Annotated in this window: 56 protein-coding genes (1 of these 56 cut by a window edge); 52 read left to right on the top strand and 4 right to left on the bottom strand. The window is 64.6% G+C overall.

What is annotated here, in order from left to right; translation table 11 throughout:
• From glyS to AC07OC_RS21115, 6 genes are all read left to right on the top strand, one after another.
• Window positions 1-1988: the 3' portion of a glycine--tRNA ligase subunit beta gene (glyS, locus tag AC07OC_RS21140; protein ID WP_218340519.1), read on the top strand. The gene continues 181 nt to the left of window position 1, outside the view; 1988 of the gene's 2169 nt are visible here — the last part of the coding sequence; its start codon lies off the left edge, out of view; its stop codon occupies window positions 1986-1988.
• A 52-nt stretch (window positions 1989-2040) separates the two neighbouring features.
• Window positions 2041-2655 (top strand): D-glycero-beta-D-manno-heptose 1,7-bisphosphate 7-phosphatase, encoded by a 615-nt coding sequence (gene gmhB, locus AC07OC_RS21135; protein ID WP_218293170.1) that lies wholly within the window; start codon window positions 2041-2043, stop codon window positions 2653-2655.
• Window positions 2656-2719: 64 nt separating this feature from the next.
• A complete protein-coding gene (locus AC07OC_RS21130) occupies window positions 2720-3466 on the top strand; it encodes a lysophospholipid acyltransferase family protein (protein WP_218293171.1) in 747 nt (248 codons plus the stop codon).
• On the top strand, window positions 3450-3632 hold the full coding sequence (locus AC07OC_RS21125; RefSeq protein WP_218340518.1) for a hypothetical protein: 183 nt from the start codon (window positions 3450-3452) through the stop codon (window positions 3630-3632). The genes AC07OC_RS21130 and AC07OC_RS21125 overlap by 17 nt, the downstream gene beginning before the upstream one ends.
• Window positions 3633-3636: 4 nt before the next feature.
• Window positions 3637-4614, top strand: coding sequence for a M48 family metallopeptidase (locus AC07OC_RS21120; protein WP_218340517.1), 978 nt, complete (start codon window positions 3637-3639; stop codon window positions 4612-4614).
• Between the two features lie 71 nt (window positions 4615-4685).
• Window positions 4686-5102, top strand: a complete 417-nt coding sequence (locus tag AC07OC_RS21115; protein WP_218340516.1) for a rhodanese-like domain-containing protein — start codon at window positions 4686-4688, stop codon at window positions 5100-5102.
• A gap of 87 nt (window positions 5103-5189) precedes the next feature.
• On the opposite strand, the gene lysM is transcribed toward AC07OC_RS21115, so the two are convergent.
• Window positions 5190-5672 (bottom strand): peptidoglycan-binding protein LysM, encoded by a 483-nt coding sequence (gene lysM, locus AC07OC_RS21110; RefSeq protein WP_218293174.1) that lies wholly within the window; start codon window positions 5670-5672, stop codon window positions 5190-5192.
• 177 nt (window positions 5673-5849) lie between these two features.
• Between lysM and AC07OC_RS21105 the strand changes: the two genes are divergently transcribed.
• A complete protein-coding gene (locus AC07OC_RS21105; RefSeq protein WP_218293175.1) occupies window positions 5850-6617 on the top strand; it encodes a type III pantothenate kinase in 768 nt (255 codons plus the stop codon).
• Window positions 6618-6718: 101 nt separating this feature from the next.
• Here the strand turns inward: AC07OC_RS21105 and AC07OC_RS21100 are convergent, their stop codons facing one another.
• From AC07OC_RS21100 to AC07OC_RS21090, 3 genes are all read right to left on the bottom strand, one after another.
• Complete coding sequence (locus tag AC07OC_RS21100) at window positions 6719-7492, bottom strand: tetratricopeptide repeat protein (RefSeq protein WP_218293176.1); 774 nt, start codon at window positions 7490-7492, stop codon at window positions 6719-6721.
• Between the two features lie 79 nt (window positions 7493-7571).
• Window positions 7572-8234 carry a TetR/AcrR family transcriptional regulator gene (locus AC07OC_RS21095; RefSeq protein ID WP_494602120.1) on the bottom strand — a complete coding sequence of 221 codons (663 nt, stop codon included), beginning with the start codon at window positions 8232-8234 and terminating at the stop codon, window positions 7572-7574.
• A gap of 249 nt (window positions 8235-8483) precedes the next feature.
• Window positions 8484-9086, bottom strand: a complete 603-nt coding sequence (locus AC07OC_RS21090) for a phasin family protein (RefSeq protein ID WP_218293178.1) — start codon at window positions 9084-9086, stop codon at window positions 8484-8486.
• Between the two features lie 227 nt (window positions 9087-9313).
• Here AC07OC_RS21090 and AC07OC_RS21085 point away from each other — a divergent pair, with 227 nt between their 5' ends.
• The 45 genes from AC07OC_RS21085 (at window position 9314) to AC07OC_RS20865 (ending at window position 55681) form a co-directional block, all read left to right on the top strand.
• Window positions 9314-11302, top strand: coding sequence for an SDR family oxidoreductase (locus AC07OC_RS21085; RefSeq protein WP_494596229.1), 1989 nt, complete (start codon window positions 9314-9316; stop codon window positions 11300-11302).
• 111 nt (window positions 11303-11413) lie between these two features.
• Entirely contained in the window at window positions 11414-12508 is a 1095-nt protein-coding gene (rfbB, locus tag AC07OC_RS21080) for a dTDP-glucose 4,6-dehydratase (protein WP_492254575.1), read from the top strand.
• Window positions 12505-13395 carry a dTDP-4-dehydrorhamnose reductase gene (gene rfbD / locus AC07OC_RS21075; RefSeq protein WP_494602118.1) on the top strand — a complete coding sequence of 297 codons (891 nt, stop codon included), beginning with the start codon at window positions 12505-12507 and terminating at the stop codon, window positions 13393-13395. The genes rfbB and rfbD overlap by 4 nt, the downstream gene beginning before the upstream one ends.
• A gap of 13 nt (window positions 13396-13408) precedes the next feature.
• The gene (rfbA, locus tag AC07OC_RS21070) at window positions 13409-14293 is read left to right on the top strand and encodes a glucose-1-phosphate thymidylyltransferase RfbA (RefSeq protein WP_218293182.1); all 885 of its coding nucleotides are present in this window, start codon (window positions 13409-13411) and stop codon (window positions 14291-14293) included.
• Window positions 14294-14299: 6 nt separating this feature from the next.
• On the top strand, window positions 14300-14845 hold the full coding sequence (gene rfbC, locus AC07OC_RS21065) for a dTDP-4-dehydrorhamnose 3,5-epimerase (protein WP_218293183.1): 546 nt from the start codon (window positions 14300-14302) through the stop codon (window positions 14843-14845).
• A complete protein-coding gene (locus tag AC07OC_RS21060; RefSeq protein WP_255591271.1) occupies window positions 14842-16035 on the top strand; it encodes a DUF1972 domain-containing protein in 1194 nt (397 codons plus the stop codon). The genes rfbC and AC07OC_RS21060 overlap by 4 nt, the downstream gene beginning before the upstream one ends.
• Window positions 16032-17045, top strand: coding sequence for a glycosyltransferase family 2 protein (locus tag AC07OC_RS21055; RefSeq protein WP_370627814.1), 1014 nt, complete (start codon window positions 16032-16034; stop codon window positions 17043-17045). Before AC07OC_RS21060 ends, AC07OC_RS21055 begins: the two co-directional genes overlap by 4 nt.
• A gap of 72 nt (window positions 17046-17117) precedes the next feature.
• Window positions 17118-18836, top strand: a complete 1719-nt coding sequence (locus tag AC07OC_RS21050; protein WP_218340511.1) for a GspE/PulE family protein — start codon at window positions 17118-17120, stop codon at window positions 18834-18836.
• The gene (locus AC07OC_RS21045; protein ID WP_218293185.1) at window positions 18829-20037 is read left to right on the top strand and encodes a type II secretion system F family protein; all 1209 of its coding nucleotides are present in this window, start codon (window positions 18829-18831) and stop codon (window positions 20035-20037) included. Before AC07OC_RS21050 ends, AC07OC_RS21045 begins: the two co-directional genes overlap by 8 nt.
• A gap of 24 nt (window positions 20038-20061) precedes the next feature.
• A complete protein-coding gene (gene gspG / locus AC07OC_RS21040) occupies window positions 20062-20505 on the top strand; it encodes a type II secretion system major pseudopilin GspG (protein WP_255591270.1) in 444 nt (147 codons plus the stop codon).
• A gap of 42 nt (window positions 20506-20547) precedes the next feature.
• Complete coding sequence (locus AC07OC_RS21035; protein ID WP_255594473.1) at window positions 20548-21042, top strand: GspH/FimT family pseudopilin; 495 nt, start codon at window positions 20548-20550, stop codon at window positions 21040-21042.
• Window positions 21039-21491, top strand: coding sequence for a prepilin-type N-terminal cleavage/methylation domain-containing protein (locus AC07OC_RS21030; protein WP_218293186.1), 453 nt, complete (start codon window positions 21039-21041; stop codon window positions 21489-21491). The genes AC07OC_RS21035 and AC07OC_RS21030 overlap by 4 nt, the downstream gene beginning before the upstream one ends.
• The gene (locus tag AC07OC_RS21025; protein ID WP_218293187.1) at window positions 21488-22102 is read left to right on the top strand and encodes a prepilin-type N-terminal cleavage/methylation domain-containing protein; all 615 of its coding nucleotides are present in this window, start codon (window positions 21488-21490) and stop codon (window positions 22100-22102) included. Before AC07OC_RS21030 ends, AC07OC_RS21025 begins: the two co-directional genes overlap by 4 nt.
• Complete coding sequence (locus AC07OC_RS21020) at window positions 22102-23016, top strand: type II secretion system minor pseudopilin (protein WP_255591268.1); 915 nt, start codon at window positions 22102-22104, stop codon at window positions 23014-23016. The genes AC07OC_RS21025 and AC07OC_RS21020 overlap by 1 nt, the downstream gene beginning before the upstream one ends.
• 47 nt (window positions 23017-23063) lie before the next feature.
• A complete protein-coding gene (locus tag AC07OC_RS21015) occupies window positions 23064-24014 on the top strand; it encodes a PilN domain-containing protein (protein ID WP_494602114.1) in 951 nt (316 codons plus the stop codon).
• Window positions 24011-24565 (top strand): GspMb/PilO family protein, encoded by a 555-nt coding sequence (locus AC07OC_RS21010; RefSeq protein ID WP_218293190.1) that lies wholly within the window; start codon window positions 24011-24013, stop codon window positions 24563-24565. The genes AC07OC_RS21015 and AC07OC_RS21010 overlap by 4 nt, the downstream gene beginning before the upstream one ends.
• Window positions 24562-25065 carry a hypothetical protein gene (locus AC07OC_RS21005; protein ID WP_255591266.1) on the top strand — a complete coding sequence of 168 codons (504 nt, stop codon included), beginning with the start codon at window positions 24562-24564 and terminating at the stop codon, window positions 25063-25065. The genes AC07OC_RS21010 and AC07OC_RS21005 overlap by 4 nt, the downstream gene beginning before the upstream one ends.
• Window positions 25066-25103: 38 nt before the next feature.
• The gene (gene gspD / locus AC07OC_RS21000) at window positions 25104-27521 is read left to right on the top strand and encodes a type II secretion system secretin GspD (protein ID WP_218340506.1); all 2418 of its coding nucleotides are present in this window, start codon (window positions 25104-25106) and stop codon (window positions 27519-27521) included.
• 69 nt (window positions 27522-27590) lie between these two features.
• Window positions 27591-28046, top strand: coding sequence for a hypothetical protein (locus AC07OC_RS20995; protein WP_218340505.1), 456 nt, complete (start codon window positions 27591-27593; stop codon window positions 28044-28046).
• A gap of 173 nt (window positions 28047-28219) precedes the next feature.
• Window positions 28220-29179, top strand: coding sequence for a hypothetical protein (locus AC07OC_RS20990; protein WP_218340504.1), 960 nt, complete (start codon window positions 28220-28222; stop codon window positions 29177-29179).
• 219 nt (window positions 29180-29398) lie between these two features.
• Window positions 29399-30448 (top strand): hypothetical protein, encoded by a 1050-nt coding sequence (locus AC07OC_RS20985; protein WP_218340503.1) that lies wholly within the window; start codon window positions 29399-29401, stop codon window positions 30446-30448.
• A gap of 16 nt (window positions 30449-30464) precedes the next feature.
• Complete coding sequence (locus AC07OC_RS20980) at window positions 30465-31358, top strand: peptidyl-prolyl cis-trans isomerase (RefSeq protein WP_494602111.1); 894 nt, start codon at window positions 30465-30467, stop codon at window positions 31356-31358.
• A 171-nt stretch (window positions 31359-31529) separates the two neighbouring features.
• Window positions 31530-32507 carry a glycosyltransferase family 2 protein gene (locus tag AC07OC_RS20975; RefSeq protein ID WP_218340501.1) on the top strand — a complete coding sequence of 326 codons (978 nt, stop codon included), beginning with the start codon at window positions 31530-31532 and terminating at the stop codon, window positions 32505-32507.
• A gap of 2 nt (window positions 32508-32509) precedes the next feature.
• Complete coding sequence (locus tag AC07OC_RS20970; protein ID WP_218340500.1) at window positions 32510-33733, top strand: glycosyltransferase family 4 protein; 1224 nt, start codon at window positions 32510-32512, stop codon at window positions 33731-33733.
• A complete protein-coding gene (locus AC07OC_RS20965; protein ID WP_218340499.1) occupies window positions 33733-34653 on the top strand; it encodes an NAD-dependent epimerase/dehydratase family protein in 921 nt (306 codons plus the stop codon). Before AC07OC_RS20970 ends, AC07OC_RS20965 begins: the two co-directional genes overlap by 1 nt.
• A complete protein-coding gene (locus tag AC07OC_RS20960; protein ID WP_255591265.1) occupies window positions 34650-35474 on the top strand; it encodes an ABC transporter permease in 825 nt (274 codons plus the stop codon). The genes AC07OC_RS20965 and AC07OC_RS20960 overlap by 4 nt, the downstream gene beginning before the upstream one ends.
• Window positions 35475-35478: 4 nt before the next feature.
• Window positions 35479-36702 carry an ABC transporter ATP-binding protein gene (locus AC07OC_RS20955; RefSeq protein ID WP_218340498.1) on the top strand — a complete coding sequence of 408 codons (1224 nt, stop codon included), beginning with the start codon at window positions 35479-35481 and terminating at the stop codon, window positions 36700-36702.
• Window positions 36703-36746: 44 nt separating this feature from the next.
• Window positions 36747-37598 carry a lysophospholipid acyltransferase family protein gene (locus tag AC07OC_RS20950; protein ID WP_255591264.1) on the top strand — a complete coding sequence of 284 codons (852 nt, stop codon included), beginning with the start codon at window positions 36747-36749 and terminating at the stop codon, window positions 37596-37598.
• The gene (locus tag AC07OC_RS20945) at window positions 37585-38598 is read left to right on the top strand and encodes a methyltransferase domain-containing protein (protein WP_218340497.1); all 1014 of its coding nucleotides are present in this window, start codon (window positions 37585-37587) and stop codon (window positions 38596-38598) included. Before AC07OC_RS20950 ends, AC07OC_RS20945 begins: the two co-directional genes overlap by 14 nt.
• A 17-nt stretch (window positions 38599-38615) precedes the next feature.
• The gene (locus tag AC07OC_RS20940; RefSeq protein ID WP_218293201.1) at window positions 38616-39257 is read left to right on the top strand and encodes an acyltransferase; all 642 of its coding nucleotides are present in this window, start codon (window positions 38616-38618) and stop codon (window positions 39255-39257) included.
• Between the two features lie 53 nt (window positions 39258-39310).
• Entirely contained in the window at window positions 39311-39961 is a 651-nt protein-coding gene (locus AC07OC_RS20935) for a lytic transglycosylase domain-containing protein (RefSeq protein WP_255591263.1), read from the top strand.
• Window positions 39962-40177: 216 nt separating this feature from the next.
• Window positions 40178-41281 carry an MraY family glycosyltransferase gene (locus AC07OC_RS20930; protein ID WP_218293203.1) on the top strand — a complete coding sequence of 368 codons (1104 nt, stop codon included), beginning with the start codon at window positions 40178-40180 and terminating at the stop codon, window positions 41279-41281.
• Between the two features lie 84 nt (window positions 41282-41365).
• A complete protein-coding gene (gene argB / locus AC07OC_RS20925; protein WP_218293204.1) occupies window positions 41366-42256 on the top strand; it encodes an acetylglutamate kinase in 891 nt (296 codons plus the stop codon).
• Between the two features lie 18 nt (window positions 42257-42274).
• Window positions 42275-42967 (top strand): response regulator transcription factor, encoded by a 693-nt coding sequence (locus tag AC07OC_RS20920; RefSeq protein WP_218293205.1) that lies wholly within the window; start codon window positions 42275-42277, stop codon window positions 42965-42967.
• A gap of 95 nt (window positions 42968-43062) precedes the next feature.
• Window positions 43063-44511, top strand: coding sequence for a sensor histidine kinase (locus tag AC07OC_RS20915; protein ID WP_218294383.1), 1449 nt, complete (start codon window positions 43063-43065; stop codon window positions 44509-44511).
• Between the two features lie 175 nt (window positions 44512-44686).
• Window positions 44687-45349 (top strand): nucleoid occlusion factor SlmA, encoded by a 663-nt coding sequence (gene slmA / locus AC07OC_RS20910; protein ID WP_218293206.1) that lies wholly within the window; start codon window positions 44687-44689, stop codon window positions 45347-45349.
• A 177-nt stretch (window positions 45350-45526) separates the two neighbouring features.
• Complete coding sequence (locus AC07OC_RS20905) at window positions 45527-46267, top strand: TetR/AcrR family transcriptional regulator (RefSeq protein WP_218293207.1); 741 nt, start codon at window positions 45527-45529, stop codon at window positions 46265-46267.
• Window positions 46268-46271: 4 nt separating this feature from the next.
• Window positions 46272-48068: an acyl-CoA dehydrogenase C-terminal domain-containing protein gene (locus tag AC07OC_RS20900; protein WP_218340495.1), complete on the top strand. Its 1797-nt coding sequence runs from the start codon at window positions 46272-46274 to the stop codon at window positions 48066-48068.
• Between the two features lie 45 nt (window positions 48069-48113).
• Window positions 48114-48551, top strand: coding sequence for a DUF2147 domain-containing protein (locus AC07OC_RS20895; protein WP_218340494.1), 438 nt, complete (start codon window positions 48114-48116; stop codon window positions 48549-48551).
• 85 nt (window positions 48552-48636) lie between these two features.
• Complete coding sequence (locus AC07OC_RS20890) at window positions 48637-51039, top strand: 3-hydroxyacyl-CoA dehydrogenase/enoyl-CoA hydratase family protein (protein ID WP_218293210.1); 2403 nt, start codon at window positions 48637-48639, stop codon at window positions 51037-51039.
• An 11-nt stretch (window positions 51040-51050) separates the two neighbouring features.
• A complete protein-coding gene (locus AC07OC_RS20885; protein WP_218293211.1) occupies window positions 51051-51560 on the top strand; it encodes a DUF4442 domain-containing protein in 510 nt (169 codons plus the stop codon).
• A gap of 15 nt (window positions 51561-51575) precedes the next feature.
• A complete protein-coding gene (locus tag AC07OC_RS20880) occupies window positions 51576-52775 on the top strand; it encodes an acetyl-CoA C-acyltransferase (protein WP_218293212.1) in 1200 nt (399 codons plus the stop codon).
• Window positions 52776-53056: 281 nt separating this feature from the next.
• A complete protein-coding gene (locus AC07OC_RS20875) occupies window positions 53057-53944 on the top strand; it encodes an alpha/beta hydrolase family protein (protein WP_218293213.1) in 888 nt (295 codons plus the stop codon).
• A gap of 27 nt (window positions 53945-53971) precedes the next feature.
• Window positions 53972-54832 (top strand): acyl-CoA thioesterase, encoded by an 861-nt coding sequence (locus AC07OC_RS20870; RefSeq protein WP_218340493.1) that lies wholly within the window; start codon window positions 53972-53974, stop codon window positions 54830-54832.
• A 72-nt stretch (window positions 54833-54904) separates the two neighbouring features.
• A complete protein-coding gene (locus AC07OC_RS20865; protein WP_218293215.1) occupies window positions 54905-55681 on the top strand; it encodes an enoyl-CoA hydratase in 777 nt (258 codons plus the stop codon).
• Window positions 55682-56164: the final 483 nt, after the last annotated feature.

Here is a 56164-nt window from a genome sequence, read left to right as displayed (position 1 = left end):
CCGGCGTGGCCGACAAGGCCGCCGACAAGGCCGTGCAGCAAAAGCTCATGCCTGTGGCCGTGGGGCTCGACGCCAGCGGCAACGCCAGCCCGGCGCTGCTCAAAAAGCTGCAGGCCCTGGGGGCGGATGTGTCAGACCCGGCAGCCGCCGTGGCGGCGCTCAAGCGCGCGCAGGACGGCAAGGCCGAGGCGCTGTTCTACGACAGCGTGGTGCCTGGCGCGACGCTGCAGGACGGCCTGCAGAAAGCGCTGCAGGAGGCGATTGCCAAGCTGCCCATCCCCAAGGTCATGAGCTACCAGCTCGAGACCGACTGCGAACTGCCCGGCTGGACCAGCGTGAACTTCGTGCGCCCCGCGCACGGCCTGGTCGCGCTGCACGGCAGCACCGTGGTGCCGGTGAAGGCGCTGGGCCTGTCGGCGGGCAACAGCACGCAGGGACACCGGTTTGAAGCCGCCGTGTCGCCCGTGGTGCTGCAGGACGCCGACAGCTACGCCGCGACGCTGCGACAAGACGGCGCCGTGATCGCCTCCTTTGCCGAGCGCAAGGCCGAGATCGCCCGCCAGCTGGCCGCGGCTGCCGCCCAGGTGGGCAACGGCGCGCGCCCCATCGAAGACGAGGCGCTGCTCGACGAAGTGACCGCGCTGGTCGAACGCCCCAACGTGGTCACCTGCTCATTCGAGACCGAGTTCCTCGACGTGCCGCAGGAATGCCTGATCCTCACGATGAAGGCCAACCAGAAATACTTTCCGCTGCTGGACGCCGCGGGCAAGCTCACCCACAAGTTCCTGGTGGTGAGCAACATCAGCCCCGAAGACACGAGCTTCGTGACCGGCGGCAACGAGCGCGTGGTGCGCCCGCGCCTGGCCGACGCGAAGTTCTTCTTCGACCAGGACCGCAAGAAGACCCTGGCCTCGCGCGTCGAAGGCCTCGGCAAGGTGGTCTATCACAACAAGCTAGGCACGCAAGGTGAGCGGGTTGAGCGGGTGCGGGCCATTGCCAAGGCGATTGCTAAAGCGCTTTCCCCAAGCTACGGCTCTCCTGAGGTGCAGGGCCCTGCGCTTGAACTTGCTGTTGATACGGCCGCACAACTCGCCAAGACCGACCTCGTCACCGACATGGTGGGCGAGTTCCCCGAGCTGCAGGGCATCATGGGCGGTTACTACGCCCTGAACGACGGCCTGGGCGAGACCGTGGCCCACGCCATCGAAGACCACTACAAGCCCCGCTTTGCGGGCGACACGCTGCCGCGCAACACCGCCGGTGTGGTGGTGGCGCTGGCCGACAAGCTCGAAACCCTGGTGGGCATGTTCGGCATCGGCAACCTGCCCACCGGCGACCGCGATCCGTTCGCGCTGCGCCGCCATGCGCTGGGCGTGATCCGCATGCTGGTCGAAAAAGACCTGCCGCTGCAGCTCAACGACCTGCTCGCCGGTGCGGTGCCCGCCTTTGGCGACAAGATCACCGACGCATCCGCGCAACTTGCCGACTTCATCTACGACCGCCTCGCCGGCAGCCTGCGCGAGCAGGGCTACCGCGCGCAGGAGGTCGACGCCGTCCTGGCCCTGCGCCCGCAGCGCCTGGCCCTGGTCGAAAAGCAACTGGCGGCCGTGCGCGCCTTTGCCGCACTGCCCGAAAGCCCGGCCCTGGCCGCGGCCAACAAGCGCGTGGGCAACATCCTGAAAAAGGCCGAGGTCGAGGGCCCGGTGGATGCCCACGTGAACCCCGACCTGCTGCAGGAAAAGGCCGAGCAGGACCTGTACGCCGCGCTGCAGCGCTTCGTGCCCGAGGCCAACGCCCAGTTCGACGCGGGCGACTACACCGCCAGCCTGCAGACCCTGGCCGTGCTGCGCGCGCCGGTGGATGCGTTCTTCGACGACGTGATGGTCAACGCCGAGCAGCTGGATGTGCGGATGAACCGCCTGGGTCTGCTCAAGATGCTGCACAACGCGATGAACCGCGTGGCCGACCTCTCGCGCCTGGCCGTTTGACCGGATGGCCCAAGCTGATAGGCTGGCGATTCTCACAAGGTAACCAAGCCCCATGAAACTCGCCATCCTCGACCGCGACGGCACCCTCAACCCGCTGGGGGAGGACTACATCACCTCCGCCGACGAGTGGACCGCCGTGCCGGGCGCGCTCGAAGCCATCGCGCGCCTGAACCATGCCGGCTGGCATGTGGTGGTGGCGACCAATCAGCCGGGGCTGGGCCGGGGGCTGTTCGACGTGGTGGCCCTCAATGCCATCCATACCAAGATGCACCGGCAGGTGGCCGCCGTGGGGGGGCGCATCGACGCGGTGTTCTACTGCCCGCACGCGGCCGACGAGGAGTGCGCCTGCCGCAAGCCCGCCCCGGGCCTGCTGGAGCAGATCAGCGACCGCTATGGCGTGGAGCGGCAGGACGTGCGGGTGGTGGGCAGCTGTGCAGCCCATCTGCAGGCCGGCGCCGCGCTGGGCGCGCAGCTGCACCTGGTGTGCACGGGGCAGTCGGCCCAGGTGCACCCCGGCGGGCCGCTGCCGGCGGGCATTCCGGCGGGCACGCTGGTGCACGCCAGCCTGGGGGATTTCGTGGACCAGCTGTTGCCCGCGGTGCAGGTGCCGGCGGCAGCGCTGGCGGCCATTCCCCTGCCCCTGCACGGCAGTGCCCCATCGTCTTGATGCTATTAATTTAATAGCTTTCAGCGCTTGATGATCAAGCGCTGGCAGCCGAAAACTCCTAAAAATGGCTTTTATCCGTTCCGTCATTCACCTTCTCTGGATGGGCATCACCGTCGTGCCCTATGCGCTGGCCATCATGCTGGGCACCCTGCTGGGCGTGCGGGGAGGGCCGCTGTACCGCATCGCACGGGCATGGCTGTCGCTGTGCATCAGCGGTGCCCGGGTGATCCTGGGCGTCCGCGCCCATGTGACCGGCATGGAAAACCTCCCGCAGGGCGAGAACGCCGGGGCCGTGCTGCTGGTCAAGCACCAGTCCACGTACGAAACCTTCCTCATGCCCACGATCATGCCGCGCCCGCTGGCCTACGTGTTCAAGAAGGAGCTGCTCTACGTTCCCTTCTTTGGTTGGGCGATTGGCCGCCTGGACATGATCCACATCGACCGCAACCAGCGCACGCAGGCGTTCAACAAGGTGGTGCAGCAGGGCAAGGACCTGCTGGCCAAGGGCATCTGGATCATCATGTTCCCCGAGGGCACGCGCATCGAGCGCGGGCGCAAGGGCAACTACAAGACCGGCGGCACGCGCCTGGCCATCGACACCGGCGCGCCCGTGGTGCCCATCGCCGTGACCTCGGCCAAGGTCTGGCCGCGCAAGGCCTTCATCAAACGGCCCGGCGTGGTGGACGTGTCCATCGGCAAACCCATTTCCAGCGTGGGCCGCCAGCCCGACGAGCTGATGCGCGAGGTCGAGGCCTGGATCGAGGCCGAGATGCGCCGCCTGGACCCCGAGGCCTATGAGAACACCCCCTGAGCTGCTCCTCCTGAAGTGCCGCGCCGCTCGGGAGGGAGGGCGCCACCAGCGCATGCCGGCAAGGCGCCGCCAGCGTGGCGGGGCGGCCCTGGCGCGGCGGCTGCTGGCCTGGGCAGCGCCGGTGGCGGATGCCCTGGATGGCTGCTCGCCGCTGGGGAGCTATTGATTCCATGCACCGGCTTGTGCAATTGGCGCTCGACCTTTTCGACCCGCCGGCCGCACCGGTTGCGGCATCGGCGGCGCAGGCTTCAGGTTTCAAGCCTGGAGCGCCGCTGGCGCAGAATGATCAAGCGCCGGTAGCTCCTAGAACGATAGCAAGCAGGCCTGCGGCACCGGCGGTGCCCTTGCCGTCCCTGCTGTCCCCGGCCGAGTTCCGCCACCCGCAGGCCAGCCGCGAAGTGCTGCTGGGCGACGCCGTGGTCGCCTATGCGCTGCAGCGCGCACGGCGACGCACCATCGGCTTCACCGTGGGCGCGGATGGCCTGTCCGTGCGCGCGCCCAGCTGGGTGACCCTTTCGGCGGTGGACGCCGCGCTGCGCGACAAGTCGGACTGGGTCCTGCGCAAGCTGTCGGAGGCCCGCGAGCGCCAACAGCGCATGGAGGGCGGCCGCATCGTCTGGGCCCATGGCGCGGTGTTGCCGTACCTGGGCGAGCCGCTCACGGTGGTGCTGGACCCAAGCCATGGCTTTGCCGGCAGGGGCGGGGCGCTGGTGCCGTCCGCGCCGCCCTCGGCCGGGGAAGAGGGCATTGCCGTCGCCCGCAGCCTGCACATCGGCCTGCCCCACAGTGCCAGCGCCGCCCAGATCCGCGACGCCGTGCAGGCCTGGCTCATGCGCGATGCACGCCGCCACTTCACCGCGCGGCTGGACCACTTCGCCCCGCTGCTGGGGGTGCGCTGGGCCAGCCTGCGCCTGTCCAGCGCGCAGACCCGCTGGGGCAGCGCCAAGGCCGACGGCTCCATCCGCCTGAACTGGCGCCTGCTGCACTACCGCCCGGCCATCATCGACTATGTGGTGGCGCACGAGCTGGCCCACCTGCGCGTGATGGACCACAGCCCGCGCTTCTGGGACACCGTGGCCACCGTGGTGCCCGACTACGCGGTGCTGCGCAGCCGCCTGCGCGATGAACCCGCTCCGTTGTGGGAGTGACGCATTCGCCCCTGTGGCGGGCCGTGGGCCCGTCCCGTGGACCGGTTAACCGAGATGAAAGGAGCTAGCTGATGACCATCCCAACGATCACTCCCGCCGAAGGCTACGCGGGCGATGTCACGCCGCAGCAGGCCTGGCAGTGGATGCAGGCCGGCCAGGCCGTGCTGGTGGACGTGCGCAGCGACGCCGAACGCGAATGGGTGGGACAGGTGCCCGGGGGCGCCGCCGTGGCCTGGAAGCAGTGGCCAGGCATGGCCCTGAACGCCGGATTCGACACCCAGCTGCGCGCGGCCGCACCCGCCGGCGCCACGCTGGTGATGCTGTGCCGCAGCGGCGTGCGCTCCATCGCCGCGGCGCGGCGCGCCACCGAACTCGGCTTCACGGCCTACAACATCCTGGAAGGTTTCGAGGGAGATGCCGACGCCCAGGGCCAGCGCGGCAGGAAGGGCGGCTGGCGCTTTCACGGGCTGCCCTGGCGGCAGAACTGAGAGACGACCCGCCGGTGCGCGCGATGGGCGCGCCCAAAAAAAAGCGGGCCTGGTGGCCCGCTTGCCCGTCAGGACGTCTTGCCCTGCTCAAAGCGGCGGAATGCGCAGCTTCTGGCCGGGGTAGATCTTGTCGGGATGGGTCAGCATGGGCTTGTTGGCCTCGAAGATCGCGGGGTACTTGTTGGCGTCGCCATAGAACTTCTTGGCGATGGCGCTGAGCGTGTCGCCGCGCACCACGTCGTGGTACTGGGCTTCGGGCTCGGGATTGGTCACTTCCATCAGGTTCTCGACGCTGGTCACGCTGGCCACGTTCCCGCAGCACAGGGTGACTTTTTCCTTGGCGCCTTGCGTGGGGGCGGTGCCCTTCACGGTGACCTTGCCCTGCGTGCCGTCGAACGCCACCTGCACGTTGCTGGCGCCCAGGTTCTGGGCCGCGATGTAGGTCTCGATGGCCTTGGCCGCCTTGGCATTGAGTTCATCCTGCGTGGGCGCAGCGGCCGTGGCTGCCTGGGCCTCCTTGCCGCCGAACAGCTTTTCGCCGGCTTCCTTGATGAAACTGAAAAGACCCATGTCGTACCTCCTAAAGTTGCAGAAACAGGAACGACCACTGTAGCGTGCAAAGCGTGGCGCTGGTGTGTCGCACAGGCGCGCGAAACGATTTTTGACATTCTTTCCGCGCCATCCCGCCGCCGGCGCCTGTCGCCGCGGGTACGCGGGGGCGCCGCAAAACTCGGGATAATCCCCCGCATGACATTTCTGGCCATCGACGTCGGCAACACCCGTCTCAAATGGGCGTTGTACGACGCTCCCCGCCCCGGGGCTGCGCTGCTGGCGCATGGCGCCGAGTTTCTGGATCACATCGACCGCCTGGCCGAGGGCAGCTGGGCGCCCTTGCCGCACCCCCAGCGCATGCTGGGGTGCGTGGTGGCGGGCGACGCCGTCAAGCGCCGGGTCGAGGAGCAGATGGAGATCTGGAACGTCGAGCCCTCGTGGGTGGTGTCGTCGGCGCAGGAGGCAGGCCTTGCCAACGGCTACGACCATCCCTCGCGCCTGGGCTCCGACCGGTGGGTCGCCATGGTCGGTGCGCGCCACCATGTGCTGCGCCAGGGCCCGGCGCGGCCGTTGGTGGTCGTCATGGTGGGCACGGCGGTCACGGTGGAGTGCATCGACACCGAGGGCCGGTTCATGGGCGGGCTCATCCTGCCGGGCCACGGCATCATGCTGCGCGCGCTGGAGTCCGGGACCGCCGGGCTGCACGTGCCCACGGGCGAGGTGCGCATGTTTCCCACCAACACCAGCGATGCCCTCACCAGCGGCGGCACCTATGCGATCGCGGGGGCCGTGGAGCGCATGGTGCAGCACGTCATCCAGCACTGCGGCGAGGAGCCGGCGTGCCTGATGACCGGCGGCGCGGGCTGGAAGATGGCGCCCAGCATGACGCGCCCTTTCGAACTGGTGGACAACCTGATCTTCGACGGCCTGCTGGAGATTGCCTTGCGCCGCTTTGCCGGCTGACCTGGAGCGCGCGGGCTTCGCGGCCCGGCCGCATTCCGCGGCGCCACGGGCGGTCCTGGATTTTCAGGACGGGCGCGGCCAGGCCAGGGGGTGTTCCGAATTCAATCTTCCAGTTCGGCGCGCGCCATCTCCACGTCCAGGCGCTCCATCGCATCGGCGGGTTCGCTGGCGGCGGCCTTTTCGTAGAACCCGGTGGCTTCCTTCATCTTCTTGTCGCCTTCGAGCATGACCAGGGCGTTGGCGTATTCGATCATGCAGATGGCCGAGCCGGGGTTGAGCTTGAGGGCCTCCTGGAACAGCTTGAGTCCGGTGTCCTTCTTCGCGCCGTAGGTCATGCCGCCAATCAGCGAGCCCACCTTGTCGATCACCTCGGCATGGAATGCGCCCAGTGCGATGCGTGCATCGGCGTGCTTGGGCGACAGCGCGATGGCCTTTTCCAGCGATTCCTTCACCTTGCCGCCCAGGCCCTGCGCCAGCGCCTTGGCCACGCTGATGCCCTGGCTGTAGCGGCCCAGCGCGTAGGCGTGCCAGTACCAGGCATTGGCGTTGCCGGGCTCCGCCGCGGCCTGCGCCTCGGCGCGCTCCGCCACCTGGGTGAAGAGGTCGAGCCGGGTCTTTTCCCTTTGCTCCAGGTAGTTGGCGTAGATGGAGGCTGCCTTGTTGGCCACCGTGATGCCAGGGCCGCCAGCCGCCAGGCCGGCCGCCGCTGCCTTCTCGAAGTCGCCGTTGTGGAACATCGCCCAGGCTTCGAGCACCGCGGTGTCCTTGGGGCAGGGCTCGGCATCGCCGCTGTGCAGCCGGGCCCAGTGCTTCTTGACGCTCGCGGCGTCGAACGCATAGTCGCCTGCGTGGGGGAAGGGGGTCCATTTGGCCATGGTGTGTGTCTCCTGAAGTTCTTGTGGGAGGGGGGTTGCCCTGTCGTGCTGCCGTGAGGCGGGTGCTTGCTGCCTGCGCCTATCCCGGCGCAGTGGCGTAAGCGCCCACCAGCTCCAGCAGGTGGGCCCGCTGGCTGCTTTCGAGGTAGGGCATGAGCAGGTTCAGCACATGGTGGGCGCCGCGCAGGAGCGCGGCCTGGGCGCTTTCGGGCTCCAGCGCGCGGCGCGGGTCACGCACGTACTCGAAGCTCAGCCAGTAGGTCAGCACCACCACCATGCTGGTGGCGGTGGCTTCCAGCTCGCGCGAGTCGATGTGCAGGCTGTCCGCGCGGCCCATGCCATCGAGCATGGCGCGCACGGCTCGGGTCTTGTTCTTGAGGATGGCCTGGAAGTGGGTTTCCAGGCGCCGGTTCTTGGACAGCAGGTCGTTCAGGTCGCGGTACAGGAAGCGGTACTGCCAGATCAGCTCGAACAGCGTGTGCATGAAGAACCAGGCATCCTCCACATTGCGCACGCCGTCACTGGCCGTGAGGAGTTCGGTGAGCGAGCGTTCGTAGCGGTCGAACAGCGCGTTGATCAGCTCATCCTTGGCGGGATAGTGGTAGTAGAGGTTGCCCGGGCTGATGCGCAGCTCGGCGGAAATCAGGGTGGTGGAGACGTTGGGTTCGCCGAACCGGTTGAACAGGTCCAGCGTCACTTCCAGAATGCGTTCTGCGGTGCGGCGTGGCGCTTTCTTCACCATGTGTGCGGGCCCCTTCGCGTCGTTTTGCGTCGTTGTTTCGATGTCTCTGGTGGTTACTCTAACCGACACAGAAATGCTGCACTGCGGCATCGCGTCTGCATATCAGCGCCGCTGTAGCCCTGCCGTGGGCGGCCTGGCGCGAAGGCGCGGGCTCCGGCCAAAAAAAGGCGGCCAACACGCTCTCGCGCATTGGCCGCCTTTTTTCAGGGGCGGCACGGTGGTGTTGCCTGCCGCCTGCCTGATGTGCAATCAGCTGCCCGACGGGGTGTTGGCGCCGGTGTCGGCTGCCGCGCGTGCGGCAGGCTTCTTGGCGGCGGCCTTCTTGGCCGGAGCGGCCTTGGCGGCGGGCTTTGCAGCCGCCTTGGCAGGGGCCGCCTTTTTCGCGGGGGCCTTCTTGGCCGGGGCCTTGGCGGCGGGTTTTGCGGCAGCTGCGGCCTTGGCGGGGGCTGCCTTGCCGCCCTTGGCCAGTGCATCCACGCGGGCGCTCAGTGCCTGCAGGTCGCGGGCCGATGGCACGCCCAGCTTGGACAGGGCCTTGGCGACGCGGTCTTCAAAGATGTTCTCGAGCTTGTCCCACTGGCCCTGGGCCTTGGAGCCGATGTCGCTGGCCATGGTGGTCACGCGGCTGGTGGCCTCGGTGATCTTTTCCTCGGCCACGGCCTGGGTCTTGCGCTGGATGGTCAGGCCTTCCTTGACCAGGGCTTCGAACACCCGGCCGCCTTCTTCCTGCGCCTTGGAGAAGGCGCCCAGGCCCGCCAGCCAGATCTGCTGGGCGGAGTCCTTGACGGTGCTGGACAGTTGGGCGTTGCTCTTTTTCTTGTCGGCGCTGAGTTTCTGCAGTTTCTTGACCATGGGGCCTCCGTTGTGCGGTTGGGTGGGTTTGCCAGGGCGGATTGCCTCTGACGCATGGCCGCACTGTACGCCGCGCGGCGCGCAAGGTGTAGGCGCGCGCTCCTAAAAATGTAGAGCGTGCCGTCTAGCCCGCCCCGGGCTGCGGGCCCTAGGATCGGCGCGGGTTTCTGCTGAATCGGTGCGCGCAGGCCTTGGGCAAGAATGAAGCTATCTCACAGGAGTTTTCCATGCAGTATTTCGTGACGGGGGCAACGGGTTTCATTGGCAAGCGGCTGGTCAAGAAGCTGCTGGAGCGCAAGGGCGCGGTGGTGCATTTCCTGCTTCGCAAGGAAAGCGCGGACAAGGTGGCCGACCTGCGCAGCTTCTGGGGCGTGGGTGCCACGCGCGCCATTCCCGTGTTTGGCGACCTCACCGCGAAGAAGCTGGGTGTGGCTGCGGAAGACGTCAAGAAGCTCAAGGGGCAGATCGACCACTTCTACCACCTGGCCGCCGTGTATGACCTCTCCGCCGACGAGGAAACCCAGGTCGCCGTGAACATCGAGGGCACGCGCAACACGGTCGATCTGGCCAAGGCCATCGATGCCGGGCACTTCCACCACGTCTCGTCCATCGCTGCCGCGGGCCTGTATGAAGGCGTGTTCCGCGAGGACATGTTCGAGGAGGCCGAGGGCCTGGACCACCCGTACTTCCAGACCAAGCACGAGAGCGAGAAGATCGTGCGCCAGGACTGCAAGGTGCCCTGGACGGTGTACCGCCCCGCCATGGTGGTGGGCGACAGCACGACCGGCGAGATGGACAAGATCGACGGCCCGTATTACTTCTTCAAGCTCATCCAGCGCCTGCGCCAGCTGCTGCCGCCCTGGATGCCCACCGTGGGCCTGGAGGGCGGGCGCGTGAATATCGTGCCGGTGGACTTCGTGGTGAACGCGCTCAACGTCATCAGCCACCAGAAGGACATCGGCAAGAAGTGCTTCCATCTGGTGGACCCGGTCGGCTACCGCGTGGGCGATGTGCTCGACATCTTCAGCCGCGCCGCGCATGCGCCGCGCATGAACCTGTTCGTCAACGCCGCGCTGCTCGGCTTCATCCCCAAGAGCATCAAGAAAAGCCTGATGGCCCTGGCGCCCGTGCGCCGCGTGCGCAATGCCGTCATGAAGGACCTGGGCCTGCCCGAGGACATGCTCACCTTCGTGAACTACCCCACGCGCTTTGACTGCCGCGAAACGCTGGCGGCGCTCAAGGGCTCGGGCGTGACCTGCCCCAACCTCAAGGACTACGCCTGGCGCCTGTGGGACTACTGGGAGCGCAATCTTGATCCCGAGCTGTTCATCGACCGCACGCTCAAGGGCACGGTGGCGGGCAAGGTCGTGCTGATCACCGGGGGGTCTTCGGGCATCGGCCTGGCGGCGGCGCACAAGTTCGCCGAGGCGGGTGCGACCACCATCATTTGCGGGCGTGACCAGGACAAGCTCGACGAGGCGTGCGCGGAGGCCAAGGTCAAGGGCTACGCCTTCATCGCGTATTCGGCCGACATTGCCGACATGACCGATTGCGACCGCTTCGTGCAGCTGCTGATCGACAACCACGGCGGCGTGGACTTCCTGATCAACAACGCAGGCCGCTCCATCCGCCGTGCCATCGAGTCGAGCTACGACCGCTTCCACGACTACGAGCGCACCATGCAGCTCAACTACTTCGGCTGCCTGCGCGTGACCATGGGCTTTCTGCCCGGCATGGTGGCCAAGCGCAAGGGCCATGTGGTCAACATCAGCTCCATCGGCGTGCTGACCAACGCGCCGCGCTTTTCGGCCTATGTGGCCAGCAAGGCGGCGCTGGATGCCTGGACACGCTGCGCATCGAGCGAGTTCGCCGACCAGGGCATCACCTTCACTACCATCAACATGCCGCTGGTGCGCACGCCCATGATCGCGCCCACCAAGATCTACAACAACGTGCCCACGCTGAGCCCCGAGGAGGCGGCCGACATGATCGCCCAGGCCTGCATCTTCAAGCCGGTGCGCATCGCCACGCGCCTGGGCATCACCGGCCAGCTGCTGCATGCGCTGGTGCCCCGCGTGGCGCAGATCACGATGAACACCAGCTTTCGCATGTTCCCGGATTCCACCGCCGCCGCCAAGGGTGACAAGGGCGCCAAGCCGCAGCTGTCGGCCGAGGCGGTGGCGCTGCAGCAGATGATGCGCGGCATCCACTTCTGACGACCGTCCGGCCCGCGCAGATGCCCATGCGTTGAACTCTGTTACCTGGTGGCCGGGCAGGGTGGGATAATCGCGGGTTCTGCCGAGCTGGCATTTCACACAGCCCTCCCTATGATTCTGGTTACTGGCGGCGCGGGTTTCATTGGCGCCAACTTCGTTCTTGACTGGCTTGCTGCCTCCAGCGAGCCCGTGGTCAACCTCGACAAGCTCACCTACGCTGGCAATCTGCACAACCTGGACAGTGTTCAGGGTGATGCGCGCCACATCTTCGTGCAGGGCGATATCGGCGACACCGCCCTGGTGGCCCGCCTGCTGGCCGAGCACAAGCCCCGCGCCGTGGTCAACTTCGCGGCCGAGTCGCATGTGGACCGTTCCATCCACGGGCCGGAAGACTTCATCCAGACCAACATCGTGGGATCGTTCCGCCTGCTGGAGGCCGTGCGCGCCCACTGGAGCGCGCTGCCCGAGGGCGAGCGCGCGGCGTTCCGCTTCCTGCATGTGTCCACCGACGAGGTGTACGGATCGCTGGCCCCCACCGACCCGGCCTTCGCCGAGACACGCGGCTTCGAGCCCAACAGCCCCTACAGCGCCAGCAAGGCCGCCAGCGACCACCTGGTGCGCGCCTGGCACCACACCTATGGCCTGCCGGTGCTCACCACCAACTGCAGCAACAACTACGGGCCCTATCACTTCCCCGAGAAGCTGATCCCGCTGATGATCGTGAACGCCCTGGCGGGCAAGAACCTGCCGGTGTATGGCGACGGCATGCAGGTGCGCGACTGGCTGTACGTGAAGGACCACTGCAGCGCCATCCGCCGCGTGCTGGAGGCCGGCGCCCCCGGCGAGACCTACAACGTGGGCGGCTGGAACGAGAAACCCAACATCGAGATCGTGAACATGGTGTGTGCGCTGCTCGACGAGCTGCGCCCCCGTGCAGACGGCCAGAGCTACCGCTCCCAGATCACCTATGTGAAGGACCGCCCCGGCCACGACCGCCGCTACGCGATCGACGCGCGCAAGATCGAGCGCGAGCTGGGCTGGAAGCCTGCCGAAACCTTCGACACCGGCATCCGCAAGACGGTGCAGTGGTACCTGGAGCATGCCGACTGGGTGGCCAGCGTGCAGACCGGTGCCTACCGCGACTGGGTGCAGACCCAGTACGCGCAGGAGGCACCAGCCGCTGCCGTCGCGGACGCCAGCGCATGAACATCCTGCTCTTTGGCAAGGGCGGCCAGGTCGGGTGGGAGCTGCAGCGCAGCCTGTCCTTGCTGGGCACGGTGACGGCCCTGGACCATGACAGCACCGACCACTGCGGCGACTTTGCCAACCCGGCAGGGGTGGTCGACACGGTGCGCGCCCTGCGCCCCGACGTCATCGTCAATGCCGCGGCCCATACCGCCGTGGACAGGGCCGAGAGCGAGGCCGACTTTGCGCGCACGCTCAATGCCACCACTCCCGGCGCCATCGCGCAGGAGGCTGCGCGGCTGGGCGCCTGGCTGGTGCACTACAGCACCGACTATGTGTTCGACGGCAGCGGCCGCCGCCCCTGGGTGGAGACCGATGCGCCTGCCCCGTTGAGCGTCTACGGCCGCACCAAGCTCGAAGGCGAGCAGCTGATCGCAGAGGCCGGTGCCAAGCACCTGATCCTGCGCACCAGCTGGGTCTACGCCGCGCGCGGCGGCAACTTCGCCAAGACCATGCTGCGCCTGGCCCAGGAGCGCAATCGCCTGACCGTCATCGATGACCAGTGGGGAGCCCCCACCGGCGCGGACCTGCTGGCGGATGTGACCGCCCATGCACTGCGCCACCTGCAGCAGCGCCCGCAGGACGCCGGGCTCTACCACTGCGTGGCGGCCGGCGAGACGAACTGGAATGAATACGCAAAATACGTTCTTGCGCAAGCACAGCTTGTACAACCTGCTATTGAAATAAAAGCAATAGAAGTGGCGCCAGTTCCGACAAGCGCATTCCCCACCCCTGCGGTGCGCCCGCACAACTCGCGCTTGAACACCGGCAAGCTGCAGGCCGCCTTTGGCCTGCAGATGCCGCCTTGGCAGTCTGGCGTGGCGCGCATGCTGGCTGAAACTCTCTGAACGGCACCTGACCATGACGCAACGCAAAGGCATCATCCTCGCCGGAGGCTCTGGCACCCGGCTGCACCCGGCCACCCTGGCCATCAGCAAGCAACTGCTGCCGGTCTACGACAAGCCCATGATCTACTACCCGCTGAGCACGCTGATGCTCGCGGGCATCCGTGACATCCTGGTCATCAGCACGCCGCAGGACACCCCGCGCTTCGAGCAACTGCTGGGCGATGGCAGCCAGTGGGGGCTGAACCTGCAATATGCCGTGCAGCCCAGCCCGGATGGCCTGGCCCAGGCCTTCATCATCGGTGAAGCATTCCTGGACGGCGCGCCCAGTGCCCTGGTGCTGGGGGACAACATCTTCTACGGCCATGATTTCCATGAGCTGCTCGGCAATGCACAGCAGCGCACGGTGGGTGCCAGCGTGTTTGCCTACCATGTGCACGACCCGGAACGCTATGGCGTGGCTGAATTCGACGCGCAGGGCAAGGTGCTGTCCCTGGAGGAAAAGCCCGCCCAGCCCAAGAGCAGCTATGCCGTCACCGGCCTGTACTTCTATGACAGCCAGGTGGCACAGATGGCCAAGAGCCTCAAGCCGTCGCCACGGGGTGAACTTGAAATCACCGACCTGAACCGCCTGTACCTGGACCAGGGCCAGCTGAATGTCGAGATCATGGGCCGTGGCTACGCCTGGCTGGACACGGGCACCCACGAGAGCCTGCTGGAGGCCAGCCAGTTCATTGCCACGCTGGAGCACCGCCAGGGCCTCAAGATCGCGTGCCCTGAAGAAATCGCCTGGCGCTCGAACTGGATCGACAGTGCCCAGCTCGAGCGCCTGGCCCAGCCTCTGTCCAAGAACGGTTACGGCCAGTACCTTCAGCGCCTGCTGAACGACAAAGTTTATTGAACCGCCATGCATTCCATCCGCCAATCCATCCCTGATGTCGTACTGATCGAGCCCAAGGTGTTCGGCGACAGCCGGGGGTTCTTCTACGAGAGCTTCAACCAGCAGGCCTTCCAGGAGGCTACCGGCGTCCAGTGCGACTTCGTGCAGGACAACCACAGCCGAAGCAGCCAGGGCGTGCTGCGTGGCCTGCACTACCAGCTGCCTCCCAGGGCCCAGGGCAAGCTGGTGCGGGTGGTGCGGGGCGCGGCGTTTGATGTCGCCGTTGACATCCGCAAGGGATCGCCCACCTTTGGCCAGTGGGTCGGAGCGCTGCTGACGGAAGACAACCACCGGCAGCTCTGGGTGCCGCCGGGGCTTGCCCATGGTTTCCTGGTGGTGTCCGAATCGGCTGATTTCCTCTACAAGACCACCGATTACTACAGCCCTGAGCACGAACGCTGCATCCGCTGGGACGATCCACAGCTGGCCATCGCCTGGCCTGCCGTCGATGCCGCCATCCAGCTGTCCGCGAAGGACCAGGCGGGACGCTGGTTCGCCGAGGCGGACCTTTGAGCTTGGCACCGACGCAGGTGCTTGCGACCGGCGCCCGCACAAATCCGGCCGCGCTGCGGATCGCCATCCTCGGAGCCCGGGGCATTCCGGCGAGTTATGGGGGGTTCGAGACATTCGCCGAACAGCTCGCTACCCGCCTGGTGGCGCGGGGCCATGAGGTCACCGTGTATGCGGAAACCGGCGAGTCGTCGGTGCAGGACACTTTCTACCAGGGTGTTCGCGTGCGGTACAAGCGCCGTCCGCGGTGGGGGGCGGCATCGGTCCTGGCCTACGATTGTGCTTGCCTCTGGGATGCCTGCCGTGGCTACGACCTTGTCTACATGCTGGGCTATGGCGCTGCATGGGCCTGCTGGTGGCCCCGGGTGTTCGGTGTCCCGGTCTGGATCAACGTGGATGGGCTCGAATGGGCCCGCAGCAAATGGGGCCGGGGCGCGCGCCTGTATTTGCGTTGCATGGAATGGGTAACCACCAAGGCCGCGACGCGCCTCATCGCCGACGCCGAGGTCATTGCGCAGCGGTTCCGCCAGACCTATCCCCGGGGGGCGCCGTCGAGCTTCATCGCCTACGGCGCGGAACTGGTCGAGGGGCGGCAAGTGGACCCTGCCGTGCTTTCCCTCTGGGGCCTGCAAGCCCATCGGTACATGCTGGTGGTGGCGCGGCCCGAGCCAGAGAACCATATCCTCGAGATCATCCAGGGCCATGTGATGCACGGCGGAGACTGGCCACTCGTCATCGTGGGGGATGTCTCGGGTGCCACGGCCTACCAGCGGCAGTTGCAGCAGCACGCGAGTGAGCGCGTGCGGTTCATCGGGGGCATCTACGACGGCGGGCAGCTGGCGAGCCTGCGCGTGCATGCCGCCTGCTACCTGCATGGCCATTCGGTGGGGGGGACGAACCCTTCGCTTCTGGAGGCCCTGGCCTGTGGAAACTGGGTGATCGCGCACGACAACCCGTTCAACCGCGAGGTTGCGCGCGATGCGGCCGACTATTTTGCGACCCCCGAGCAGCTCGCGCGCAGCCTGGATCTGGTGGTGCGCGAGTCGGACGCCCTGCGGCACCGGCGCGCCCAGCGCGCGCGGGGCATTGTGGCGGAGCACTACACCTGGGATGGCATCACGGATGCCTATGAGGCGCTGATGCATTCGGAATGCCGCCCTCGCAGCGCGGCGGCAGGCACGAGGGCGCCGTGATCTCCCACGCGGATGGGCCCATTTCCTTGCCCGCTGGATCCGGCGGGGCTGCCACCACGGCGCTGCCGCTGGTGGATGTGCTGCTGGCAACCTACAACGGGGCCAAGTACCTCGAAGGCCAGCTCGACTCGATCTGGGCCCAGACCTACAGGAACTTCCGGCTCCTGGTCAGCGACGATGGCTCCTCGGATGCGACGCTGGCGATCCTGGCGCGCTACAAGGAGCGCTTTGGCGAGCGGCTGGTGGTGCTGCCCCATCCGTCGCGTGGCCATGGGGTTGTCCGCAATTTCGAGAATCTCATGGCAGCCAGCCTGCGTGACGGGCTGGCGGAATGGGCCGTGTTCTCGGACCAGGACGATGTCTGGCTGCCCCGGAAAATAGAGGTTTCGTTGCAGGAGATGATGCGGATGGAGGAGGAAGGAGGGCGTGGCCTGCCCTGCCTGGTCCATGGCGATCTGACCGTGGTCGACGAGAGCCTGAATGTGATCTCCGATTCGTTCGCCGCGTACCAGAGGATGGATCCCCGGCAATGTTCCTCGCTCTCCCTGCTCAGCGTGAACGAGGTGACGGGATGCACGATGATGGTGAACCGCACCCTGCTGCAGATGGCCTTGCCCATGCCGCCCCATGCCATCATGCATGACTGGTGGTGTGCGCTGGTGAGCGGGAGTGGCCGTCGGAGCTTCCTTCGCACCCCGCAGATACTGTACCGCCAGCATGGCGCCAATCAACTGGGCGCCAAGGACCGCAGCCTGGGGACGCGCTTGCTGCGCTTTTTCACCAACGGCCGCGGGGTCGTCAGGCGCGTCAGGTCGCTGGGAGAGGGCACCTATCTGCAGGCCCGGGCGCTGCAGCAGCGGTTGCGAGCCCTGGGGCTGGACGAGGGCTACGTGTCAAAATACCTGGCGTGGAGGGACGGGCCGCTTGTGGCGAGGATTGTGGGATATCGCCAATATTATGTGGGTCCCGAGCTGGATCGATTAAGCCGCTGTTTGTTGTGGTTCAAGTGATTCGCCCCTGCGGTTGATGCAAATCATGCCTGGGTATTTTGGTTGTTGAAAGAATGTTCAAAGGCGTCGGTAATGAAGCTCTCGGCTGAAGTAGGTGAAGTGGAAAGCGTTGATGTCGCTGCGCCCAGGCTCGGGGAGATGCTCCTTGCGGACCAGAAATTGTCGCGCAATGACCTGGAGAGGGCGCTGGAGGTCCAGCGCTCCATGGGTGGACGCCTGGGCCGCCTGCTCATCAGCCTGGGACTGGTTTCCGAGGTCGATGTGTACGCCGCACTCTCCCGGCAGATTGACCTGCCTCTGGTGCGCCAGGACGCCTTCCCCAAGGAAAAGCCCGCCACGTCGCGGCTCAATACCAGCTTCTTGCTGGCCAACAACCTGCTTCCCCTGGGCAATGCGGAGGATGCGGACTCCATGCCGGAGTTTGCATCGGTGGACCCCCGGAGCGCTGCATTGCGCGATGCATTGCGCCTGGTGTTCGGGGATGTGCCGAAGATATTCTTTGGCCTTGAAACCGAAATATCCAGCCAGCTCAACGAGTGGTACGTCCAGGACCCCGAACAGAACGAAGAAACCGGGGGCGACCAGTTCGAGGCCTCCGAATTCATCGAGCACCTGCGGGACATGGCCTCGGAGGCCCCCATCATCCAGCGGGTGAGCCACATCCTTTCACAGGCGGTGGCAGCCCAGGCCTCGGACATCCATATCGAAACCTACGAAGAAAAATCGGTGGTCCGCATTCGGGTGGACGGCGAGCTGTATCCCATCGACGAGATCGACAACAAGGATGCTCCCGCGGTCGTGTCCCGCATCAAGATCCTCTCGCAACTGGACATTGCGGAACGCCGGATGCCCCAGGATGGCCGCACCAAGCTGCGCGTGCATGGAAAGGAAATGGACTCGCGCGTGTCCACCATCCCCACCATGTTCGGCGAATCCGTCGTCATGCGGTTGCTGGAAAAGAACTTCGACCTGCTTTCACTGGAAAGCCTGCATTTCACGCCGCCCACGCTGAAAACCATGCGCCAGCTTCTGAGCGTGCCGCATGGTATCTTTCTGGTGACAGGGCCCACGGGGTCGGGTAAATCCACCACGCTGTATGCCTCGATGCAGGAGCTGGAGGGCGAAAACCTCAAGATCCTGACGGTGGAAGACCCGGTGGAGTACCGGTTGCAGTGGCTCAACCAGGTGCAGGTGCAGCCCCAGATCGGACTGACCTTTGCCAAGGTGCTGCGCTCTTTCCTGCGCCAGGACCCGGACGTCATCATGATCGGCGAAATGCGTGATGGCGAAACCGCCGAAATCGCCGTGCAGGCCGCGCTGACGGGTCACCTGGTCATGTCCACGCTGCACACCAACAGTGCGCTCGGCGCCATCGTCCGCCTGATCAACATGGGGGTGGAGCCCTATCTGATCACGGCATCCGTGGTCGGCGTGCTGGCGCAACGCCTGGTGCGCAAGCTGTGCGAGGAGTGCAAGACCCCGCTTTTGCCGGACCAGGCGCAGGCCGCGGCGGCATCCCTGGGGGTGCCTTTGCAAGAGGGGCAGGTCATTTATAAATCCGTGGGTTGTGCCGCCTGCCGGGGCACGGGCTATCGGGGGCGGATCGCCGTCCATGAACTGCTGGTCCTCACGGAAGACGTCAAGAAGGTGGTCCTTGAAAGGGGCTCCAAGCTCAGCAGCGAAGACGGCGCCTATGCCGGGGGGAACTTGTTGCAGGATGGCGCCACCAAGGTCTTCAAGGGTCTGACAACGGCAGAAGAAGTCCTGCGCGTCGCTCGTCAAAATGATTGAATTTCAATACGATGGCATCACGTCCGACGGCAAGGCCTGCCAGGGGACCGTCCGCGCGCTGAATCTGGAAAGTGCGCGGCTGCGGCTTATCGGGCAGGGCGTGACACCGGTGCGCATCGCGGATGGATCGGGGGCGGTCTCCCAGGATGAGCCGCAAGGCCGGGGCGCAAAGCTCAAGCGCAGCGAAATACTGCTGTTCAGCCGTGAGATGGCACATCTCAAGCAGGCCAACATGCCGCTCGACAAGGCGCTGGTCATGCTCAAGGAGACGGCGAACACGGAGCGGCTGAAAGCATTCATTGCCAAGGTGGAGGAGGGGGTACGGGGCGGGAAATCGCTGTACCAGTCTCTGCTGCCTTTCGAGCGGGACCTGGGGCGCCAGTATCTGGTCCTGATACGGGCTGGGGAAACCTCTGGTTCGCTGCATGTGGTCCTGAAGGAACTCACGGTCCAGCTCGAGGCCGAGGACAAGCTGCGCAACTACGTCATTTCTTCCATGACGTACCCGGTCATCTTGCTGGTGGTCGCTGTCTTGTCTGTCGTTCTCCTGCTGGCGTTCGTGGTTCCCCAGTTCCGGGAAATCTTCGACTCCATGGGCGACAAGCTGCCCTATTCGACCCGGCTGGTGGTCGACCTCAGCGATCTGATCCGCTCCCACTGGATGGCGATCCTGTTAGGCTTGGCGGTTGCGCTGTTCCTGGGCTCGCGATGGAGCGCAACGCCCACGGGGCGGTTGCGTCTCGACAGCGTGCTGCTGGATCTTCCCCTGTTCGGCAAGGTGCTGCGGAACCTGCAGTTCGCCATCTATTTCCGGACCTTCGGCATTTTGCTGCAGCGGGGCGTTCCGATGGTGGATGCCTTGCGCATTGCAGTGGATACGTTGACCAATACCGCGCTGCGCAAGGATATCGAGCCGCTGGTCGGTATCGTGAAAACCGGCAAGCGGCTTTCCACGGGTTTTTCGTCTCCGTACTTTGCAAAATCCAGCACTCCGCAGCTCATTCGCGTGGCAGAGGAAACCGGCCAACTGGATATTACGCTGCTGGGCTTGGCGGATCGCTACGAGGATGAGGGCCGCCGGACCATGGGGCGTGTCTTGGCGGCCATGGAGCCTTTGATAATTATTATTCTCGGGGCCTTGGTTGCATTCATCATTATTGCAATCCTGGGTGGTGTCTTGTCGATTAACGACACAATTTGATTTTGATTGTTTAAGAGATTTGATATGAATGTAAAGAATTCTGGCAGCAACGGAATGGCGCGGGCGAAGCGTTCGTCGGGCTTCACACTGATCGAATTGCTGGTGGTGCTGGTGATCCTCACGCTGCTTGCAGGGCTGGTGGGCCCGAAGGTGCTGGATCAGCTTGGCGGCGCCAAGTCCAAGACCGCCCGTATTCAGATTTCTGAAATCGAACAAAGCCTGGATCTCTTCAAACTGGATGTGGGCCGTTACCCCAACGACGCCGAGGGGCTGCGCGCCCTGGCGGACCGGCCCGCGACAGCGCCGGGCTGGAATGGGCCGTACCTGAAGAAGGGCCTGCCCTCTGACCCATGGGGTGCCGCCTATCTTTACAAGAACCCGGGCCGCAACGGGGGGCCGGACGTGTTTTCCCTGGGGGCCGATGCCAAGCAGGGCGGGGATGGCGAAAACTCGGACGTTTTTAACTGAGCCGCGCCCCCGTTTGCAGCACCGTTTGGTGGTTTCTTTCGCATGAGCCCTCTCTTGATGGCGCCATTGCGCCGCGTCCAGGGCTTCACTTTGCTGGAGATGCTGGTCGTGCTGGTACTGGCCGCCATTACCGTGTCGGTGGTCGGCGCCGGGGGGCAGGCGTACATGGAGCGGTCTCGCTACAGCCAGGTGGTGCGGGACGTCTCCAGCCAGCTCAACAAGGCGCGCGCACTCAGTGTCCAGGAGGGCCGGCCGGTGACCGTGACCTACCAGCCGGAAATCCGCAGGCTTGTAGTGGACGGACGGTTGACTCTGGACGTGCCTGGACCATTGCTGGTTCAGTGGGAAGCCATCGAACGCAATCCCAAGTCCACCAAGGCTGCAGCCGCAGCGGGAGAGCCGATTTTTGTGTTCAGTGCAGACGGTGGTGCTCGAGGCGGGCGGTTGGCGGTCCTGCGCGGTGGGCAAGGTGTCACTTTTCGCGTGAACTGGTTGCTCGGAACGGTGGAGCAAGCCACGACCGTGGCCCCGTCATGACGGTGAAGCGCTGCCTGCCCCCTTTTCTGAACCCGTTTTTTCAGCAATGCAGGCGAAAGCCTCGACCGCAGCGGGGGTTCAGCCTGCTGGAGGCGCTGGTTGCCATGGCCATCGCTTCCATTGCACTGGCAAGCCTCTATCGAAGCGTGGGGCAAAGCTCCAAGAATGTCATGGATGTGGAGGCTCGCGTGGAGGCCTCTTTGGTGGCCAAGTCAGCGCTGGCCGCCGGGGTTTATGCCGAAGATCTGATCAAGCAGGATTCCGGGCAGTCGGGCGTGTGGCGCTGGCGCATCCAGGTGGTGCCCGAGCAGGTTCCCATGATGGACGAAAGCGGTCGTCCTGCGCCAGGAGGGCCCGTGCGCGCGGCGAGGGTCACGGTGGAGGTCAGCAGAGATGGGGTGACCGCGGTGACGTGGACCACCTGGAAACCATACAGGTCTGCGTCATGAGCCAGGCCTTTCGCAAAACCTCTCGCGGGTTCACCTTGCTGGAGCTGCTGATCGCCCTGGCCGTCACGGCAGCCGTGGTGGCGCTGATGTTTGCGGGTGTCGGCGTGATAGGCCGCTCCGAGGAGCGCAACCAGCGGGTGATCGACCGGTCCGAGCGGATGATGGTGGTCAGCCAGTGGCTGGGGCGCAAGTTTGACACCCTGCGTTTGCTGATGCAGCGTACGAGCGAAAACAAGGTTGTGACATTTTTCAGCGGCAATGCGGCGGGTGCCATTTGGGTAGCCCCTTTGCCGGAGCGTGGCGATGCGGGAGGGCTGTATGTGTTCCGCACAACACCGTTGCGCCATGAGAATGGTCGTGTCGATCTGTCTGTCGAGGCTATCCCCTATGACGGGGCTCTGATGGCGTTGGATTGGAGTCGTGCCTTGCGAGAGACGCTTTTGCCGGACGTTCGAACACTCCAGTGGTACTACCAGGATGGTCAGACGGGGGAGTGGACGCAACAGTGGGACTCCACCAAAGCACAGTATCCTGCGCGGGTCAAGGTTGAGCTTGCCGATGCGCAGGGGGACTGGCCCATGCTGATTTTCCCTTTGACGAGGGCAAGATGATGGCCCGCAGTAAACGCCGTAGCAAAGGCGCAGCGTTGATTCTGGTGCTGTGGCTGGTGGCTTCCCTGTCATTGGTTGTGATGGCGAGTGCTCGGGGTGTTCGTCAGCAGACACAACGCGCGGCTCTGGATCTGGAGCGCATGCGTTCGGAGACCGTGCTGGATGCGGTCATCCAGCTGGCGGTGCAGCGGGTCATGTCGGAGAAGACTGCGGACAGTGGATACCGCATTCAGCGTTTGTCCCTGGGGGGCAATGATGTTTGGGTGGAGATCACTCCCTCCGGCGGGCTGGTGGATGTGAATGTCGCAAGTGAAGCCTTGATGCAGGCCTTGTTCCAACGGGCGGGCGGCCTGACATCCGGCGAAGCCGCTATCCTGGCTTCGCGCGTGCGGGATTTCATCGATCCTGACGATACGCCTGGCGGTGTGGGGGGGGCCGAGTTGGCTCAGTACCGTGCGGCGGGCTGGCCCGCCAAGCCCCGCAATGCGGCCCTGGATGACCTCTCTGAGTTGAGATCGGTGCTGGGAATGACGTCGGAGCTCTATGAGATAATCGCGCCCCACTTGGGTATCAATGGGCAGCAACGCATCGAAACCGGTTCGGCTCCTCCAGCACTGATCGACGCCCTTTCGGGGCAGCCAGGCTTGGGGGCTCGCATTCACAATTCCTCTCCAGAAATGCGGGCTGCGGCGCTCCAAACAGGAGCCGCAGCCGACTTTTTCTCGCCTACCCGGGCAGGCGGTGGGCAAACAGTGCGTGTCAAGGCGTTTGTGCGGACTGAGGGTGATCGATGGTGGCAGCGTGAGGCATGGGTTGATCTCAGCGAGCGTCCAGGCAACTTGACGCCCTGGACAATGCTCTCGCTGGAGCCGACACGCCGCTTTAACAAGCCAGAACAGGAATTCAAGCCATGACAGGTTGGGGGCAACTATCTCTTCGTGCGCAAAAGGTGCTGGACCGAATGGCCTGGGGTTTTGGTGATCTGAAGCGAGTCCTGGTGGAGCATGGGGCTTGGCCCTCGATCGCGAATCCCGCCGTGGCTTCCGATGGCGGACGCTGGTCCATTTCAGGAACGCGTCTGCGCAAGCGCACCAACAACCGCAAGGCGGCCAGCCTGCTGGTGCCAGAAGCTGACTGCCTATGGGGCACGGTGCAGTTGCCGGACATGCCCCAGCGCTCCCTGGCCGGGGGGGTGGAGGAAGCCCTTTGGCGGGTTTCACCCATGCCTCCAGAGCAGATCGTGGCTGCCTGGCGTGCTGAGCCGAAGGCCCAGGGCGGATGGGTGGTCGAGTGGGGTATGTGCCGGCGCAGCTCCCTGGAGCAGCAACTGGCGCAGCACGGATTTGCGGGGAACGCACCGGTGTACATGGTCCGCCAAGGGCGCGCTCTCCCTGTCCATGGTGCGGCATGGCAAAAGCAGAGCAGCCGCCAGCACTGGATAGATGGAGCCGCCGCAGCATTATTGTTGCTGTTGCTGGTCGCTTTGTCGCTGCCCGCATTGATGCCACTCGTACTAAAACGGCAGGCGGTGGTCCGCGCTGTGCAGCATGTCGGCATGCTTGAGCCCAAGGCGGCTCCTCTGCGCCAGAAGATGGATGAACTGCGCAGTCAGGCTGGAATGGCGGAAGAGTTGCGCAAGAGCATCGCCATCGACATGCCTCTGGCCAGCGTGATTGACGGGCTCTCATCTGCGATCCCGGCCGACACCTGGCTCGATCGTCTCGAAGTCAATGGATCCGAGATAAAGATCACTGGCCTGACTGCCAATGCCACCGAACTCATTGGGCACCTCGGACGGCAACCGGGATTTGCCGATGTGCGGGCAACTGCTGCGAACGTGCGCGATGGCGCGTTGAACAAGGAGCGCTTCACGATCGAATTGCGCTGGCGAGGTGAAGGGGCAAAGCCATGAAGATGAATGTTTGGCGGCGTCATTCGATCGTTTTGCTGCTAGTGCTGTGCATTGGTGCGCTGGCATGTGCTGCATTGGTCTATAGAGCACTCTGGGTACGCTACGAAGGTGCGCTGCATCAGTTGGAGCCTCGCAGCGAGCGGCTGGAGGGCGTGGTCAACGCGGGCTCTGAAATCGAGACGCTGCTCAGCTCCGCGAGCAATACCGTTGCCCCTTTGCTTCACCCCGCCGGTGAGGCTGCGCAGAACGATATCCAGCAGAAGATCCGCCAGTTGATCATGGCCTCTGGGAGTACGCTGGTTTCCTCCCAGGTTGCGTTGGAGCCAGGGGGGGAGGGCAAGCTGGCGCGCATCCGCCTGACGGCCACCGTCAGTGGCGAATGGGCCAAACTTGTGAATTTCATGGAAAGCTTGCAAACGCAACGTGCGCCGTTCTGGGTGCGCACTGCCAACATCATGCGCGAGGGGGGGAGCTCCGGGCCCGGTCCCCAGACTGCCCGTCTGACGCTGCAATTGGAGGCTCCCTTGGCACCAGAAAAGGTCAAGCCATGATCAAACCTTGGCATCTTGGCCCGGTACTGGCGGTTGCCGCATTGGCGGCCAGTGCTTACTGGTGGCATAACGAAAAAGATCGATGGAGTCCACCGCCGCCGCGCAAGCCTGACCTCCCCAAGGTCGAACCCATGCCCGAGCCAATAAGCGTCCGCGCTAAGCAGGCCGTAGAGCGTCCATTGTTCTGGACGTCTCGGCGCCCGGTGGTTGTGGATGAAAAGAAGACCAGCTTGGTTACGGAATTGACGCAGTCACGCCTTACGGCCGTACTGGAATCCGGCCTGCAGCGTGTAGCTATCCTTCAGCGTGCGGATGGCACCACACTCAAGATCACCGGGGAAACAAAACCGTGGCGGATAGAGTCATTTGACGGCCGCAACGCGGTGTTTCTATCTGCGGACGATCAACGCGTAGAACGCCCGCTGGAAGCAGGAAGCGCTGCGGCGCCCAAAGCCGGTCCTATTGGCGATCGCCTGCGCAGGCCCACCATAAATCAGTAAGCCACTGCGGCATACCCCCATATTGGAGCTATATCTCTATGAACATTCGGCCATCCATCCTTTTGCTGGCGTTGCTGGCTGCGGGTTGCGCCAGCACACAGGGCGGGCCTGCCGCGGCTCCTTCGCCCGAGCAAACGGTGGCGGCATCATCCGATGTTGCTGCAAGCCCGTCGCCTAAGGCGGCTGCGCCTGTGCCAATTGCCCCTGTGGCACCCAATACTGCGGAGGCTGCGAAGGGGGCCAAGGTCCCGGAGCAAAAGAGTGCGCCTTCCAGCACCCGCCTTTTTCCTGGAAATGACCAGTTCTTCAAGCGTGACGTTGCGCCGCAAGTAGACCCCGTCCTCGCCAAAGGAGACAAGGTCGCACTCAACTTCGAGAATGTCACGGTCAGCAATCTGGCGGTGGCGTTGCTGGGTGACTTGCTCAAGCTCAACTACACCATTGACGCCGGCGGCGAAACGGTGGTGAGCCTGCATACCCGCCAGCCGCTGCTGCGCAGCCAAGTCCTGGACGTGCTGGACGCTGTGCTCCTTCCCCATGACCTGGCGATCGTCCGCGACAACGCAGGCGTTTACCACGTTACCAAGCGCACCGTCACCTTGGGAGCTCGCCCGGTAGTGGGCGCGTCGCGTTTCAAGGATTTGTCGGGGGCCGGGACCGTCATCGTTCCGTTGAACCACATCGCTGCGGCCGAAATGGCCAAGATACTGGCGCCCATCGCACCGCGCGAAGCCATCGTCTACGTGGATGCCATGCGCAACCTGCTGGTGCTGCAAGGAAGCAAGGCCCAGTTGGGTGGCTGGCTGGAGATGGTCGAAGCCTTTGACGTGGATTTCCTTTCCGGAATGTCGCTGGGAGTGTTCGTGCTGGAGAATGCCAACGTCAACGTAGTGCGTGATGCGCTGCAGGCGATGTTGGGTGCGGACAGCGGCACCGGTGCGGCGCCACCAGGAGGCGCGGCACCAGCACCAGCGGGAGTGGGTGGATTGCCAAATGCGGGTGGCGGAGCGAGCGCTGGAGGTGGCGGAGCATCCGCGCAGGTGGCCACTCCCTTGGGCGGGCTCATTCGGGTGTTCCCGGTTGAACGTCTCAATGCCCTGGTCGTGGTCACTCCGCGAAGCCACCTGCTGGCCCAGGTGGAAACCTGGATTCGGCGCCTGGATCGCCCGACCGATACGTTGGAGGCCAGTCTGTTTGTCTATCCGGTGCAAAACGGCTCGGCTTTGCAACTGGCTGAAATGCTCAATGGCCTGTTCGGTGGGGGGCAATCCGGGCAAGGCAGATCCGGCGGTGTGGCATCGGGCTCTGCTCCCACGCAGTTTTCCCAGGGCGCGGGTCTGGGTGGGGGGGGATTTGGTGCTGGCTCCGGTCTTTCAAGCAGCAGTTCCAGCCCCTTTGGCAACACGGGCAGCACGGGCGGCATGGGCAGCGGTTCCCTGGGGGGAGCCCTCGGTGCCGGCGGGAATAGAACAACATCTCCCAACAACACATCGCTCACTTCGACCAGCCAGTTGGATGGCAATGTGCGGGTTGTAGCTGACGAAAAACGCAATGCCCTCCTGATCCGCGCCCCACGAACCGAGTACCGCCGCATTGAGCAGGCGTTGCGGGAGCTTGACAAGGCGCCGATGCAAGTGCTGATCGAGGCCAGCATCGTGGAAGTGAGCCTAACGGGAAATCTGGAATACGGCGTTGAGTGGTATCTGCAGAATGGCCTCAGTGGCGGCCGTGAAGGGCAGGCGTCGCTGAACATGAACACGAGCGGGGGCATAGGGCCAAAGCAACCGGGTTTTTCGTACAGCATCGTGAACTTGAGCAAGGCCAATCTGGTGCGCGCCACGCTTAACGCACTCGCCGAAAAGTCGCAGGTGCGCTTGCTGTCCAGCCCCTCGGTGCTGGTACTGAATAACCACAACGCCACCATCCAAGTGGGCCAGCAGCAGCCTATCAAGAGTTCCACCGCGGTCACGACAGGCAATTTGGTGACCGAATCCATCACCTACAAGGACACGGGGGTGATGCTTTCAGTGACGCCTTCTGTCAATGCGGGGGGATTGATCAGCATGGATATCTCCCAGCAGGTCACAGACGTTGGTGAGCAAGACATCGCGACGACTCAACGGGTGTTCCAGACCCGCCAGATTCAGACGCGCGTTGCCGTGCGTTCGGGTGAGCCTATCGTGCTGGGTGGGCTTATTCGTGAAAACGACAGCGGAAGTCGCAGCGGTATTCCAGGCCTGGCGGATATCCCGGTGTTGGGCTCATTGTTCTCCACCACGTCCAACAAGCGCAATCGCACCGAATTGCTGGTGCTGATGACGCCGCGTGCCCTGGAGGATGACGACCAATTGCGTTCGGCCAGCGCTGAGATGCGCGAGCGCATGCGTTCGCTGTCCTTGCAGGCGCAGCCTTTCAATATCCGCCCTGCGGACGTGCCGCTTCAGCCCTGGCGCTGAGTCGCCGGACGGGTGCTGCTGCGGCTGTACCCGCTGCGTCGAATCCATATCCCACAGGAGAGTCTTTACATGACAGAGTCTTTCACTCGTCGCCATTTGTTCACGTGCGTTGCCACTTCTGCAGCCCTAATGGTACTTGCAGGCTGTGCCACCACGGGGGGGGGCGCTGTGTCGCCCGAAGATGACAAGGCCGCATTGCTCAAGCGCGCGCACGCTTATTGGGCATTGCTGCGCGCCAACGACAATCTGGCGGCCTGGCCCTATGAGGAGGTATCCAAGGATCCCAAGGCCACGCTGGAGGAATACCTCAAGCGGGGTGGCATTGGCTACGACGCCGTGGAGGTGCGGGGTGTCCGCAGTATCGAAGGGGATCGCGCCTTGGTGAATATCTGGATGCGCTACTCGCTGCCAATGCTGCGGATCAAGAGCAAGGAAGCGACGGCTGAAGACGAGTGGCGACGCATCGACGGCGTCTGGCACCACGTACTGCGCCGCAGCGTGATGTTCACCAAAGAGCAAAACTAGAAGTGTCGTTGTTTGGGTGCAACAAACAAGCGGGTAACGAGTTTCTGGCGGAAATAGGTTGAAAAAATTAAAGGTATCAGTATAAGATTGCATCAACCCAAACGGAGTACGGATGGGTTGCAGATCCCGCACAGGGTGGGAAAGCTTCCTTCAATTATCTAAGGACTGAGAAGATGAAAAAATTTGCAATGGCAGCCGTTGCAGCCGCTGCGCTGAGTGCTGGTGTGGCGCAGGCGTACACCGTGGGTACGTACAGCAATGGCTTTGTGGTTCCTAACGTGATCCACAACGGCTCTTCCGACACGACCGCTGTTGGCCTGATCAACCAATCCGCTGGTACCCGTGCCGTGTACTGGACGTTCTTCGACCAAAACTCTCAGCACGTGACCGACGGTTGCTTCACCATGACCAGCAAGGACTATCAGTCCTTCATCTGGTCTGAGCAATCGGGTGGTGGTCTGAACAATGTTCGTGGTTACCTGGTGTTCGCTGCAGGTGCATCCACCGTTGGTGGTGCTGCTCAGACCGCTTGCGCTGGCGCGGCTGTGTTGGCTACGGCTGGTGATGTGTCCCTGTCTGCCAATGCTTTCCAGGCAAACGCAATCAGCAAGGACGTGGCTTTCGTTCCAGTGATCGATGGCCCTCTGCTTGTTACTAGCGGTGTTGATATCACCAAGATGGGTCCCACCAGCTTGGAAGCTGTAGCTGGTGCTGCACAGACCTTTGGTTCCGTTGCGCCTACGTTCAGCATGCGCTACGCAATTGACCAAGCTCCTGGCGGCCTGGATACCGCTGTTGTGGTCTGGTCCACGGGTGACCATCGCGGTACCCACACTGTCAACATCTATGATGACAAGCAAAACCGTAAGTCGGTTAATTTCGCTCTGAAGAAGGCTGAACTGGACTGGTTCGATCCTGAATCCATCGCCGGCTTGCCTGCAACCTTCACCGATGGCTTCATCGAGTGGACGCCAAACACTGTGCCTGGCGACTACGCAGCTCTGGGTGGCGCGACTGGCGATGCCCTGGCGGCTAAGTCTACGGGTTCCGTGTTCACCTACTCGCAGATCAGCTCGGCTGCCTTTGGCGCTGTGCAGACCCTGCTGGGCGCACACACCACCATCGCTCCTTAATACACGCTTGGCATGGCAGGCACCTTTTGGTGTCTGCTTGTTGAGTGCGGTCTAATGGTTGTTGCACTTGTAGGTAACAACCTTGAAGGACAGTAAAGATAGCGCCGCAAGGCGCTATCTTTTTTTGCATTTCAGGGGTTGAATATGGCTTTGAGGTTTCGATCTGTGCCTTCCTGGGCGATGGCGATTACGGTGGCCTGCTTTGTGGCTGGTTGTCAAATGCAACCCTTGCAAGACGCTGCGGGCGAGGTTGAAGGTTCGGTCACATCTGGGCCACAGCAGATTGTGGTGCCAGTTCCTGTGGCTTGGGGCGGAGAGGTGCGTTGCGGCGCCAGCAACTGTCTGCTAGTGGCAGTAGAGCATGAGAACGGCATGGTGGCGCTGCACAAGATTGACGGACGGAAGTCCACGCAGCTTGACCGCCTGTCTGTTGCTTACCATCCCGATTCGGCTGTGTGGCTGTCCGATGATCTCTTGGTCGCGGCGGTAGAAGCGACTGCCAGTTTGGACGTATTTCGTGTCAAAGGAGCAAAGCTCGAGCGCCTCCAGCAGATTCCGGTCGGGTTTGCGCCCCGTGACGTGATGGTTGCCAAGGCGGCGCGGGGCAGGTATACGCTGCTGGTGACTCCCTATAGCGGAAAGGAAGTCGCTTGGGTCATGGACTGGGCGGTGGAGGATCAGCGGGAGCCCACCGTGAAGAAAATCCACTGGTGTGAGGCACCATGGCACCCTGTCAAGTTGAACAAGGCTCCTGGCATCAATGGGGCGGCGGTTGCGGTGGCCTGTCTAGACGATAAACGCCTTGTTGCTGTGCCTGAGTCGAGTGTGCTGTCGACTCCGGTTGTTTTGGCTTCCTTCCCCGCCGTTTCTCGCAATGCCGCGCCGTCTCCGTCCGGCAATTGGGTGTTTGTTTCTCTCGAAACAGGGGCGCGCAATGCCAGGGTTCACATGGAAACAGGGGAACTCCAATGGATTCAATCCCCTCTGACTGGCAGTGTGTCAACGGCGCCGCTGGAGGATGACCTGGTCATCTGGGGGGAGGATGGCGAACTCTACCTGCAGCGCTTGGACGTGAAGGGCGACGTCCTGGAAACGCGCTGGCACAAGGTGAGTGGCTTTGCCACTCGGCTGCAGATACTTGATGTCGACAAGGATGGTGAACGCGATGTAGTCGCGTTCAACTCTGCGGGAGATGTGATTGATGTGGTGTACGGCCCGTTGTGGGAAGGCGCTAAAGTGGAGCGTGCGCGTCAGCAGCGTGCGCGTTGATGGAGTTGTAAAGAAGATGAGCAATCGTTTTGAAAGTTACCGCCGCATCCTGGGTGTATCGCTGTTGTCGTTGACGGGGTTGTTGGGAGGGGTGGCGGCGTGTGCTGCGAATCTGGCGAAATTTGCGGGTGGCGAAGTCATTACCGCATCCGATATGGCGCAGTACCTGGATCGCCGTGTGGATTTGCGCAGCAGTGCCCGGAACAAATGGGGCATTGAGAGGATCGTGCGCGAGATGGCCCTTACACGGGTCCTCGTTCTGGAAGGGGAGCGCCTCGGAGAGCCGCGGTTGTCTGGCCAGGAGTCCGGCCGGTTCGACGATGCTTACGCTTTCGCCATTTTCAAAAAACTGGCCCCGGTCTGCAGTCCTCCGGCGGACGGCGCAGCGGTGCGCAGGTTCTATGACGAAAATCCGAAGGCGTTTCTTGTGCCGCCTATGGCGCGTGTGAATCGTGTGATGCTGCCCATTGCCGAAGCTGTGGATTCGCAGAATGCCATGGAGTGGCTCATGGCACAGGCCCAGGCCATTGCCTCCGGAGCTCAAACATTCGACGGCGTCGTGAAGCGGGCTGATACCATCTATCGTCTGGATCCACAGGGAGATGTGGGGTGGGTGATTCTTGCAGAGGAGAACACCATCGTGCGTGCCCTGGCGACGAGCAGAGCGGGCGATATGGTAGGCCCAGTGCGCGAAGGGGATTTTGTTTACTTGTTCTCCATCAGCGAAAAGCGTGAAGGTCGTCAGTTGTCTTGGGATGAAGTGGCCGTTTCCGCTTCTGCGAGGGCGGTGAGCTACTGCCGCCAAACCGGCAACAAGAAACTGGAGGAAGATCTGCTGTCCAAGTATGGAATGGTGATGGATGCGGCGGGTATCAGCAGCGTGTTTGACAAATCCGAATCCAAGCGGTGAGCCTTTCGGGGGCGGTCGTTACAAGCGTATATTGCTTCGCCCGGCGCGGCCAGTACAATGGTGAGTTATCCAGAACGCAGCGGTCAGTCCCGTCTGCCCTGCCAAGCGCGTTGTAGCGTTCGTGCTGGCCAAGACTTCCCTTTGAGCGACTGCCTCCGTAGGCACTAATGAATGACCGACGTCCGTGCTTCCGTATTAATTCCTGTCAAAAACGGCGGTCCATTGCTCGGCGAAGTGCTCGATACTATTCTCAAGCAGCAGGCCCCGTGGCCCTTTGAGATCATTGTGGTGGACTCTGGCTCTAGGGATGGGTCGGTTGAGTTGGTGCGAGATCGCGGCGTCCGCTGTGAGGTCATTGCCTCGGAAGAGTTCGGTCATGGCCGCACGCGGAATTTTCTTGCGTCTCTGGCCAAGGGGGAGTTCCTGGTTTTCCTGACCCAGGACGCCAAACCTGCGAGTGCGCATTGGCTGCGTCATATGGTGGAGGCATGCAGCACAGAAGAGTCCGTGGCTGGGGCTTTTGGTCCCCACAGAGCACATCCCCATGCTAGGCATGTCACGCACTGCGAACTGAGCCTTCACTTCGCGGGATTTGGGGACAAACTCTCGGTGGTTCGCCTTGAGGACAAGAACCGTTTTGCGGTCGATCCGGGCTATCGCCAGTGGCTGCATTTTTTCTCCAGCAACAATTCTTGTATCCGCCGGTCGGTGTGGGAGCGACTTCCGCTGCCGGACGTGGCTTTTGCAGAGGACCAGACCTGGGCCTTGCGGGCGATTGAGGCGGGCTACGGCAAGGCCTACGCGCCTGAGGCCATGGTGTACCACTCACACGACTTCGGTGTCTGGGAGACACTGCAGCGCAATTTTGACGAAGCGCGTTCTTTCAACCTCTATTTTGGCTACCGCATTCAGGACAGCCTGGTGCAGGCCTTGAAATCCGGCGTGCACCTTGCAAAGCGTGATCTGGGCTGGCTGCGCAGCGGGGGATTGCGCGGCTGGCGGCTCTTCAAGAACGCGGGCTACATGAGCCTTGTGGAAATGGCGCGGGTCGCAGGGCAGTACCTGGGCACCCGGCACGACCGCTTGCCGGCATGGCTATTGCGCTCGGTGTCGCGCGATGAGCAATTGCAGCGCGCGGGAGCGGCCTGACCATGGCGTTGAACCTGTCAAAGAAGCTCTGGCGCGTGAAGGAGATGGCGCGCAAGGAAGGGGTGTTCGCCGCCTTGCGGGCCGTGGTGCGCCGCCTGCGCCAGGGGCCTGGGCGGTATGTCGATGTCTTTCGGCACTACGGCTTTGCGTTGCCCTATGTCCTGCCGGCCCAGCCGGGCGAGCCCGCAAAGGGGTCGCTGCTGTGGTTCATCCCGGACTTCAATCTCGGCTCCGGCGGTCATCTGAATATTTTCCGCACCATCTGGCATCTGGAGCAGATGGGATACACGTCCAGCATCGTGATCGGTGCGCCCGTCATGCACCAGGATGCGCAAGAGGCCCGCGATGCCATTCGCGAGCACTTCTTTCCCCTGCAGGCGGAGGTGCTTCTGGGGCTGGAGAACTTGCCGCCATGCGAATTTGCGGTTGCCACAGGCTGGGACACGGCGTACGCGGTCCGCGCATTCACCGGTGCCACGCACAAGCTGTATTTTGTGCAGGATTACGAGCCGCATTTCTACCCGGTGGGGTCCGAGTCGGTGCTGGCGCAGAATACCTACCACTTCGGTTTCTTCGGCATCACGGCAGGGGGCTGGCTGGCCACCAAGCTGGCGCAGGAGTATGGGATGGTCACACATCCTGTGGGTTTCGGCGTGGAACTGGAGCGCTACCGGCGCCTGCCGCGCAGGGAGCCCGAGATACGCCGGGTTTTCTTCTATGCGCGTCCCCCCACGCCCCGGCGGGCATTTGAAATCGGCCTGCTGGTGCTGAATGCCGTGTGGGAGCGCATGCCCAACACGCAGTTCGTGCTCGCAGGCTGGGACACCGCCGGCTTCCATATTCCGTTCCCCCATCTTGCCTGCGGCACCGTGGCGCTGGATGATTTGCCCGATCTGTACAGCCAGTGCGACGTGGCGCTGGTGCTCTCGCTGACGAATGCCTCGCTGCTGCCCCTGGAGCTGATGGCCTCCGGCTGCGCCGTGGTGTCCAACCGTGGCCCCAATGTGGAATGGCTGCTCAACGACGACGTGGCCATGCTCGCCGATTCTTCTCCGGAGGGCTTGACCAATGCGGTTTGCGCGCTGCTGCAGGACGATGCGCGGCGCCATGCCCTGAGCGAGCGCGCCGAAGTGTTTGCCCGGGCGCAGACCTGGGACATGGTGGCGAAGGACTTCGAGTCGGCCCTGTTGCACGCCCGGGCCCAGAATCCGCGGGGCGAATCCTGATGCGTTGCGCGATTCTCGGAGGAGCGGGTTTCCTGGGGCGCCACATTGGCCGGGCCATGGCGACCGAAGGAGCACATGTGTGGTCGGTCGACCGCGCATTGCCCGCGCCGGGCAGCGCCCCCTGGTTGGCTGGCGCGGTGCAGGCGGACTGTTTTGACTTGCCCTCCTGGTGGGATGCGGTGGGAGGGGCGGACGTCATCGTTCACCTTGCTTCCTCCACGGTGCCAGCCACGGCCAGTCAAGATCCGATCCAGGACGTGCAGACCAATCTGGTGGGCACGTTGCGCCTGCTGCAGGCGCTGCGTCAGAAGGCTGCACGTCCCAGGTTGCTGTTTGCATCCTCGGGAGGCGCCGTCTATGGCCGGCCGCAGTCGGTACCGCTGGCAGAGACACACCCCACCATGCCCATGGGTGCCTATGGGGCCACCAAGCTGGCGATCGAGCACCATTTGCGCATCGAGGAGGCGCAACACGGCCTGCCGTGCCGGATACTGCGTTTGAGCAATCCGTATGGGGAATGGCAACAGCCCCACGGCGTCCAGGGGGTGATCGCTGTTTTTGCGCACCGCGCGCTCAAGGCCCTGCCCGTGGATGTATGGGGGGATGGTTCCGTGGTGCGCGACTTTGTCTATGCCGCCGATGTGGGGCGGGCTTTCGTGGCCGCCTCGCGCCATGAGGGGGAGGCCCGGGTCTTCAACATTGGTGGCGGCGCGGGGCACAGTGTCAATGACATCGTGCGCACGCTGGAACAATTGATCGGTCACCCTGTGGAACGGCGTGTATTCCCGGCACGCCCGTTTGATCCGCCCGTCAATGTGCTGGACATTCAGCGTGCCCAGGAAGAACTGCACTGGAAGCCGGCCATGGCTTTCGATGAAGGGGTGTCCAAGTCGGTCGAATGGCTGCGGACGGTGGCATGACGCGTCCTGTATCTCCTTCCTCCGCCGTGTCTTCGGCCGCGCCACGCAATCCGCGCCAGTTGTGGGTGCTGTGGCGGTACTGGATGATGCGCGAGTTCAAGACCCGCTATGCGGGCTCGGTACTGGGTTTTGCGTGGGCGTTCGTCCAACCCCTTGCCACCCTGGCCATCTTCTACGTCCTGTTTGGTCTGGTTCTTGCCGTGCGCGTTCCGGGACTGGACGTGGGCAATGGCTACCTGCTGCACTTGCTCGCCGGGCTGGCCGTTTGGCTCCCCTTCACCGATGCGATTGGACGGGGCGTGGGAAGCCTGGCCGCCTATGAGGATTTTCTGCGCAAGCAGCCCATGCCGGCCGAAATCCTGCCCGCGGTATCGGTGGGCGGGAGCCTGCTGGTTCTCGGGATCGGCTATGGGTTGCTGCTGGTGCTGTCCGTGGCGCAGGGCGTGGGGCCCTACGCATCGATGGCGTGGCTGCCTGTGCTGGTGCTGGCACAGATTGCCCTGACCTTTGGCCTTACCCTGTTGTTGAGCATGGCCCACTTTCTCTGGCGTGATGTGGGTTCGATGGTGGCTTTCGCGTTGCAGCTTTGGTTCTATGTGACGCCCATTGTTTACCCGCTGTCCCAGGTGCCCGAGAAGTTCCATGGCTGGTTCCTCTTCAATCCCTTGGCGTGCCTGGTGCTGATGGTGCAAAGCACGGTGCTGCACATGCCTGTCCCGCCGGGAACTCCGGTGGCCCTGGCCGTCTGGGTCGTGCTGCTGGCGGGGGGCGGATGGTGGTTTTTCCGTTCCATGAAGTCGGCATTGGGCGAGGCCTTGTAACGCCATGACCATACGCTTTGAGGGCATAGAAAAAACCTACATGGTGTACGGCCGCCCCCAGGACAGGCTGTGGGAGTGGGTGACCCGCAGGCAGCGCCACCGCGTGCACGTGGCGCTGACCGGCGTGGACTTTGAAGTCCAGGCAGGAGAAACGTTTGGGCTGATCGGTGAAAACGGCGCGGGCAAGAGCACCTTGCTGAAGATTGCCGCGGGCACCATTCGGCCTACCCATGGCCAGGTGTCGCAGGAAGGCCGTGTTGCCGCGCTGCTGGAACTGGGTGCCGGATTCCACCCGGAGGAGTCGGGCTACGACAATATCCGCTTCATGGCTGCCCTGCATGGCCTGGAAGGCGGTGCCATGGAGGATTTCATCATCCGGGCCACCGCGTTCTCCGAGTTGACCGGGGAGACACTCGAACGGCCGGTGAAGACCTACTCTTCAGGCATGTTCATGCGGCTTGCATTTGCCGCAGCGACGGCCATCGATCCCGATGTGCTGATCGTGGACGAGGCCTTGTCGGTGGGGGATCTGCATTTTCAGAAGAAGAGCCTGAACCGCATCCTGGAGCTGCGCGAGCGTGGCGCCACCGTGCTTTTCTGTTCCCACAACCTGTACCAGGTGCGCAGCCTGTGCCAGCGGGCGGCGTGGATTCACGGTGGCCGCATACAGGCCATCGGTGCCACCGAGGGTGTAGTGACTGCCTATGAAGCCCACGAGCGGCGCCGGTACGCCCATTTGCGGACGGATGCAGTGGCCGATGCTCCCCCGAATGCCGCGTCTCCCGCGCCCGCGGTGGGAATCACCACGGCCCCGCTTGTCAAAATCACACACCTGATTACGGAAACAAGCGATGGTACCAATCCGGCGCAAGTCGACTCCTTCCAGGACCTGACGGTAGAAATACAGGTTGAATCCTATTGCGATGCCAAATTTCACATAGGCTTCTCCATAGTCCGGCCGGACAAGGACAACGTGTTTGGAACCAGCACGCAGTTTCACAATCCTCCGCGCCCTCTGTGCGGAGCAGGAACGCATCGGCTGCGTGTCCGATTTCCTCGTCTGCCCTTGCTCTCTGGCGAGTATCTCTGGAATGTCTACACCTTGGACGATACGGGCCTTCAGGTGTTGGACATGGCCGAGCTGATTCAGCCGTTCACGGTGTTGAATCAGAAGAATCGCGAAGTGGGTCTTGTGTGGCTGGATCACGAATGGCTGCCGAGCGAATGATCAATGAGTGGCGCCTGCGGTTTGCGTTCCCTGCTCTGAGCAGAATGCCCACCACCCTTCCGTGGCACCTTGCCTCGGTCATCGGGCGCGACCCTTCTTCGGCACGTCGCCTGACAGAGCAATTTCTAGTGGCGCGTTTTGAGCAGGTATTCCCTGAATCCACGGCGGTGGCTCATCGTCAGTGGGCGCGTGCGCATTTGGCGATGCTGGCTCAGGAAATCATGGATGCGTCCGCGCTGCACCGTTTGGGACAGCCCAATGGTCCTGCCATTGAGGTCACGGGATGGGAGCATGTGGACGCCCTGATTAGAAGAAAGCAAGGCTTTATTCTGGTATTGAATCATTTCGACCGTTTGCTGACATCGGCAGTCGCTTTGGCTCTGAGAGGGCTGTCGCTGAACACGCTGACCATGCCGATTCTCGAAAATCCTGGTCTGGGAGTTGTCCAGCGTGACTTTCTGATTCGGAAGGTGCGTTCATTCACGCAGATCGCCCGGGGCCAGTGGCGGACCTCCACCGAGGGAATGCGCCCGGTGTATGAGAGCTTGAGGGCGGGGCAGGCGTGGGGAATTCTTGCGGATGCATGGGCTCCAGGGTTCACCCGATTGCGCAGCCACCCTTTCCTCGGAGGACAGTTGCACCTGCCTACAGGGATCGAGCGCCTTGCGGAATCAGCCAAGGTCCCTTTGTTGCACGCGGTGACATATTCGGAGCGACCTGATCGGCTTCGGGTGGTGGTGGAGACTTTGCCAGAGAATCCACGCCAGGCCATTGATGCGGTGATTCAACGGTTGGAGCAGGATGTACGGGAGCGTCCATGGGCTTGGTGGCACTGGGGGCAGTGGGAGCAGATGTGGACACCGTCCGCATCGGAGGCAACGCATGACCAATATTGAGCGATACGACTACGCATTCGACCCGGACGGCGAGGAGTGGGCGGCCCGGTTGCTGCGCCGTATTCCGTCCGACGGAGGCTCGGTGCTGGAGCTGGGGCCCGGGCCCGGCGCCATGACCCGCGTCCTGCTGGCGCGGGGCCATCGCGTCACGGTGGTTGAAAACGACCCCGAGGCATTGGAAGTGCTCAAGACGCTGGGCGTGGAGGTCATTCCCGGAAATCTGGATGGCACGGACTGGCTGGATGCGATCGCGGGAAGGCGGTTTGATGCGGTGATGGCCTGCGATGTGCTGGAGCACCTCAGAAAACCGGAGGACGTGCTGCAGCGGTTGAGCGAATTTGTGGCCCCCATGGGCCGCCTGCTGATCTCCGTCCCGAACATTGCCTATGCCGGGGTGCTGGCGGCGATGCGCAATGGCATCTTCGACTACTCGGACAAGGGCCAGCTGGACAGGACCCATGTCCGGTTCTTTACCAAGCGTAGCATTGAAAAAGTACTGCTGGACTGCGGGTGGGCTCCCCGGATCTGGGAGGCCAACAGGGTGCCTGTCGAATGCAGCGAATTCGCCTGGTACTGGAGCGCCCTGCCCGGCGAGCAGCGCCAGGCCTTGCTGGCGGGGTGGCAGGATTTCGATGTGTACCAGTGGATGGTGGTGGTCACGCCCTCCATCGACGCTTCCGCCTGGGAGTTGGCCGAGGCACGTGGCACAGCGGACAGGCTGCGCGACGAGTTGCAGGCCCTCACGGTGGTGCACCAGCGTGAGCGTGCATCGTTGCTGGAGCACCAGAAAGCCTTTTCGGAAGCCAAGGACATCATCGCGAAGATGCAGCTGGAGATCAAGGATCTGCGCGCTGACATGGAGCTGCTGCGGACGGAAAAGACCGCGGTGGAGGCCGAACTCTCCGCGCTGCAAGCGCAGCCCCAGCCCGAACCTCCTCCTCCTGCAGGCCCATGGCTGCGGCTGAAGCGCAGACTCCTGGGCCGCGCGGACGGCGCGTGACGGATTGCGGAACGGACATGTTGCTCGGGGTTCCTGATTTCACGGCATCGCATGACGGCGTGGACAGCATCGGTGCGGATTGCCGGATCGATCCGTCCGTTTCCGTCATGCGGTTTGGGCAGCGCCCTGGCGTGCTGTGCCTGTCGGACGGGGTCAGCATCTACGCGCAGACAAGGCTGGTGCTGGGGGATGTGGTCGCGGACCCTTGCGTGGGAATCCGCATCGGCGCCCGCACCATTGTCAACGTGGGCGGCTATCTGTCTGGCGAAGGGGGCCTGGAGATTGGCGAGGACGTTTTGATCGGCCCCCACGTCAAGTTGCTGTCGGCCGGCCACGCCATAGACGAAGGGGATGCGGTCATCGCGCGCAACCGCATCACCCGCGCAAAGATCGTCGTCGAGGACGGCGCCTGGATAGGGGCTGGAGCCATCGTGCTCGAGGGGGTTACCATCGGGCGCGGCGCGGTGGTGGCTGCCGGTGCGCTTGTGCGGCAGGATGTCCCCGCGGGGATGGTGGCGGCGGGAATGCCCGCTCGGCTGCTGCGCTCGCGCCGTGGCGATGCATGGCCGGCGGCACAGGCCCCCGTGCCATCCCCCTGGTTTGAACGGGTCGGGGTCCGGCTGAAGAGCTTCTTGTACCAGGGACGCGGTGCCAAATGACAAGCAAGAGTGAATTTCGCAGAAGCTCCGACGGGCGCGGATGGGGATCGAACATGGTGGAAAGCCTGCGCAGGGCGGCGCTCACAGTGATCTTCCTGATGGGGCTCCCTGCCTCTTCCTGGGCCGACCAGGTGTGGGAGTTCGTGGACAAGGATGGAGTGACCCACATTGGCAACGTGGCGCCGGGGGCGGCCGCGTCGCGGGGGCTGGTCTGGCTCCAACGTGTGCCTCCTGCCTCCGTGATGAGGAGCAAGGAGCGCGGCACCTCCGCACTGCAGTTTCCTGGCTACGACGATGTCAAGCAGCACCTGGAGGCGGCGGCGGAGGCGCAGTCGCTGGATCCGGCATTCGTGATCGCCGTTGCCGCTGCGGAATCGGCCTTCAATGTGAAGGCCGTTTCGCGCAAGGGCGCCCTGGGCCTGATGCAGGTGATGCCCGCGACGGCCGAGCGCTATGGGGTCGCGGCCCGTCCGCCTTCAGAGGGAGAACATGCCGCCATGGAGCCCAAGGTGAATGCGCAGATCGGCACCCGTTACCTGGCGGACCTGCTGCGCATGTTCGATGGCGACAAGGAGCTGGCACTGGCGGCCTACAACGCCGGGGAAGGAGCCGTGATCAAGCACGGCCGCCGGATTCCGCCGTATCCCGAAACACAGCAATACGTGGAAAAGGTGATGCGCTTTTACCGCGGCATGGCGCGGTAGTGGCCCTGGACCCTGCAGCGTGGGCTTTTTCGTGAACCGTCTGCGCCGGCGCTGGCCTGGGTTGACCCTGTGTCCAGGCAGCCGAGGCGCCACTGCCGACTTCCTGCGGCGGGCGGCCGTATTTCACGCAAACGGCGCGGGGATGCCGTCGCGGGCAGCGCCAGCTAGCGCTTTCTTACAGGCATCCGCGCAGAGTACGGGTACCATCGGCCGCTCATGATCTGGTTATCTGTGGTGGCATTCATCGTTGCAGCGTTGGCGGCAGGGTTCATCGTGCGGTGGATGCGCAGCCACGCTTCCGTGTATGGCAGCGCCATGCCACAGCGTTTTCACCTCGGGGATATTCCCCGCCTGGGCGGAGGGGCGCTGCTGTTGGGTATCGGGTGCAGCTGGAGCCTGGGCATGCTGCAGTCGTCCCATTGGGGAGATCCTGGTTCCCTCAGGCTGGGGGCATGGGTCGGCGGCTGGCTGGTGGTCATGCTGCCGGCTGCTCTGGGGGGGATCGCGGAGGACATGACCCAGCGCCTGTCCGTCCGGTATCGGTTAAGCCTGACGGGCGCATCCGGTGCCCTGGCGGTGGTCTTGCTGGACCTGTCCCTGCCCCGCATGGGGTGGCCCTGGCTGGACTCCGTGCTGGCCGCTGCCCCGTGGCTGGGCATCGCCATCGTTGTCCTTGCCGTTGCGGGGCTGCCCCACGCGTTCAACATCATCGACGGCTACAACGGCCTGGCGGGCATGGTCGCACTGATCGTGTGCCTGGCCTTGGCGCACGTGGCATTGCAGGTGGGGGATCGCGCCCTGGCGGCGCTGCTGGTGTCCACCGCCGCCGCCACCGGGGGATTCCTGGTGTGGAACTACCCGCGGGGAATGCTGTTTGCCGGCGATGGCGGGGCATATATCTGGGGCGTGGTCATCGCCCTGGCCAGCATTTCGCTGGTGCAGCGCAACGCCGACGTGTCGCCCTGGTTCCCCATGCTTTTGCTGATCTACCCCGTCTGGGAAACGATCTTCTCGATCTATCGCAAGACGGTGCGGGGCGTGTCCCCCGGCGTGGCCGATGCACTGCATTTTCACCAGCTGATCTACCGGCGCATCGTGCGGGGCGTTTTCCACGACGACGAATCCCGCAGGGTTCTGATGCGCAACAACCGCACGTCGCCCTACCTCTGGGGCTTCACCTTGCTCACGGTGGTGCCGGCGGTGCTGTTCTGGAGCAATACCCCGCTGCTGATGGCGTTTTGCGGCTTGTTCGTCATCAGCTATGTGATGGCGTACCTTGCCATCGTGCGGTTCAAGGTGCCGCACTGGCTGCGCCACTGAGGGCTGTTGCGCAGGCCACCCCAGGGTGCCGCGCGAATGCGGCACAATTTGCGCCTCACCGTTTTCTCTGGATGGCCCGCCTCCATGACCGACCTTCTTTCGATTGCTCCGCGCGACAAGGCTGAAATCCTGGCCCAGGCGCTGCCCTACATCCGCAAGTTCCATGGCAAGACCATGGTCATCAAATACGGTGGCAACGCCATGACGGACCCTGCGCTGCAGGCCGACTTTGCCGAAGACGTGGTGCTGCTCAAGCTCGTGGGGATGAACCCCGTGGTGGTCCACGGCGGCGGCCCGCAGATCGAGACGGCCCTGAACCGCCTGGGCAAGAAGGGCGAGTTCATCCAGGGCATGCGCGTGACGGACGCCGAGACCATGGAAGTGGTCGAGTGGGTGCTGGCCGGCGAGGTGCAGCAGGACATCGTGGGCCTGATCAACCAGGCCGGCGGCAAGGCCGTGGGGCTCACGGGCCGCGACGGCGGCATGATCCGCGCGCAGAAGCTCAAGATGGTGGACAACAAGAACCCGAGCATCGAGCACGACGTGGGCCAGGTGGGGGACATCGTGGCCATCGACCCGAGCGTGGTCAAGGCGCTGCAGGACGATGCCTTCATCCCCGTCATCAGCCCCATCGGCTTCGGCGAAAACAACGAGAGCTACAACATCAACGCCGACGTGGTGGCCAGCAAGCTGGCCACGGTGCTGCAAGCTGAAAAACTCATGCTCCTGACCAACACGCCCGGCGTGCTGGACAAGGCGGGCAACCTGCTCACCGACCTCACGGCCCGCGAGATCGACGCGCTGTTCGCCGATGGCACCATCTCCGGCGGCATGCTGCCCAAGATCGCGGGCGCGCTCGATGCCGCCAAGGCCGGCGTGCACGCCGTGCACATCATCGATGGCCGTGTGCCGCATGCCATGCTGCTCGAAATCCTGACCGACCAGGCCTACGGGACCATGATCCGCTCGCACTGACCCTTTTCGTAGCCTGCTATGCGCCTGCTGTTGGTTGAAGACGATGTCATGGTGGCCAGCGGCATCAAGTTGGGCCTGACCGACGCCGGATACGCCGTGGATTGGGTCGGCAGCGGGGAGCGCGCCGAAGAGGTGCTGCGCACGGAGTCTTTCGACGCGGCCATCATCGACATCGGCCTGCCCGCCATGGATGGGCTGGAGCTCACCCGCCGCCTGCGCCGTCCCGACATGATCAGCCCCGCCATGCCCGTGCTGATCCTGACCGCGCGCGATGCCCTGCATGACCGCGTGCAGGGGCTGGACCTGGGGGCGGACGACTACATGGTCAAGCCCTTCGAGCTGCCCGAGCTGCTGGCCCGCCTGCGGGCCCTGCTGCGCCGCTCGCAGGCCGCCACGACGGCGGTGCTCAGCTTCGGGCCGCTGGAGCTGGACACGGCAGGCCGCCGCGCGAGCATCCGCACCGGCGAAGGGGAGCAGGTGATCGAACTGGGTCCCCGTGAATGGACCGTGCTCGAATACCTGCTCATCAACGCCCCCAAGCCTGCGAGCAAGGACAAGCTCCTGCAGGCCCTGACGGGGTGGGACAAGGAGATCACACCCAATGCGGTGGAGGTCTACGTCTCGCGCCTGCGCGGCAAGCTCGAGCCGCATGGCGTGGCGCTGCGCTCGATCCGCGGGTTCGGCTACCGTCTGGAACTCCAGGCCGCCTGATCGGAATCGGTCTGGCTCAGCGCCCGCGCCGGTGAAGACCCACCATGACGATGCCGGACCGGGCCCCTCCTTCCCAGCGGCTTGGCCTGCGCGCCATGACCTCCGACCTGCGCAACCGGCTGCTGCTTTTGCTGGTGCTGCCCTTGTGCCTGCTCGCGCTCGCGGGCGTGTGGCTGGACTACCGCTCGGCCGACGAGGCCGCCGGACGGCATGACCAGCGCCTGCTGCGGCTGCTTCCGGCGCTGGCCGATTCGGTACTGGCCCCCGCGATCCGTGACAACGAGCCGCCCCTGCTGCTGCTGGCGCCGCCGGTCGAGGACTTCCTGCGCCAGAACGCCGGGTTTGCCGGGTACAGCGTGCGCGACGCCTCCGGCCGCCTGCTGCTGGGGGACGACTGGGTGCACAGCGCCGTGCCGACCACGCAGGCCCCCGAATTCCACAGCGTCGAATTTGGCGGCGTGACCTACCGGGTGGCCGTGCAGCGCGGCCGCACGGGGGCCGGCGAGCTGGTGGTGGCGCTGGCCGACGGGTCGGACCCGCGCCAGCAGTGGGCGCAGCAGCTTCTGCTGCGCGTGCTGCTGCCCAACCTGGTGCTCGTGGCCGCCGCCGCGCTGGCCATCCACTGGGCCGTGGGGCGTGCGTTCAAGCCGCTGGTGGATCTGGCCGAAGCGGTGGAACACCGCTCGCCGCGCGATCTCAGCCCCATCGACGAGGCCTCGTCGCCCGCCGAGGTGCGCCCGCTCGTGCATTCGCTCAACCGGCTGTTCGCGTTGGTCAATGCGCAGGCGGAAGGGCAGCGCCGCTTCGTGGCCGACGCGGCGCACCAGCTGCGCACCCCGCTGGCGGGCCTGCAGGCGCAGGTCGAGGCCTGGGCGATGATGGCCAAGGCCGCCGGCCCGCGGGTATCGCTGCCGGACTTTGATCGACAAATGCCGCTGGCGCAGGATGGTCAAGCGAAAGGCGCTATTGTTTTAGGAGTTGATCAGATCGAGAAGCTGCGCAATGCCACGCGCCGGACCTCACAGCTCGCGCACCAGCTGCTGGCCCTGTCGCGCGCCGACGCGCGCAGCCTGGATGCGCAGCCGCCGCAGCGCGTGGACCTGAAGGACCTGTGCGAGGCGCTGCTCGAGACCTTTCTCGATCCGGCCACCGGCAAGGGGCTGGACCTGGGGCTCGACGTGCAGCCCGTGCATGTCACCGGCCATGGCTGGCTGCTGCGCGAACTGCTGTCCAACCTGGTGGACAACGCCATCAAGTACACGCCGGCGGGGGGCATTGTCACCATCCGCTGCGGCATGCGCCAGGGGCGCACCGGGCCGCCCCGCGTGTACCTGGAGGTCGAGGACGACGGCCCGGGCGTGCCCGAGGCGGAGCGCGCCCGCGTCATGCAGCGCTTTTACCGCGTGCCTGGCACGGTGGGGGAGGGCACGGGCCTGGGGCTGGCCATCGCCGACGAGATCGCGCGTGTGCACCGCGCCTCCCTGACGCTCGGGACGGGCCCCCAGGGGCACGGGCTGCTGGTGGCTGTGGTGTTTCCGCTGTAGATCCGCGCCCGCGCGCTCCTTGCGCGTGTCCGTGCGCGGGCCGGGCAAAAGCCTGTGCGAGAATCATTTCCATACATGATTTACGCCTGCCGCTGGCCCGTGCATGCCCATCCGGCATGTGAACCGGGCGCCGGGTGCCACTGGCCGCATGGCCCTACCAGAGCCCCTGTCCTGCATGTCCGAACTTTCTCCCCTTCCAGAGCCCGCCAGTACCGACGACGCGGGTGACACGCCGGCCGCGCGCAAGCGGCCCAAGCCGGGCGAGCGCCGCGTGCAGATCCTGCAGGCGCTGGCGGCCATGCTGGAGCAGCCGGGCGCGGAGCGCATCACCACCGCCGCGCTGGCGGCGCGCCTGTCGGTGAGCGAGGCGGCGCTGTACCGCCACTTCGCGAGCAAGGCGCAGATGTTCGAGGGGCTGATCGACTTCATCGAGCAGTCCGTGTTCACCCTCGTGCAGCAGATCACCGGCCGCGAGGTGCCCGACCCCGCCCAGCCGCCCGACGTGGGCCAGCGGCAGGCGGCGCGCATCGTGGCCGTGCTGCTGCAGTTTGGCGAGCGCAACCCCGGCATGGTGCGGGTGATGGTGGGCGATGCCCTGGTGTTCGAGCACGAGCGCCTGCAGCAGCGCATGAACCAGTTCTTTGACCGCATCGAGTCCACCCTGCGCCAGTGCCTGCGCCCGGCCGCGGCGGGCTCCGCGACGCCCACGGTCGATGCCCAGGTGGCGGCCAGCGTGCTCACGGCGTTTGCGGTGGGGCGCCTGCAGCGCTATGCGCGCTCGGGTTTCAAGCGCCCGCCTTCCGAGCACCTGGAAGCCAGCCTCGCGCTGATCCTCTAGCACCGCCCCGCTGGCGGTGCCGCCGGCGGGGCCCCGGCACGCTGGAGAGCGGGCCCGCCAGGCGGTGGCGCCGCCGCAACGGGTGATTTGGGGGCCGCTCCCTATTTTTTCCCGGGGTTTTGGCCGGTCGCCGAATTTGCTGCAAAATAGAACGAACGTTCGTTTTTATTTGCCAGCATGTCCGCCACCTCTTCATCCAGCCAGGTCACCCGCATCCCGCGCGCCCGCAGCGGTACCGGCCGCGCCCTGCAAAAGGGCCAGCAAACCAAGGCGGCCATTGTCGAGGCGGCGCTGGGCCTGGCCACGCACATCGGGCTGGAAGGCTTGTCCATCGGGGCGCTGGCCGATGTCACGGGCATGAGCAAGTCGGGCGTGTTCGCCCACTTCGGCTCGCGCGAAGAGCTGCAGATCTCCGTCATCCGCGAATACCACACCCGCTTCGAGCAGGAGGTGTTCTACCCCGCGATGTCCGCGCCGCGCGGCGTGGCGCGCCTGTCGGCCATGTTCGACAACTGGATGAAGCGCACCTCCATCGAAATCGACTCGGGCTGCATCTACATCAGCGGCGCGGTCGAGTTCGACGACCGCACCGGCCCCGTGCGCGACGCGCTGGCCAGCTCGGTGCTGACATGGCACGCCGCCATGCGCCGCGCCATCGAGCAGTGCAAGGGCCTCGCAGAGCTGCGCGCGGACACCAATGCCGAGCAGATGCTGTTCGAGATCCACGGCCTCATCCTCGCGCTGCATTACGAAGCGCGCTTCCTGCAAACCCCCGGCTCCATGGGTCGGGCCGTGCAGGGCTTTCACAACATCCTGGCGCGCTACAGCGCCGACACGCCGGCCGCCGCCGCGCCAGCCACCCCTGCTGCCGCCAAGCGCCGCAAAGTTTCCAACCAAACCACCACCTCCAAGGAGTAAACCCATGCCTACCTACACGCCGCCCCTGCGCGACATGCAATTCGTCATGCACGAAGTGCTCAAGGTCAGCGATGAATTCAAGGCAATGCCGCCCCACGCCGAGGTGGATGTGGACACCATCAATGCCGTGCTGGAAGAAGCCGGCAAGTTCGCCGCCGAAGTGACTTTCCCGCTCAACATCAGCGGCGATACCGAAGGCTGCGTGCTGGACAAGGCCACGCACGAAGTCAAGCCCCCGTCGGGCTTCAAGGCCGCCTACGCCAAGTACGTCGAAGGCGGCTGGGCGGCGCTGTCGTGCGACCCCGCCTATGGCGGCCAGGGCCTGCCCTTCGTGCTGAACCAGTGTCTGTACGAAATGATGAACTCGGCCAACCAGGCGTGGACCATGTACCCCGGCCTGTCGCACGGCGCGTACGAAGCCCTGCACGCCCACGGCACCGACGAGCAAAAGAAGATCTACCTGCCCAAGCTCACCAGCGGCGAGTGGACCGGCACCATGTGCCTGACCGAACCCCATTGCGGCACCGACCTGGGCCTGTTGCGCACCAAGGCCGAGCCCCAGGCCGACGGCACTTACAAGATCACCGGCAACAAGATCTTCATCAGCGCCGGCGAACACGACATGACCGCCAACATCGTGCACCTGGTGCTGGCCCGCCTGCCCGACGCGCCCAAGGGCAGCAAGGGCATCAGCCTGTTCGTCGTGCCCAAGTTCAACGTGAAGGCCGACGGCTCGCTGGGCGAGCGCAACCCCATCTACTGCACGGGCCTGGAGCACAAGATGGGCATCCACGGCAACGCCACCGCGCAGATCGCCATCGATGGCGCCATCGGCACCCTGGTGGGCCAGCCCAACAAGGGCCTGGCCGCCATGTTCGTGATGATGAACGCCGCCCGCCTGGGCGTGGGCAACCAGTCGCTGGGCCTGACCGAAGTGGCTTACCAGAACGCACTGGCCTACGCCAAGGACCGCATCCAGATGCGCAGCCTGTCGGGCGTGAAGGCCAAGGACAAGGATGCCGACCCCATCATCGTGCACCCCGACGTGCGCAAGATGCTGCTCACCGCCAAGGCGTACGCCGAAGGGGGCCGCGCGCTGCAGATCTTCTGCACGCTGCTGCTGGACAAGGTGCACAGCCACCCCGATGAAAAGGTGCGTGCCGAATCCGAAGAGATGGTGGCGCTGCTCACCCCCATCGTGAAGGCCTTCATCACCGACAACGGCCACATCAGCACCAACGCCTGCATGCAGGTCTTCGGCGGCCACGGCTTCATCAAGGAATGGGGCATGGAGCAGTACGTGCGCGACAACCGCATCAACATGATCTACGAAGGCACGAACACCGTGCAGTCGCTGGACCTGCTGGGCCGCAAGATCCTGGGCAACAACGGCGCCACGCTCAAGAAGCTGGGCAAGCTGATCGGCAAGCTGGTGGAAGAAGAAGGCGTGAACGAGAAGATGGCCGAGTTCATCAACCCCGTCGCGATGTTGGGTGACCAGATGACCAAGTTCACCACCGAAATCGGCTTCAAGGGCATGCAAAACCCCGACGAAGTGGGCGCCGCCGCCGTGGACTACCTGCGCGTGGCCGGCCACCTGGTGTTTGGCTACCTGTTCGCCCGCATGGCCCAGGTCGCGCTGCGCGAGATCGCCGCCGGCAACACCGACCCGTTCTACGGCGCCAAGCTGCAGACCGCGCGTTTCTACTTCGCCAAGCTGTTCCCTGAAACGGCGACGCTGATGCGCACGGCCCGTGCCGGCAGCAAGGTGCTGATGGACACCGATCTGGCCCTGGCCTGATCGGTGCATCGTGCGGATTTCAAGCCTTTTTGCCACGGAGCGCTTATGTACAAAGCGGTAGCAGCTATTGTTTTGGTAGCGGGTGCGTTGCCGGCCTGGGCGCAGATGACGCCTGAAGGCCTGTGGCGCAACATCGACGACAAGACCGGCGAGGCCAAGGCGGAGATCCGCATCCGCGACATCGGCGGCGGCGTGCTGCACGGGGCGCTGGAAAAGCGCCTGTCCAAGGACGCCAAGCCCGACGATGTCTGCGACGAATGCTCGGACGACCGCAAGGGCAAGCCCCTCCTGGGGCTGGAGATCATCCGTGGCGCCAAGAAGGCCGAGGGCAAGGAAGTGTGGGAAGGCGGCAAGATCCTCGATCCCGAGAACGGCCGCAACTACACCCTGCGCATGACCCCCATCGACGGCGGCAAGAAGCTCGAAGTGCGGGGCTCCATCGGCCCCTTCGGCCGCTCGCAGACCTGGATCCGCGTCCAGTAAACCCAACGCCCGTGGCCTGCCTGCCCGTCTGCCTGCGCCGTGCCCGGCGCGCGGCGGCGCCAGGCCACCAACAAGGAACCAACCCATGTCCCGATTTCAAGTGAAGAAAGTCGCCGTGCTCGGCGCAGGCGTGATGGGCGCGCAGATTGCCGCCCACCTCGTCAACGTGAAGGTGCCCGTGGTGCTGTTCGACCTGCCCGCCAAGGAAGGCCCGAAGAACGGCATCGTCACCAAGGCCGTCGAAGGCCTCAAGAAGCTCAAGCCCTCGCCCCTGGGCGTGGCCGACGACGCGGCGCTGATCCAGCAGGCCAACTACGAAGAGCACATGCACCTGCTCAAGGAATGCGACCTCGTGATCGAGGCCATTGCCGAGCGCATGGACTGGAAGCTCGACCTGTACACCAAGATCGCGCCCCACGTGGCCAAGCACGCCATCCTGGCGTCCAACACCTCGGGCCTGTCGATCACCAAGCTCTCCGAAGTGCTGCCCGAGAGCATCAAGCCGCGTTTCTGCGGCATCCACTTCTTCAACCCACCGCGCTACATGACGCTGGTGGAGCTGATCAACACCCCCACCACCCAGCCTGAAGTGCTCGACCAGCTTGAAGCCTTCGTCACCAGCGGCCTGGGCAAGGGCGTGGTGCGCGCGCACGACACCCCCAACTTCGTCGCCAACCGCGTGGGCATCGCCGGCATGCTGGCCACCATGAAGGAGGTCGAGAACTTCGGCCTCACCTATGACGTGGTGGACGACCTCACGGGCAAGAAGCTCGGCCGCGCATCGAGCGGCACCTTCCGTACCGCCGATGTGGTGGGCCTGGACACCATGGCCCACGTGATCAAGACGCTGCAGGACAACCTGAGCATCGAGACCGATCCGTTCTACGAAAGCTTTGGCACGCCCGCGGTGCTGAAGAAGCTGCTGGAGCTGGGCAACCTGGGCCAGAAGGCCAAGGCCGGTTTCTTCAAGAAGGTCGGCCGCGACGTGATGCGCTTCGAGCTGGACAGCGAAGAGTACGTGCCCGCCGGCCAGAAGGCCGACGAGGTGTATGCCCGCATGCTCAAGAAGCCCGCCGCCGAGCGCCTGCGCCTGCTGCGCAACGCCGAAGGCGCCCCGGGCCAGTTCCTGTGGGCCATCCTGCGCAACGGCTTCCACTACGCCGCCGTGCACCTGGGCACCATCGCCGACAACGCGCGCGACGTGGACCAAGCCATGCGCTGGGGCTTCGGCATGAAGCAGGGCCCCTTCGAGCTGTGGCAGGAAGCCGGCTGGCTCGACGTGGCGAAGATGATCCAGGAAGACATCGACGCGGGTAAAGCGCTGTGCAAGGCACCGCTGCCCGAGTGGGTCTTCAAGGGCCCCGTGGCCGAAGCCGGTGGCGTGCACACCGCGCAAGGCTCGTGGAGCGCATCGCAGAACAAGTTCGTGCCCCGCCGCCAGCTGCCGGTGTACGAGCGCCAGATTTTCCCCGAGTCGCTGCTGGGCGAGACCAACCTGCCCGACTGGCGCACCGCCGGCACGACCATTGCAGAGTCCAAAGCCCTGCGCACGTGGACGCTGGATGGCCAGGTACTCATCGCCAGCATCAAGAACAAGATGCACGCCATCAGCCCCGAAGTGATGGAAGGCTTGATGGAAGCGTTGGAGCTGGCCGAGGCCGAGTACCAGGGCATGGTCATCTGGTCCGGCGACGCCCCGTTCAGCGTGGGTGCGGACCTGGAAGCCACCATGCCGGCCTTCATGGTCGGCGGCGCCGATGCGGTCGAAAGCATCGAGCAGGAACTGCAGAACCTGATGCTGCGCATCCGCTACGCGCAGGTGCCCGTCGTCGCGGCCATCCACGGCATGGCGCTGGGCGGCGGCTGCGAGCTGGCCGTGTATTCCGCCAAGCGCGTGGCCCACATGGAAAGCTACATCGGCCTGGTGGAAGTCGGCGTGGGCCTGGTGCCCGGCGCGGGCGGCCTGACCTACATCGCGCGCCGCGCGGCCGAGAACATGGCGGCCTCTACTGGCAAGGACATCCTGCCCTTCCTGACCGAGGGCTTCACCGCCGCCGCGATGGCCAAGGTGGGCACCAGCGCGCTCGAATCGCGCAAGCTCGGCTTCCTGCTGGAGTCCGACATCATCGTGCCCCACAAGGACGAGCTGCTGTTCGTGGCCATCAACGAAGCCAAGTCCATGGCCGCCAGTGGCTGGCGCGCGCCGCACAAGCGCCTGTTCCCCGTGGCGGGCCGCAGCGGCCTGGCCACCATCAAGGCGCAGCTCGTGAACATGCGCGACGGCGGCTTCATCAGCGCCTACGACTTCAAGGTCAGCACCATGATCGCCGAGGTGGTCTGTGGCGGCGACGTGGACGCCGGCGCGCTGGTGAGCGAGGAATATTTGCTCACGCTGGAGCGCAAGGTGTTCTGCCACCTGATCGCACAGCCCAAGACGCACGAGCGCATCCTGGGCATGCTCTCGACAGGCAAGCCTGTTCGCAACTGACCGCCATCGCCATGACGGACCACGCCCCCAACAAACTCCAGCGCTCGCTGATGCGCCTGGACGAGGCACCCGCCTTCCTGCGCGGCTTCGTGCAGAACATCATCCTGCGCCGGGCCGTGCCTTTCACCGGCACGGCCGGGGTGAAGTTCGTGTCGCTCACGCCCGAGCGTGTGGAAGTGCGCCTGCCCAATGAGCACCGCGTGCAGAACCACATCGGCGGCGTGCACGCCTCGGCCATGAACCTGTTGGCCGAGACGGCCACCGGCATGGTGGTGGGCATGAACGTGCGCGATGACTGCATACCGCTGGCCAAGGAGCTGTCCATGGCGTTCAAGAAGCGCGCCACGGGTGGCTTGAAGGCCGTGGCCACGCTGACCGCCGAGCAGCGCGCCGCCATGTTGGCCAGCGACAAGGGCGAGGTGCAGGTCACCGTCACCGTGACCGACGAAGCCGGCGTGGAGCCGGTCGAATGTGTATTTACGTGGGCCTGGATTCCTTCCAGCCGCCCCGCCAAGCATTGAAGGAGTTTCAACACCATGGCTCAAAAACAAGTCCAGGACGCCTACATCGTTGCCGCCACGCGCACCCCCATCGGGCGCTCGGGCCGCGGCTATTTCAAGAACACCCGCCCCGATGACCTGCTGGTCGCCGCCATCAAGAGCGCCATGCTGCAGGTCCCCACGCTGGACCCCAAGGCGATCGAGGACGCCATCATCGGCTGCTCCTTCCCTGAAGGCGAGCAGGGCATGAACATGGCCCGCATCGCCGTGGGCCTGGCGTTCGACCACCCCGTGGGCGGCGTGACCGTGAACCGCTTCTGCGCATCGGGCATCACCGCGCTGCAGATGGCGGCCGACCGCATCCGCGTGGGCGAGGCCGACGTGCTGATCGCCGGTGGCGCCGAGTCCATGAGCCTCGTGCCCATGGGCGGCAACAAGCCATCATTCAACGCAGAAATTTTTGCGCGTGACGAGAACGTGGGCATCGCCTACGGCATGGGCCTCACGGCCGAGAAAGTCGCGCAGCAGTGGAAGATCAGCCGCGAGGCGCAGGATGCCTTCGCACTGGAATCGCACCTGCGCGCCATCAAGGCGCAGAAGGCCGGTGAGTTCAGCGACGAAATCACGCCCTTCGAGGTCGTGGAGCGTTCGCCCAACCTCGCTACCGGCGAAGTGGTGGAAAAGCGCCGCACCGTGAGCCTGGACGAGGGCCCCCGCCCCGATACCTCGCTCGAAGGACTGGCCAAGCTCAAGCCCGTGTTCGCTGCGCGCGGCAGCGTCACGGCGGGCAACAGCTCGCAGACCAGCGACGGCGCCGGTGCGCTGATCGTGGCCAGCGAAAAGGCCGTGAAGCAATTCGGCCTCACGCCCCTGGCGCGTTTTGTGAGCTACGCCGCCCGCGGCGTGCCGCCGGAGATCATGGGCATCGGCCCCATCGAGGCGATTCCTGCAGCCCTGCGTTATGCGGGCTTGAAGAGTGACGACATTGGCTGGTACGAGTTGAACGAAGCGTTTGCGGCCCAGTCGCTGGCGGTGATCAATACGCTGGGCCTGAACCCTGCGAACGTGAACCCGATGGGCGGTGCCATTGCGCTGGGCCACCCGCTGGGCGCCACCGGTGCCATCCGCGCCGCCACCGTGGTGCACGCACTGCGTCGCCACAAGCTGAAGTACGGCATGGTCACGATGTGCGTGGGCACAGGCCAAGGCGCCGCTGGAATTATTGAAGCGCTGTGAGTTAGCTGGCTACTGCGCGGGTCATCTGCGTCGTTGGGCGGTGCTCGGAATCCTCACGTACTTCAAGTACGTTCCGGTTCCTGTGCTCCGTCCGCCTAGCAGCTGATCCCGCTCGCTACGCCCTGGAGGGTGGGGTGTGAAGGCGGGGGAACGGGCGGGGTAAGGCTTGATCGCTCCCACTCAAACCGTTCGGGCTGAGCCTGTCGAAGCCAGGGTTCTGCCCTCAGCGATAGTTTTCTTTTCAAGCCGGCGCAGATCGGTTTCGAACCAAGGAGACAGACATGGACAAGCAAACTTTGCAGGTCAACGGGGCAGTGTCATTGGCGCTGCGTGTCTACCAACCCGAGGGCGCTCCGCGCGCCAGTGTCGTGATCGGCGGCGCGATGGGGGTGCGGCAGTCGTTCTACGAGGCCTTTGCGCTGTGGATGGCGCAGCAAGGGTTTCGGGTCACCACGTTCGACTACCGGGGCCATGGCGATTCGTTGCAGGGCGCCATGCGCGATGTGAAGGCGGATCTGTTCGACTGGGCGCAGGACTACGAGGCGGTGATCACAGCCGCCAAGGCCGCGCTGCCGTCGCAGCCGCTGTACTTGCTGGGCCACAGCCTGGGGGCGCAGTTGCCGGGCCTGTTGAAAAAGCCCGAGCAGGTGGATGGCTTGCTGAGCGTGGCCGCAGGCAGCGGCTACTGGCGCGACAACGCGCCGCAGCTCAAGCGCATCGTTCCGTATTTCTGGTGGGTGCTGGTGCCGCTGGCCACGCGGCTGTGCGGGTACTTTCCGGGGCGCACGCTCAAGAAGGTGGGCGACCTGCCTGCGGGCGTGATCCTGCAGTGGCGCCGCTGGTGCCTGCACCCGGCCTACAGCGTGGGGGCCGAGGGGCCTGCCGTGGCGCAGAGCTACGGCGCGGTGCGTTTTCCGGTGCTGGCCTTGTCGATGGCCGACGACGAGCTGATGACCTTGCGGGGCACGCACAACCTGGTGAATCTGTACGCCAACACCGAGCGCCGCGTGGAGAGCATCACGCCGGCCGATCTGCAGGTGCGCCGCATCGGGCACTTCGGTTTCTTTCGCGACCAGTTTCGCCAGAGCCTGTGGCCGCGCGCGGCGGCTGCGCTGGCCGCCCTGGGTGGCGGCGTGCACCACGGCGAAGTCTCCGGTACGACGGCCTGAGCGGTCGTTTCGCGGCACACTCGCAGCATGACTTCCTCTTCATCCACTTCTTCGTCCTCCGCAGCCCACCCGCTGGACGAGGCGCTGCAACTGACGGCCTCGTCCGCTCCGACCGGCCAGTACGAAGGGCAAACCCACCCCGGCTACTGGAACATGGTGGGCCCGTTTGGTGGCATCACCGCCGCCACGCTGCTACAGGCCATCCTGCAGCACCCTGACCGGCTCGGCGACCCGTTGTCGCTCACCGTCAACTACGCGGGCGCACTGACAGCCGGTGTGTTCACCGTGCAGGCAACGCCCGTGCGCACCAACCGCTCTACCCAGCACTGGACGCTGTCGATCCTGCAGGCCGGTGCTGACGGCGCGCAGGTGGTCACCACCACCGCCACGGCCGTCACGGCGGTGCGCCGCGAGACCTGGAGCGTGGGCGATGTGCCCATGCCCGAGGTGCCTCCCCCCGCGGAGCACAAGGCCATCGTCGCGCCCAAGGGGGCGGTGGAATGGCTCAGCCGCTATGAGATGCGCCCCATCGCGGGATTCATCCCGCGCACCTGGGACGGCAGCGGCGACCACAGCCTCACGCAGCTGTGGATGCGCGACGCGCCGCCGCGCCCGCTCGACTTCACCTCGCTGGCGGCACTGGCCGACGTGTTCTTCCCCCGCGTGTGGCTGCGCCGTGCGCGCCAGGTGCCTGCGGGCACGGTGTCCATCACCGTGTACTTCCATGCCACGGCAGAGCAGTTGCAGGCCACGGGCTCCGGCTACCTGCTCGGCCAGGCGCGCGGGCAGGAGTTTCGCAACGGTTTCTTCGACCAGACCGTGCAGCTGTGGAACGAGGCTGGCACCATGCTGGCCACGAGCCACCAGATCGTCTACTACAAGGAATAGGAAGTCGGCCTGTTGCTCTGCACCGTGCATTCCTCCCGTCCTCATCCATCCGACCCCGGAACCTTCACCACCATGACCGACGCCACCCAAGACATCCTCGTCCACACCGAAGCCGGTGTGGCCACCATCACCTTCAACCGTGTGGACAAGAAGAACTCCATCACCACCACCATGTATGCCGCCATGGCCGATGCCCTGGCCGCTGCCGAGGCCGATGCCAGCGTGCGCGTGGTGGTGTTCCAGGGCGACGTGGCGATCTTCAGCGCGGGCAATGACATCGGCGACTTTTTGAAGCAGCCGCCCGCCACGCAGGATTCGCCCGTGTTCCGCTTCCTGCACGGCATCGCGGCCTTTCCCAAGCCCATCATCGCCTCGGTGTGTGGCCCCGCCGTGGGCATCGGCACGACCATGCTGTTCCATTGCGACCTGGTCTATGCGGGCGACAACGCGGCGTTCTCCATGCCCTTCGTGAACCTGGGGCTGTGCCCCGAGGCCGCATCGAGCCTGCTGGTGCCGCAGATGCTGGGCTATCACCGCGCGGCCGAGGCGCTGCTGCTGGGCGAGCCCTTCATGGCCGAGGCCGCCCTGGAGGTGGGCCTGGTCAACCGCGTGGTGCCGCCGACCGAGTGCAATGGCGTGGCGCAGGCGCAGGCGCGCAAGCTGGCGGCCAAGCCGCTGTCGGCGCTGATCGAGACCAAGCGGCTGATGAAGGGGGGGCAGACGGGGAAGGTGCTGGCGGTGATGGCGGAAGAGGGCGCGAGCTTTGGTCGCATGCTGCGCGAGCCGGCAGCGCGGGAAGCGTTCTCGGCGTTTATGGAAAAGAGAAAGCCAGATTTCAGCAAGAGCTGAAATCTGGCCGCCGCGATAGCGGTGCAGACCGCGTAGCGGGCTGAACGATCTTTTGGTAAAAGCGCCGACTGGATTTCGGCGCACTCTGGGTCCCCGGTTCGTGGTCATTTTGGCTGCTAGAGCTTTTCTATCAAGCGCTAGCAGCTATCGTTTTTATAGTTATCGAGTTTCTGCCTACCGTTCGGGCTGAGCCCATCGATGCCAGGGCGTGCTGGTTTGAAAAGCATGCTTGGTTTGAGGGCAGAGGCCGGGAGTCGCCCGGCATGCGAGTAACTTTCTTTCGCATCGCCGAAAGAAAGTCACCAAAGAAAGGGCGCCCCCCAGTCTGCGACCCCTTCGCAGTGCGAAGGGGCAACCTGCGGCGGGGCGGTTGCGGGTGCGCCGTGGAACTCGCTTTGCGCCTGCGGCGCGCCGCTCGGACAACCACGGCGAGTCAGAGCACGAGGCATGGGCGCTGCGACGCCCATGCTCACCCCGCAACAG

This window comes from Acidovorax sp. GW821-FHT10E04 (assembly GCF_059415185.1).
Note: the sequence above shows the minus strand (reverse complement) of the source record. Positions and strands in the feature narration are given on the sequence as shown.

Bases quoted from the DNA above. Each gene is read 5' to 3' on its own strand.
- AC07OC_RS20955 (WP_218340498.1), top strand. From the start codon at position 35,479: ATGACCATACGCTTTGAGGGCATAGAAAAAACCTACATGGTGTACGGC.
- AC07OC_RS20930 (WP_218293203.1), top strand. From the start codon at position 40,178: ATGATCTGGTTATCTGTGGTGGCATTCATCGTTGCAGCGTTGGCGGCA.
- AC07OC_RS21050 (WP_218340511.1), top strand. From the start codon at position 17,118: ATGAAGCTCTCGGCTGAAGTAGGTGAAGTGGAAAGCGTTGATGTCGCT.
- AC07OC_RS21100 (WP_218293176.1), bottom strand. From the start codon at position 7,492: ATGGCCAAATGGACCCCCTTCCCCCACGCAGGCGACTATGCGTTCGAC.
- AC07OC_RS21125 (WP_218340518.1), top strand. From the start codon at position 3,450: ATGAGAACACCCCCTGAGCTGCTCCTCCTGAAGTGCCGCGCCGCTCGG.
- rfbA (WP_218293182.1), top strand. From the start codon at position 13,409: ATGACGCAACGCAAAGGCATCATCCTCGCCGGAGGCTCTGGCACCCGG.
- rfbC (WP_218293183.1), top strand. From the start codon at position 14,300: ATGCATTCCATCCGCCAATCCATCCCTGATGTCGTACTGATCGAGCCC.
- gspD (WP_218340506.1), top strand. From the start codon at position 25,104: ATGAACATTCGGCCATCCATCCTTTTGCTGGCGTTGCTGGCTGCGGGT.
- AC07OC_RS21095 (WP_494602120.1), bottom strand. From the start codon at position 8,234: ATGGTGAAGAAAGCGCCACGCCGCACCGCAGAACGCATTCTGGAAGTG.
- AC07OC_RS20870 (WP_218340493.1), top strand. From the start codon at position 53,972: ATGACTTCCTCTTCATCCACTTCTTCGTCCTCCGCAGCCCACCCGCTG.
- AC07OC_RS21115 (WP_218340516.1), top strand. From the start codon at position 4,686: ATGACCATCCCAACGATCACTCCCGCCGAAGGCTACGCGGGCGATGTC.
- AC07OC_RS21085 (WP_494596229.1), top strand. From the start codon at position 9,314: ATGCAGTATTTCGTGACGGGGGCAACGGGTTTCATTGGCAAGCGGCTG.
- AC07OC_RS21010 (WP_218293190.1), top strand. From the start codon at position 24,011: ATGAAGATGAATGTTTGGCGGCGTCATTCGATCGTTTTGCTGCTAGTG.
- AC07OC_RS20935 (WP_255591263.1), top strand. From the start codon at position 39,311: ATGGTGGAAAGCCTGCGCAGGGCGGCGCTCACAGTGATCTTCCTGATG.
- AC07OC_RS21005 (WP_255591266.1), top strand. From the start codon at position 24,562: ATGATCAAACCTTGGCATCTTGGCCCGGTACTGGCGGTTGCCGCATTG.
- AC07OC_RS21020 (WP_255591268.1), top strand. From the start codon at position 22,102: ATGGCCCGCAGTAAACGCCGTAGCAAAGGCGCAGCGTTGATTCTGGTG.
- AC07OC_RS20980 (WP_494602111.1), top strand. From the start codon at position 30,465: ATGAGCAATCGTTTTGAAAGTTACCGCCGCATCCTGGGTGTATCGCTG.
- rfbB (WP_492254575.1), top strand. From the start codon at position 11,414: ATGATTCTGGTTACTGGCGGCGCGGGTTTCATTGGCGCCAACTTCGTT.
- AC07OC_RS20965 (WP_218340499.1), top strand. From the start codon at position 33,733: ATGCGTTGCGCGATTCTCGGAGGAGCGGGTTTCCTGGGGCGCCACATT.
- AC07OC_RS20875 (WP_218293213.1), top strand. From the start codon at position 53,057: ATGGACAAGCAAACTTTGCAGGTCAACGGGGCAGTGTCATTGGCGCTG.
- rfbD (WP_494602118.1), top strand. From the start codon at position 12,505: ATGAACATCCTGCTCTTTGGCAAGGGCGGCCAGGTCGGGTGGGAGCTG.
- AC07OC_RS20945 (WP_218340497.1), top strand. From the start codon at position 37,585: ATGACCAATATTGAGCGATACGACTACGCATTCGACCCGGACGGCGAG.
- AC07OC_RS20920 (WP_218293205.1), top strand. From the start codon at position 42,275: ATGCGCCTGCTGTTGGTTGAAGACGATGTCATGGTGGCCAGCGGCATC.
- gmhB (WP_218293170.1), top strand. From the start codon at position 2,041: ATGAAACTCGCCATCCTCGACCGCGACGGCACCCTCAACCCGCTGGGG.
- argB (WP_218293204.1), top strand. From the start codon at position 41,366: ATGACCGACCTTCTTTCGATTGCTCCGCGCGACAAGGCTGAAATCCTG.
- AC07OC_RS20975 (WP_218340501.1), top strand. From the start codon at position 31,530: ATGACCGACGTCCGTGCTTCCGTATTAATTCCTGTCAAAAACGGCGGT.
- AC07OC_RS21130 (WP_218293171.1), top strand. From the start codon at position 2,720: ATGGCTTTTATCCGTTCCGTCATTCACCTTCTCTGGATGGGCATCACC.
- AC07OC_RS20940 (WP_218293201.1), top strand. From the start codon at position 38,616: ATGTTGCTCGGGGTTCCTGATTTCACGGCATCGCATGACGGCGTGGAC.
- AC07OC_RS21025 (WP_218293187.1), top strand. From the start codon at position 21,488: ATGAGCCAGGCCTTTCGCAAAACCTCTCGCGGGTTCACCTTGCTGGAG.
- AC07OC_RS20950 (WP_255591264.1), top strand. From the start codon at position 36,747: ATGCCCACCACCCTTCCGTGGCACCTTGCCTCGGTCATCGGGCGCGAC.
- AC07OC_RS20895 (WP_218340494.1), top strand. From the start codon at position 48,114: ATGTACAAAGCGGTAGCAGCTATTGTTTTGGTAGCGGGTGCGTTGCCG.
- AC07OC_RS21090 (WP_218293178.1), bottom strand. From the start codon at position 9,086: ATGGTCAAGAAACTGCAGAAACTCAGCGCCGACAAGAAAAAGAGCAAC.
- AC07OC_RS20890 (WP_218293210.1), top strand. From the start codon at position 48,637: ATGTCCCGATTTCAAGTGAAGAAAGTCGCCGTGCTCGGCGCAGGCGTG.
- AC07OC_RS20995 (WP_218340505.1), top strand. From the start codon at position 27,591: ATGACAGAGTCTTTCACTCGTCGCCATTTGTTCACGTGCGTTGCCACT.
- AC07OC_RS20985 (WP_218340503.1), top strand. From the start codon at position 29,399: ATGCAACCCTTGCAAGACGCTGCGGGCGAGGTTGAAGGTTCGGTCACA.
- AC07OC_RS20905 (WP_218293207.1), top strand. From the start codon at position 45,527: ATGTCCGCCACCTCTTCATCCAGCCAGGTCACCCGCATCCCGCGCGCC.
- AC07OC_RS21015 (WP_494602114.1), top strand. From the start codon at position 23,064: ATGGCCTGGGGTTTTGGTGATCTGAAGCGAGTCCTGGTGGAGCATGGG.
- AC07OC_RS20880 (WP_218293212.1), top strand. From the start codon at position 51,576: ATGGCTCAAAAACAAGTCCAGGACGCCTACATCGTTGCCGCCACGCGC.
- AC07OC_RS20885 (WP_218293211.1), top strand. From the start codon at position 51,051: ATGACGGACCACGCCCCCAACAAACTCCAGCGCTCGCTGATGCGCCTG.
- AC07OC_RS21035 (WP_255594473.1), top strand. From the start codon at position 20,548: ATGAGCCCTCTCTTGATGGCGCCATTGCGCCGCGTCCAGGGCTTCACT.
- slmA (WP_218293206.1), top strand. From the start codon at position 44,687: ATGTCCGAACTTTCTCCCCTTCCAGAGCCCGCCAGTACCGACGACGCG.
- AC07OC_RS20900 (WP_218340495.1), top strand. From the start codon at position 46,272: ATGCCTACCTACACGCCGCCCCTGCGCGACATGCAATTCGTCATGCAC.
- lysM (WP_218293174.1), bottom strand. From the start codon at position 5,672: ATGGGTCTTTTCAGTTTCATCAAGGAAGCCGGCGAAAAGCTGTTCGGC.
- AC07OC_RS20915 (WP_218294383.1), top strand. From the start codon at position 43,063: ATGACCTCCGACCTGCGCAACCGGCTGCTGCTTTTGCTGGTGCTGCCC.
- AC07OC_RS20865 (WP_218293215.1), top strand. From the start codon at position 54,905: ATGACCGACGCCACCCAAGACATCCTCGTCCACACCGAAGCCGGTGTG.
- AC07OC_RS21105 (WP_218293175.1), top strand. From the start codon at position 5,850: ATGACATTTCTGGCCATCGACGTCGGCAACACCCGTCTCAAATGGGCG.
- AC07OC_RS20970 (WP_218340500.1), top strand. From the start codon at position 32,510: ATGGCGTTGAACCTGTCAAAGAAGCTCTGGCGCGTGAAGGAGATGGCG.
- gspG (WP_255591270.1), top strand. From the start codon at position 20,062: ATGAATGTAAAGAATTCTGGCAGCAACGGAATGGCGCGGGCGAAGCGT.
- AC07OC_RS21045 (WP_218293185.1), top strand. From the start codon at position 18,829: ATGATTGAATTTCAATACGATGGCATCACGTCCGACGGCAAGGCCTGC.
- AC07OC_RS21030 (WP_218293186.1), top strand. From the start codon at position 21,039: ATGACGGTGAAGCGCTGCCTGCCCCCTTTTCTGAACCCGTTTTTTCAG.
- AC07OC_RS20990 (WP_218340504.1), top strand. From the start codon at position 28,220: ATGAAAAAATTTGCAATGGCAGCCGTTGCAGCCGCTGCGCTGAGTGCT.
- AC07OC_RS20960 (WP_255591265.1), top strand. From the start codon at position 34,650: ATGACGCGTCCTGTATCTCCTTCCTCCGCCGTGTCTTCGGCCGCGCCA.
- AC07OC_RS21120 (WP_218340517.1), top strand. From the start codon at position 3,637: ATGCACCGGCTTGTGCAATTGGCGCTCGACCTTTTCGACCCGCCGGCC.